Annotated in this window: 51 protein-coding genes, 2 tRNA genes and 1 pseudogene (2 of these 54 only partly in view); 30 read left to right on the top strand and 24 right to left on the bottom strand. The window is 46.5% G+C overall.

The features are described from left to right. The 5 genes from ATY38_RS05600 to def form a co-directional block, all read right to left on the bottom strand. Nucleotides 1-510, bottom strand: the 5' portion of a protein-coding gene (locus ATY38_RS05600; protein ID WP_062558442.1) for an ATP-binding protein. 1,668 nt of this gene lie to the left of the window's left edge; the window shows 510 of its 2,178 coding nt (coding positions 1-510); its start codon is at nucleotides 508-510; its stop codon lies beyond the left edge, outside the window. Then, nucleotides 510-1,160 carry a DUF4390 domain-containing protein gene (locus ATY38_RS05595; protein ID WP_062558441.1) on the bottom strand — a complete coding sequence of 217 codons (651 nt, stop codon included), beginning with the start codon at nucleotides 1,158-1,160 and terminating at the stop codon, nucleotides 510-512. Before ATY38_RS05595 ends, ATY38_RS05600 begins: the two co-directional genes overlap by 1 nt. Then, entirely contained in the window at nucleotides 1,123-2,400 is a 1,278-nt protein-coding gene (gene rsmB, locus ATY38_RS05590) for a 16S rRNA (cytosine(967)-C(5))-methyltransferase RsmB (RefSeq protein WP_062558440.1), read from the bottom strand. The genes ATY38_RS05595 and rsmB overlap by 38 nt, the downstream gene beginning before the upstream one ends. A 4-nt stretch (nucleotides 2,401-2,404) precedes the next feature. Beyond that, nucleotides 2,405-3,346 carry a methionyl-tRNA formyltransferase gene (gene fmt / locus ATY38_RS05585; protein ID WP_062558439.1) on the bottom strand — a complete coding sequence of 314 codons (942 nt, stop codon included), beginning with the start codon at nucleotides 3,344-3,346 and terminating at the stop codon, nucleotides 2,405-2,407. 110 nt (nucleotides 3,347-3,456) lie between these two features. Continuing rightward, nucleotides 3,457-3,960: a peptide deformylase gene (gene def, locus ATY38_RS05580; protein ID WP_062558438.1), complete on the bottom strand. Its 504-nt coding sequence runs from the start codon at nucleotides 3,958-3,960 to the stop codon at nucleotides 3,457-3,459. Between the two features lie 96 nt (nucleotides 3,961-4,056). On the opposite strand from def, the gene ATY38_RS05575 reads away from it, so the two are divergent. The 4 genes from ATY38_RS05575 (at nucleotide 4,057) to ATY38_RS05560 (ending at nucleotide 9,402) form a co-directional block, all read left to right on the top strand. Continuing rightward, complete coding sequence (locus tag ATY38_RS05575) at nucleotides 4,057-5,091, top strand: LysM peptidoglycan-binding domain-containing protein (protein ID WP_062558437.1); 1,035 nt, start codon at nucleotides 4,057-4,059, stop codon at nucleotides 5,089-5,091. Between the two features lie 19 nt (nucleotides 5,092-5,110). Further along, nucleotides 5,111-6,208 (top strand): DNA-processing protein DprA, encoded by a 1,098-nt coding sequence (gene dprA, locus ATY38_RS05570; protein ID WP_062558436.1) that lies wholly within the window; start codon nucleotides 5,111-5,113, stop codon nucleotides 6,206-6,208. Between the two features lie 67 nt (nucleotides 6,209-6,275). Next, nucleotides 6,276-6,734: a Smg family protein gene (locus tag ATY38_RS05565; RefSeq protein ID WP_062558435.1), complete on the top strand. Its 459-nt coding sequence runs from the start codon at nucleotides 6,276-6,278 to the stop codon at nucleotides 6,732-6,734. Between the two features lie 151 nt (nucleotides 6,735-6,885). After that, nucleotides 6,886-9,402, top strand: a complete 2,517-nt coding sequence (locus ATY38_RS05560) for a DNA topoisomerase III (protein ID WP_062558434.1) — start codon at nucleotides 6,886-6,888, stop codon at nucleotides 9,400-9,402. A 123-nt stretch (nucleotides 9,403-9,525) separates the two neighbouring features. On the opposite strand, the gene ATY38_RS05555 is transcribed toward ATY38_RS05560, so the two are convergent. Beyond that, complete coding sequence (locus ATY38_RS05555; RefSeq protein WP_062558433.1) at nucleotides 9,526-9,771, bottom strand: hypothetical protein; 246 nt, start codon at nucleotides 9,769-9,771, stop codon at nucleotides 9,526-9,528. A gap of 305 nt (nucleotides 9,772-10,076) precedes the next feature. Between ATY38_RS05555 and aroA the strand changes: the two genes are divergently transcribed. The 6 genes from aroA (at nucleotide 10,077) to pyrF (ending at nucleotide 15,353) form a co-directional block, all read left to right on the top strand. Continuing rightward, nucleotides 10,077-11,399: a 3-phosphoshikimate 1-carboxyvinyltransferase gene (gene aroA, locus ATY38_RS05550; RefSeq protein WP_062558432.1), complete on the top strand. Its 1,323-nt coding sequence runs from the start codon at nucleotides 10,077-10,079 to the stop codon at nucleotides 11,397-11,399. A 38-nt stretch (nucleotides 11,400-11,437) separates the two neighbouring features. Beyond that, nucleotides 11,438-12,118 carry a (d)CMP kinase gene (cmk, locus tag ATY38_RS05545; RefSeq protein ID WP_062558431.1) on the top strand — a complete coding sequence of 227 codons (681 nt, stop codon included), beginning with the start codon at nucleotides 11,438-11,440 and terminating at the stop codon, nucleotides 12,116-12,118. A 129-nt stretch (nucleotides 12,119-12,247) separates the two neighbouring features. Beyond that, nucleotides 12,248-13,960: a 30S ribosomal protein S1 gene (gene rpsA, locus ATY38_RS05540; protein WP_062558430.1), complete on the top strand. Its 1,713-nt coding sequence runs from the start codon at nucleotides 12,248-12,250 to the stop codon at nucleotides 13,958-13,960. A 9-nt stretch (nucleotides 13,961-13,969) separates the two neighbouring features. Further along, entirely contained in the window at nucleotides 13,970-14,260 is a 291-nt protein-coding gene (locus ATY38_RS05535) for an integration host factor subunit beta (RefSeq protein WP_062558429.1), read from the top strand. Nucleotides 14,261-14,441: 181 nt separating this feature from the next. Continuing rightward, nucleotides 14,442-14,651 carry a LapA family protein gene (locus tag ATY38_RS16925; RefSeq protein ID WP_074701401.1) on the top strand — a complete coding sequence of 70 codons (210 nt, stop codon included), beginning with the start codon at nucleotides 14,442-14,444 and terminating at the stop codon, nucleotides 14,649-14,651. Nucleotides 14,652-14,666: 15 nt separating this feature from the next. Then, nucleotides 14,667-15,353 carry an orotidine-5'-phosphate decarboxylase gene (gene pyrF, locus ATY38_RS05530; protein WP_062558428.1) on the top strand — a complete coding sequence of 229 codons (687 nt, stop codon included), beginning with the start codon at nucleotides 14,667-14,669 and terminating at the stop codon, nucleotides 15,351-15,353. Between the two features lie 140 nt (nucleotides 15,354-15,493). Here pyrF and ATY38_RS05525 read toward each other — a convergent pair whose 3' ends face one another. Continuing rightward, entirely contained in the window at nucleotides 15,494-17,794 is a 2,301-nt protein-coding gene (locus ATY38_RS05525) for a beta strand repeat-containing protein (protein WP_062558427.1), read from the bottom strand. 738 nt (nucleotides 17,795-18,532) lie between these two features. Between ATY38_RS05525 and ATY38_RS05520 the strand changes: the two genes are divergently transcribed. From ATY38_RS05520 to ATY38_RS05500, 5 genes are all read left to right on the top strand, one after another. Beyond that, nucleotides 18,533-19,807 carry an ABC transporter ATP-binding protein gene (locus ATY38_RS05520; protein WP_062558426.1) on the top strand — a complete coding sequence of 425 codons (1,275 nt, stop codon included), beginning with the start codon at nucleotides 18,533-18,535 and terminating at the stop codon, nucleotides 19,805-19,807. Continuing rightward, nucleotides 19,800-21,626 (top strand): GNAT family N-acetyltransferase, encoded by a 1,827-nt coding sequence (locus ATY38_RS05515; RefSeq protein WP_062558425.1) that lies wholly within the window; start codon nucleotides 19,800-19,802, stop codon nucleotides 21,624-21,626. Before ATY38_RS05520 ends, ATY38_RS05515 begins: the two co-directional genes overlap by 8 nt. Nucleotides 21,627-21,752: 126 nt before the next feature. Continuing rightward, complete coding sequence (locus ATY38_RS05510) at nucleotides 21,753-22,922, top strand: glycosyltransferase (RefSeq protein ID WP_158441761.1); 1,170 nt, start codon at nucleotides 21,753-21,755, stop codon at nucleotides 22,920-22,922. Then, entirely contained in the window at nucleotides 22,888-23,667 is a 780-nt protein-coding gene (locus tag ATY38_RS05505) for a PIG-L deacetylase family protein (RefSeq protein ID WP_062558423.1), read from the top strand. Before ATY38_RS05510 ends, ATY38_RS05505 begins: the two co-directional genes overlap by 35 nt. A gap of 173 nt (nucleotides 23,668-23,840) precedes the next feature. Beyond that, on the top strand, nucleotides 23,841-25,835 hold the full coding sequence (locus tag ATY38_RS05500; RefSeq protein WP_062558422.1) for an HAD family hydrolase: 1,995 nt from the start codon (nucleotides 23,841-23,843) through the stop codon (nucleotides 25,833-25,835). A 77-nt stretch (nucleotides 25,836-25,912) separates the two neighbouring features. On the opposite strand, the gene ATY38_RS05495 is transcribed toward ATY38_RS05500, so the two are convergent. From ATY38_RS05495 to ATY38_RS05480, 4 genes are all read right to left on the bottom strand, one after another. Then, nucleotides 25,913-30,505 (bottom strand): rhamnan synthesis F family protein, encoded by a 4,593-nt coding sequence (locus ATY38_RS05495; protein ID WP_062558421.1) that lies wholly within the window; start codon nucleotides 30,503-30,505, stop codon nucleotides 25,913-25,915. A gap of 145 nt (nucleotides 30,506-30,650) precedes the next feature. Then, the gene (gene rsgA, locus ATY38_RS05490; protein WP_062558420.1) at nucleotides 30,651-31,547 is read right to left on the bottom strand and encodes a ribosome small subunit-dependent GTPase A; all 897 of its coding nucleotides are present in this window, start codon (nucleotides 31,545-31,547) and stop codon (nucleotides 30,651-30,653) included. Continuing rightward, a complete protein-coding gene (locus ATY38_RS05485; RefSeq protein WP_062558419.1) occupies nucleotides 31,544-31,885 on the bottom strand; it encodes a 4a-hydroxytetrahydrobiopterin dehydratase in 342 nt (113 codons plus the stop codon). Before ATY38_RS05485 ends, rsgA begins: the two co-directional genes overlap by 4 nt. Continuing rightward, nucleotides 31,882-33,138 carry a M48 family metallopeptidase gene (locus ATY38_RS05480; protein ID WP_062558418.1) on the bottom strand — a complete coding sequence of 419 codons (1,257 nt, stop codon included), beginning with the start codon at nucleotides 33,136-33,138 and terminating at the stop codon, nucleotides 31,882-31,884. Before ATY38_RS05480 ends, ATY38_RS05485 begins: the two co-directional genes overlap by 4 nt. A 91-nt stretch (nucleotides 33,139-33,229) precedes the next feature. On the opposite strand from ATY38_RS05480, the gene orn reads away from it, so the two are divergent. Together orn and ATY38_RS05470 are read left to right on the top strand one after the other, a co-directional pair. Next, nucleotides 33,230-33,775 carry an oligoribonuclease gene (gene orn / locus ATY38_RS05475; RefSeq protein WP_062558417.1) on the top strand — a complete coding sequence of 182 codons (546 nt, stop codon included), beginning with the start codon at nucleotides 33,230-33,232 and terminating at the stop codon, nucleotides 33,773-33,775. A gap of 140 nt (nucleotides 33,776-33,915) precedes the next feature. Further along, entirely contained in the window at nucleotides 33,916-34,329 is a 414-nt protein-coding gene (locus ATY38_RS05470; protein ID WP_062558416.1) for an EF-hand domain-containing protein, read from the top strand. Between the two features lie 157 nt (nucleotides 34,330-34,486). On the opposite strand, the gene ATY38_RS05465 is transcribed toward ATY38_RS05470, so the two are convergent. Next, entirely contained in the window at nucleotides 34,487-35,890 is a 1,404-nt protein-coding gene (locus tag ATY38_RS05465; protein WP_062560110.1) for a M16 family metallopeptidase, read from the bottom strand. 76 nt (nucleotides 35,891-35,966) lie between these two features. Between ATY38_RS05465 and ftsY the strand changes: the two genes are divergently transcribed. The 5 genes from ftsY (at nucleotide 35,967) to ATY38_RS05440 (ending at nucleotide 39,735) form a co-directional block, all read left to right on the top strand. Next, on the top strand, nucleotides 35,967-36,992 hold the full coding sequence (gene ftsY / locus ATY38_RS05460; protein WP_062558415.1) for a signal recognition particle-docking protein FtsY: 1,026 nt from the start codon (nucleotides 35,967-35,969) through the stop codon (nucleotides 36,990-36,992). 35 nt (nucleotides 36,993-37,027) lie between these two features. Further along, on the top strand, nucleotides 37,028-37,681 hold the full coding sequence (gene ftsE / locus ATY38_RS05455; protein WP_062558414.1) for a cell division ATP-binding protein FtsE: 654 nt from the start codon (nucleotides 37,028-37,030) through the stop codon (nucleotides 37,679-37,681). Then, nucleotides 37,678-38,589 carry a permease-like cell division protein FtsX gene (gene ftsX, locus ATY38_RS05450; protein ID WP_062558413.1) on the top strand — a complete coding sequence of 304 codons (912 nt, stop codon included), beginning with the start codon at nucleotides 37,678-37,680 and terminating at the stop codon, nucleotides 38,587-38,589. Before ftsE ends, ftsX begins: the two co-directional genes overlap by 4 nt. A 116-nt stretch (nucleotides 38,590-38,705) precedes the next feature. Continuing rightward, entirely contained in the window at nucleotides 38,706-39,551 is an 846-nt protein-coding gene (gene rpoH / locus ATY38_RS05445; RefSeq protein ID WP_062558412.1) for an RNA polymerase sigma factor RpoH, read from the top strand. Between the two features lie 91 nt (nucleotides 39,552-39,642). Beyond that, nucleotides 39,643-39,735 (top strand) — tRNA-Ser (locus tag ATY38_RS05440). Nucleotides 39,736-40,295: 560 nt separating this feature from the next. Here the strand turns inward: ATY38_RS05440 and ATY38_RS05435 are convergent. Next, nucleotides 40,296-40,371, bottom strand: a tRNA-Arg gene (locus tag ATY38_RS05435). Between the two features lie 272 nt (nucleotides 40,372-40,643). Here ATY38_RS05435 and ATY38_RS05430 point away from each other — a divergent pair. The 3 genes from ATY38_RS05430 (at nucleotide 40,644) to ATY38_RS05420 (ending at nucleotide 43,629) form a co-directional block, all read left to right on the top strand. Continuing rightward, nucleotides 40,644-41,096, top strand: a complete 453-nt coding sequence (locus ATY38_RS05430; RefSeq protein WP_235590398.1) for a Fur family transcriptional regulator — start codon at nucleotides 40,644-40,646, stop codon at nucleotides 41,094-41,096. A gap of 2 nt (nucleotides 41,097-41,098) precedes the next feature. Next, nucleotides 41,099-41,437: a hypothetical protein gene (locus ATY38_RS05425; protein WP_062560108.1), complete on the top strand. Its 339-nt coding sequence runs from the start codon at nucleotides 41,099-41,101 to the stop codon at nucleotides 41,435-41,437. Nucleotides 41,438-41,607: 170 nt separating this feature from the next. After that, nucleotides 41,608-43,629, top strand: coding sequence for a TonB-dependent receptor (locus tag ATY38_RS05420; RefSeq protein ID WP_074701398.1), 2,022 nt, complete (start codon nucleotides 41,608-41,610; stop codon nucleotides 43,627-43,629). 149 nt (nucleotides 43,630-43,778) lie between these two features. Here ATY38_RS05420 and ATY38_RS05415 read toward each other — a convergent pair whose 3' ends face one another. Together ATY38_RS05415 and ATY38_RS05410 are read right to left on the bottom strand one after the other, a co-directional pair. After that, on the bottom strand, nucleotides 43,779-44,300 hold the full coding sequence (locus ATY38_RS05415) for a cytochrome P460 family protein (protein WP_062558411.1): 522 nt from the start codon (nucleotides 44,298-44,300) through the stop codon (nucleotides 43,779-43,781). Between the two features lie 99 nt (nucleotides 44,301-44,399). Further along, nucleotides 44,400-44,765 carry a DUF6164 family protein gene (locus ATY38_RS05410; RefSeq protein ID WP_062558410.1) on the bottom strand — a complete coding sequence of 122 codons (366 nt, stop codon included), beginning with the start codon at nucleotides 44,763-44,765 and terminating at the stop codon, nucleotides 44,400-44,402. A 123-nt stretch (nucleotides 44,766-44,888) separates the two neighbouring features. On the opposite strand from ATY38_RS05410, the gene ATY38_RS05405 reads away from it, so the two are divergent. Next, nucleotides 44,889-45,725 (top strand): SDR family oxidoreductase, encoded by an 837-nt coding sequence (locus tag ATY38_RS05405; protein ID WP_062558409.1) that lies wholly within the window; start codon nucleotides 44,889-44,891, stop codon nucleotides 45,723-45,725. A gap of 28 nt (nucleotides 45,726-45,753) precedes the next feature. Here the strand turns inward: ATY38_RS05405 and ATY38_RS05400 are convergent, their stop codons facing one another. The 8 genes from ATY38_RS05400 to mnmG all read right to left on the bottom strand — a co-directional run bounded on the left by ATY38_RS05400 (nucleotide 45,754) and on the right by mnmG (nucleotide 52,013). Continuing rightward, on the bottom strand, nucleotides 45,754-46,248 hold the full coding sequence (locus ATY38_RS05400; RefSeq protein ID WP_062558408.1) for a hypothetical protein: 495 nt from the start codon (nucleotides 46,246-46,248) through the stop codon (nucleotides 45,754-45,756). Between the two features lie 65 nt (nucleotides 46,249-46,313). Beyond that, nucleotides 46,314-46,502, bottom strand: coding sequence for a DUF3460 family protein (locus ATY38_RS05395; RefSeq protein ID WP_062558407.1), 189 nt, complete (start codon nucleotides 46,500-46,502; stop codon nucleotides 46,314-46,316). A gap of 58 nt (nucleotides 46,503-46,560) precedes the next feature. Beyond that, nucleotides 46,561-47,535, bottom strand: coding sequence for an ADP-ribosylglycohydrolase family protein (locus ATY38_RS05390; protein WP_062558406.1), 975 nt, complete (start codon nucleotides 47,533-47,535; stop codon nucleotides 46,561-46,563). 14 nt (nucleotides 47,536-47,549) lie between these two features. Next, nucleotides 47,550-47,732 carry a Trm112 family protein gene (locus ATY38_RS05385; protein ID WP_062558405.1) on the bottom strand — a complete coding sequence of 61 codons (183 nt, stop codon included), beginning with the start codon at nucleotides 47,730-47,732 and terminating at the stop codon, nucleotides 47,550-47,552. Nucleotides 47,733-47,753: 21 nt separating this feature from the next. Continuing rightward, nucleotides 47,754-48,593: a ParB/RepB/Spo0J family partition protein gene (locus ATY38_RS05380; protein WP_062558404.1), complete on the bottom strand. Its 840-nt coding sequence runs from the start codon at nucleotides 48,591-48,593 to the stop codon at nucleotides 47,754-47,756. A gap of 97 nt (nucleotides 48,594-48,690) precedes the next feature. Continuing rightward, the gene (locus ATY38_RS05375; protein WP_062558403.1) at nucleotides 48,691-49,458 is read right to left on the bottom strand and encodes a ParA family protein; all 768 of its coding nucleotides are present in this window, start codon (nucleotides 49,456-49,458) and stop codon (nucleotides 48,691-48,693) included. 12 nt (nucleotides 49,459-49,470) lie between these two features. After that, nucleotides 49,471-50,133, bottom strand: coding sequence for a 16S rRNA (guanine(527)-N(7))-methyltransferase RsmG (gene rsmG, locus ATY38_RS05370; RefSeq protein ID WP_062558402.1), 663 nt, complete (start codon nucleotides 50,131-50,133; stop codon nucleotides 49,471-49,473). Then, a complete protein-coding gene (gene mnmG / locus ATY38_RS05365; protein WP_062558401.1) occupies nucleotides 50,130-52,013 on the bottom strand; it encodes a tRNA uridine-5-carboxymethylaminomethyl(34) synthesis enzyme MnmG in 1,884 nt (627 codons plus the stop codon). The genes rsmG and mnmG overlap by 4 nt, the downstream gene beginning before the upstream one ends. Nucleotides 52,014-52,247: 234 nt before the next feature. Between mnmG and ATY38_RS16430 the strand changes: the two are divergent. Next, nucleotides 52,248-52,535: pseudogene (locus ATY38_RS16430) on the top strand (IS1595 family transposase); the annotation flags it as partial. Nucleotides 52,536-52,582: 47 nt separating this feature from the next. Here ATY38_RS16430 and ATY38_RS05360 read toward each other — a convergent pair. Further along, nucleotides 52,583-53,233 (bottom strand): class I SAM-dependent methyltransferase, encoded by a 651-nt coding sequence (locus ATY38_RS05360; protein ID WP_062558400.1) that lies wholly within the window; start codon nucleotides 53,231-53,233, stop codon nucleotides 52,583-52,585. Between the two features lie 218 nt (nucleotides 53,234-53,451). Here ATY38_RS05360 and hsdR point away from each other — a divergent pair, with 218 nt between their 5' ends. The 3 genes in view from hsdR to ATY38_RS05345 are tightly spaced (at most 28 nt apart) and all read left to right on the top strand, a layout consistent with a single transcriptional unit that may run on beyond the window. Then, entirely contained in the window at nucleotides 53,452-55,815 is a 2,364-nt protein-coding gene (gene hsdR, locus ATY38_RS05355) for an EcoAI/FtnUII family type I restriction enzme subunit R (RefSeq protein WP_062558399.1), read from the top strand. A 28-nt stretch (nucleotides 55,816-55,843) separates the two neighbouring features. Next, complete coding sequence (locus tag ATY38_RS05350; RefSeq protein ID WP_062558398.1) at nucleotides 55,844-57,379, top strand: type I restriction-modification system subunit M; 1,536 nt, start codon at nucleotides 55,844-55,846, stop codon at nucleotides 57,377-57,379. A 5-nt stretch (nucleotides 57,380-57,384) separates the two neighbouring features. After that, nucleotides 57,385-57,671 carry the 5' portion of an endonuclease domain-containing protein gene (locus ATY38_RS05345; RefSeq protein ID WP_062558397.1) on the top strand. Its footprint extends 121 nt past the window's final position, so only the first 287 of its 408 coding nucleotides appear in the window; the start codon lies at nucleotides 57,385-57,387; its stop codon lies off the right edge, out of view.

The following is a 57,671-nucleotide window of genomic DNA, read 5'->3' as shown; positions in this document are numbered from 1 at the left end:
GTTGAATAAAGTCGATTCTTCCACTTGGGTTTGTAATAATAATTCATTGAGTATCAGCAAAGGGGGACCAGAGGTTCCTGCCAGCATCAACGCCGTGGCCTGTGCTTTTTTCTGCAGTTCCTCCAACAAGTTATCCAGCATAGTCTGCCCCAGATTCAGCCCCCCCTCCAAAGCACGATCCACTTTCACATCGAACCAGGATTCAATACTTTTCTCCAGAAATTGAACTGACACGGCATACACCAAAGCACCAGGAAGTATTGCCATCAGGGAAAAAACCAGCATTAATCGCAATGCCAGCTTGGATCCAAATACGCCTGATTTAAGTCTGCGCCTGAACCGCCACAACAATATTGCGACGATTGCCATAAGGAAAAGTACAAAAGCAGCATTTATAACCAGCAGCAAACGGTACTTATGCTCAAAAAACTCCGTATTGGCACCGGCTGTAGCCAGGAGAAACAACATGACTGCTCCCAACCCCGAGCCAATAATGAGCACATACTTCATTACTGGCCTTTCATCTGGAATGGCTGCTCCGGCGTAGGTAATTTCATGCGCCACTCCAATTTGTCCGAACTCAAATTCCATCGACTGGAACCCAGAGCCTCAACCTGGAATGGCTTGGGCATACGTGTCAGATCAAGCCATATACGCAGCGATGCGATATAATCAGCATCCTGCTTCAACTCTGATTTAACTGTTAAGGGAAAATCTCGCAAACGGCCCAAAACCCCCAATGCTTCCCGAAGCGTATTAAAACTCTGTGAAAATGAAGCATGATTCAAATGATACTGGCGTGTAAGTGCATAATACCTCAACCCGACTCTGTATTTGCCGCGCACGACTTCGTCATCCAACCAATACCAGCGCACATCAACAAGACTGAATTTGAATACAAAGTAAAGTACGATACCTTTCTCAAGCGCCTGCTCCAAAGTGGGGTTGAGCGCAATCTCAGAATCCACGCTAATTTCATAACCCCCGCCAGCTGTTACTAAATTGACATTCTTTATGCGGATGTCCTGCGCCTGCGCAGTAGTTGCCTGAAACAGTAAGAACAAAATCAACCATAAGAAAACTGAACTGGCATACGGCAGCTTCACCCGATCGATATATCGATCAGGTTTTTTGCAGCAAGGTATAAAAGAAACCGTCATGTTGAGTATCAGGTAACAGTTGTCCATCCATCATCGCTGCCACAGAAAGCGGTAATTGACATGCATCTGAGTGATGTTTAAGAAATTTTTCAATCTGCATTGTATTTTCTTCTGCAAAAACCGAACAAGTCACATAGAGCAACTTACCATTCTTACGTAAAATTTTCCACAATGCGTCCAGTATTGCTTGCTGAGTTATTGCAAACTTGGTCAAATCACTCTCGCGTCGTAACCATTTAATATCAGGATGTCGGCATACCACCCCCGATGCAGAACAAGGCACATCAGCCAAAATTCGATCATAGGGTTGCTTATCCCACCATGCATCGGGATTCGCGGCGTCACCGCAAATTAATCGCTCCGATGCCATTCTCAAACGTTCAAGGTTTTGCTGCACTTGAATTAACCGCTCCGGGTCGTTATCCAACACCGACAGCGATATGTTTGCCAACTCCAGCAAATGCGTACTTTTACCTCCAGGTGCAGCACAAGCATCCAACACTCGCATGCCATCATGCACATCCAGCAGTGGCGCAGCAAGTTGCGCACCTGCATCTTGCACCGTTACCAATCCCATAACAAAGCCTGGCAGAGATTCCACCCTGACGGGTTGGCTCAGTAGCAGCGCACCTGGCCATAACACCTCAGCCTGCATCCCATTTTCCGTCAACAAATCACAGTACGCCTCCACGCTGATCATACGCCGGTTAACCCGTAGAGTCATCGGCGGGCGCTTGTTATTCGCGCTCAGTATGGCTGCAAAATTTTTCGGATATTGCCGCCGCAACTTATCAACCCACCACTGCGGATGCGAATAACGTCCGATCTCTTTTTCAGCAGCTTGTTTCAACAATTTTTCCTGCTGTCGGATAAAATTGCGCAACACTGCATTGACCAATCCTTGCATCCCGCTGCCCTTCACCAAGCAACGTGAAGCTGAGACCGCTTGATCCACCACAGTGTGCGGCAACACACGGCTATATTGCAATTGATATAAACTTACCAGCAGTAGATGACACAAGCTTCTGTCGCGCAACGGCTTTTTCAGCAAGAGCTCTAAGATTACTCCCAGTTGCCCATAAAAACGCAATACACCATAACTCAAATCCTGAACAGCACCTCTCTGCTGCTTCGATAGCGAAGATTCCACGCGCCAGACATCCTGCAGCACCTCGGTCAGGCTTGCTCCGGCTAATACTCTACCCACTACTGAAGCCGCAGTAAGCTGTGTTTTTATCATACTCTTATGAAAAATTAACCGGAGTAAAACATTCACCTGGATGAAAATTATTGCCCGTCAGAAAATCCGCTACATTCATTTTTCTTCCTCCCGGCTTCTGTAGCATTTCCACTTGCAACAACCCGGAACCGCATGCAACGACTATGCCTTCGCGACTTACCGCAACAATTTCACCTGGCTGTCCGGATTCACCTGCAATTATTTTTGCCTGCCAAATCTTTAAAACCATTCCCTGGAAAGAGGTGTAAGCACCCGGCGTTGGATTAAATGCCCGCACCACGCGATCTATCTGCTCGGCTGGAAGCCGCCAGTCAATTTCAGCTTCCGCCTTAGTTATTTTGGTGGCGTAGCAAGCTTCCGTTTCATTCTGAACTACTGAAACCAGCTTTCCTTGTTCTAGTTGAGCCAAAGCTTCAACAATACTCAAAGCACCTAACAAACTCAGCCGGTCATGAAGGGATTGTGTGCTATCGTCCGGCGCGATCTTCATTTCGTGCTGCAATAAGATGTTACCCGTATCCAGCCCCGCATCCATTCGCATGATGGTAATGCCGGTTCCGCCATCGCCAGCCAGAAGCGCCCGTTGTATCGGCGCCGCGCCGCGCCACCGTGGCAAAATCGAGGCATGAATGTTCAAACAACCCTGACTAGGAATATCCAGCACTGCTTGCGGCAAAATCAATCCATATGCCGCAACGATCATCACATCCGCACGTAGCGCCTCTAGTTGCGCCTGAATTTCCGGCGTTCTAAGTGTCAGTGGCTGCAGTATTGCAAGATGCTGCTGCTGAGCCAACACCTTGACCGCACTTGCAACCATTCTCATTCCTCTCCCAGCCGGGCGATCCGGTTGGGTTAAAACCATTACAATCTGATGCCCGGCATGGATCAATCCTTCCAATGCAGTAGCAGCAAAAATAGGGGTTCCGGCAAAAATAATTTTCATGCTAATGCATTGATGATTCATCGGTTAAGGCAACGGAAATTCACCGTCAATGGAAAGAAAGCAATAATCCGAAAAATATCAAATTACTATTTTCATGCAAGCCTCCGCGCCTACATTGTACTACGCTGTTTTTTCTTTAATTTTGCCAAGGTACGCACTTGCTTGAGCCGAGACCAATACTCAACAAATACTTTTCCTGCCAAATGATCCATTTCATGCTGAATACACACGGCCAGCAATCCATCGGCATCCAAAACAAATGACTCGCCCTGGGCATTCAAGGCCCGTATCGTAACCGATTCAGCCCGTTGCACTTTTCCATAAATACCCGGTACTGACAAACAACCTTCTTCATAATCCGAGATGCCATTGCTGGCGATGATTTCCGGATTAATCAAAACCAGCAAATCATTTCGTGCTTCGGAAGTGTCAATAACGATAATGCGCTCATGCACATCCACTTGGGTTGCCGCCAAACCGATCCCAGGCGCGGCATACATAGTTTCTGCCATATCATTTATCAACACACGGATCTTGTCAGTAACTTGCCTTACAGGTGCCGCTACAGTATGTAGCTTTTCATCCGGATATTGCAATATTTTTAAAATAGCCATAAAAAATTATGTATATAAATAAACCTAATACCGCATTTAGACCGTATCATTAGCCAATTATTCTGTAATGACTAATAACCTGTACGGGGATCGTCCATGCGAAAGCCTATTATAGCCATGATTTTATTCCTAAGTCTGTTTTCTATTCCGCCAGTCAACGCCGATAATAATTTATTGCGAAGCGACACTCCCCATCGCCATGTCGTTGTGCCCGGCGATACGTTATGGGGAATAGCCGCCAGATTTCTTAACGATCCCTGGCGCTGGCCTGAGATCTGGGGATTCAATCGCGACCAGGTAAAAAACCCTCACCGCATCTACCCCGGTGACATTGTCATACTGAGAAGAACACCTTATGGGTTTCGATTGAGCCTTGAGGACAATGAAGATGAGGTTAGAACCGTCAAATTATCTCCAAAAATTCGTTCGGAATTATCCGATACCGCAGCCATACCCAGTATCCCGGCTGCCGCTATCGAACCTTTTCTCAGCCAACCTTTGGTCATTGAAAGGGATGGGCTTGACAACGCACCCTATATTCTGGGCTCCAGCGACAATCGAGTGGTTCTAAGCACAGGCAATACCGCTTATATCAGCGGACTACCAAAAGATAAAGGTTCGACATGGCAAATTTTCCGTCCTGGCAAAGCGTTAAAAGATCCCGATCAGAAAGACCAGATTATCGGTTATGAAGCAACTTACCTAGGCAACGCAAAAGCCATTGCACTAGCGAATGTCAGCACAGTAACCATCACACGGGCCACGGAAGAAATCCTGAAAGGAGATCGTCTCGTTCCTGCACCTAAAACTATATTCAATAACTACGCACCTCATGCCCCGGATTTTCCAGTCAATGGACGAATTATCTCAGTTTATGGCGGTATCACCGAAATTGGCAAAGGTGCCATCGTTACCTTGAATAAAGGTCAAATGGATGGACTTGAAATGGGTCATGTGCTTGCTATTTTCCGAAAAAGCCAAGATAAATCCCTGACAGGGGAACTGGTACAGCTACCCGATGAGAGAACGGGACTGGCATTCGTATTCCGCGTTTTTGACAAGATATCTTACGCGCTGGTTGTCCAGAGTACGCATTCCATTAAAATACTGGACGCAGTCAAAACTCCTTAAAATAACAGCTTTAACCTTCATGAAATATGCATCCGATATTGAATCATGGCTGAGTCTTAATCTGATTGATGGCTTGGGTGGTGAATCTATCCGTCGGCTCCTGATCGCTTTTGGCAATCCAGCAGCAATCCTTTCAGCGCATATCACAGCGCTCGAACGTATTGTAAAAAAAACAACGGCGCATCGCATCAGACAAGGTCCTGATCGCGACAATATTATAAATGTACTGAAATGGCTGGAAGATCCCGTTAACGCAGTCATTACCTTGGCTGATTCCGATTACCCGGCACAATTGCTCAATATTGCGGACCCACCACCATTGCTTTATTTTAAAGGCCGACGAGAACTTCTCCGGCAGCCTGCTCTGGCCGTTGTTGGCAGCCGCAATGCCACGCCACAAGGTCTATCGAATGCAGAAGCCTTCTCCGAGGCTGCCAGCAATGCAGGACTTTGTATTATCAGCGGCATGGCGCTTGGAATAGATACTGCCGCTCACCATGGAGGCCTACGTGGCGCTGCTGCCAGCATAGCCATTGTAGGAACAGGACTAGATATCGTTTATCCGGCAAAAAATCATCCTTTGGCTCATAAACTCGCGAAAGAAGGTGCGCTGATTTCTGAATTTCCTTTGGGCACACCTGCCATAGGCAGGAATTTTCCACGTAGAAACCGCATCATCAGTGGCATGACCCAGGGTTGTCTGGTAGTAGAAGCGGCATTGCAAAGCGGTTCACTGATTACAGCGCGCCAAGCTTTGGAACAAGGTCGTGAAGTGATGGCGATCCCGGGATCTATTCATTCACCCCTTTCAAAAGGCTGTCACGCATTAATCAAGCAGGGGGCAAAATTGGTTGAAAACACGCAAGACATTTTGGACGAATTAAGTCACCTGGCATTAATCGATACCACACCAGACAGAAGAAAAGAATCCCCCACTGAGCAATCGACAGAAAACTCTTTGTTACTCAATTACCTAGGTTATGATACGGTTAACATCGATACCCTATGCTCACGTAGCGGCTTGACTGCTGAGGTTGTATCAGCCATGCTATTAACGCTTGAACTTGACGGTCAAATCAGCAGTCTACCAGGAGGATGGTATCAGCGAATTGATTAACATTTGATACTATAACTAAAACTAGAACCACTTATCTGTAAACAGATCTGTATTTATAGACACCATTATGTTCGATATACTCGTTTATTTATTTGAAAATTATTTTGATTCAGGAAGCTACCCTGACTCTGCAACACTGACGCGCAAACTCACCATGGCAGGATTTGCCGACGAGGATATTAGCGAAACACTAAATTGGCTCTCTGAACTTGAGCGTCATGACATTGGTAATTATCCAGCCAGCTTTGCCGAAAATAATTCCTTTCGATGCTTTACCGAATATGAAATAGAAAGAATCGATACCGAAGGGCGAGGATTTATTTTTTTTCTGGAACATGCCGGCATCATTAATCCGTTGCAACGAGAGTTATTAATTGATCGCGTTCTGATGATGAGTGAAAGCTCATCAAGTCTTGAGAAAATCAAACTGATTGTTTTGACAGAATTATGGATCCAGAATCAGCTTACTGACGATACTGTATTGGAAAAACTGCTGATTGTCAGTGACTCTCATTATCGTCATTAAGACAAAATCGCGTCTTTTTTTCACACCGATTAACCGCTTGAATGAATGCAGCCAATGCACTCGCCTCATAGTTGGATTCATATTTCATTGTTAACAATCATCATCATGCACGACAATATAGAGCCAGAAAATTATTTTTCCCGGAAAGCTCATGGGTAAATCTCTGATCATTGCTGAGAAACCTTCAGTCGCAGCAGATATCGCGCGGGCGCTGGGCAATTTCACCAAAAACACTGATTTTTTTGAGAATGATCAATACGTCATATCTTCGGCAGTAGGTCACTTACTCGAGCTAGCCATCCCGGAAGAATACGAAGTAAAACGTGGCAAGTGGAGTTTCACAAACTTGCCCGTGATTCCTCCGCATTTTGATTTGAATCCAATAGAGAAAACTTCCTCACGCCTGAAGCTACTCAGCAAACTCATCAAACGCAAGGATGTCGATTCATTGATAAACGCCTGTGATGCCGGACGCGAAGGTGAGTTGATTTTCTATTATATTCTGCGCCATGTCGGCACCAATAAACCGGTAAAACGTCTGTGGCTGCAATCCATGACACCCGATGCGATTCGTGAGGGCTTCACCCGATTAATGGACAGCTCGGAAGTAAAATCCCTTGCAGAAGCCGCTGTCAGCCGTTCAGAATCAGACTGGCTGGTCGGAATTAATGGCACGCGCGCCATGACTGCATTCAACTCCCAGGAAGGAGGATTTCATAAAACCACAGTGGGGCGGGTACAAACCCCTACTTTGGCAATTCTGGTTGAACGAGAAGAAAAAATCAAAAAATTCCGCCCGCAGGATTACTGGGAAATTCACGCTACCTTTACAGCCAGTAGCGGTAATTATGCCGGCAAGTGGTTTGATGAGAAATTCACCAAGGATAAAATCAATCAAGAATCAAAGCCGGAGAGACTCTGGGAGCAAAATAAAGCTGCAATTATCCGTGATAAATGCCAGGGAAAATCCGGTCACGTCAATGAAGAAAGCAAACCCAGCAAAGAAATCTGTCCATTACTCTATGATTTGACCAGTCTGCAACGCGACGCCAATAGCCGCTTTGGTTTTTCAGCCAAAGCAACACTCGGCCTGGCGCAAGCGCTGTATGAAAAGCACAAGGTACTGACTTATCCGCGAACGGATTCACGCGCTCTACCGGAAGATTATATCGGCACCGTTAAAGATACAGTGCAGAATCTGGAAAACACCGACTACGGTAAATTCTGCCGCCAGATTCTGGCATCAAACTGGGTGGTCCCCAATAAGCGTATTTTCAACAACGCCAAAATCTCAGATCACTTTGCCATTATCCCGACTTCATTAAATCCAACAAAATTAAACGAAGCGGAAACCAAGCTTTACGATCTGGTTACCAAACGTTTCCTAGCCATCTTTTTTCCAGCTGCAGAATTTCTGGTCACCACCCGTATCACCCGGATTGAAAACGAACCTTTTAAAACTGAAGGTAAAGTCATGGTTAATCCGGGCTGGCAAGCAGTCTATGGAAAATCGACCAAGCCGGACAATGCGGAAGATGACAATACGCTCGTCGCCATTATTCCCGACGAATCCGTCATTACGGAAGCGATCGACATTATCGCAAATCAAACTCGCCCACCGGCAAGATTTAATGAAGCAACCTTGCTTTCCGCAATGGAAAGCGCCGGCAAGCTTGTAGAAGATGAAGAGCTACGTGCTGCGATGAGCGCAAAAGGCTTAGGCACACCGGCGACCCGCGCTGCGATTATTGAAGGTTTGGTTTTTGAAAATTATATCCAGCGGGTTGGCCGCGAATTGCATCCAACCGCAAAGGCTTTCTCATTAATTACGTTATTACGCGGCCTTAAGATTCCCGAGCTTATCTCACCTGAATTGACAGGCAATTGGGAGTTTCAGTTACGCCAGATTGAACAAGGGAATCTGAAACGTACTGCATTCATGGAAAAAATTGCCGAGATGACACGGCATATGGTAGAACAAGCCAAGACACATCGCGGCGAAACCATTGCGGGGGATTTTGCCGTATTGAAGTCGCCTTGCCCGAAGTGTGGTGGCATCGTGCATGAAACCTATAAAAAATTTCAATGCCAGAAGTGTGATTTTGCCCTCTGGAAAATTCTGGCCGGCCGCCAATTTGAAGTTGAAGAAATGGAAACATTGATCACCCAGCGCGAAGTCGGTCCGCTACAAGGTTTTCGAAGCAAAATGGGGCAATCCTTTAATGCCATCATCAGACTCACGGATACCTTGGAAATGAAATTTGATTTCGGTAACAATGATGAAAATCAGGAGGAAGTCGATTTCAGCGAGCAGCTTCCACTGGGTAAATGCCCCAAATGCAACCATGCAGTTTATGAACACGGCATGCAGTATGTTTGCGAGAAATCTGTCGGAGCTGCTCGTACCTGTGATTTTAAAACAGGGAAAATTATTCTTGCACGTCCAATTGATCGTGCACAAATCACCAAATTGCTGGAAACAGGAAGAACCGACTTATTAACAAAATTCATTTCCAAAAAAGGAAGACCCTTTTCGGCTTATCTGGTTAGAAATTCGGATGGAAAAATAGGTTTTGAGTTTGAACAAAAAACTCCTAAAAAAACAACTGAAACAAAATCCAAAACAAAACAGTCAAAAACCCGATCGACTGGCAATATTGCCTCCTAGCCCTTTTAAGATAGTCCATCTAATCATCATCCTCTGCACCAGTAGCGAACAGTTTGGCAGTTGATCACGGAAAATCCCGGGCATCAAGCGATTGCCCGGATTCTCGCCCTTGTTGACGCATTTTTATAAATAAAAATTGAGGATATACTTGCCCACTCCACTGGTAGCCATAATTATCATAATAAGCCCTCCTATAATGGCAGTTCCTTCAATAACGATGGATACAAATGCCCGTGATGTGCTCTCAAACTCCTCTTCACCCAAAGTATTTCTTCGCTTCTCCCTGCGATCCTTCACCCACAACTGTAACCAAATGGCCACAGGAATCGCCAATAAAGAGAACATCAAAACAATTTCTGCGTCTTCCATTTATAAAACCTCTATGTTATTAATAATAGTACGATAAATTAATCTCTTAGATGCTCGCAATAAACTGCGATATCCGATAACATCATTTCAAAACCAAACGTTTTACGTTAGCCGATTGCTTTTCATTCAAAATTTACTGCGATAGATTACCTTAAACAAGATAGCATGATAAAGATTTTTCCAAAGGAGATAAATCATCGACTCGGGTAGTACGAGCGAATTCATGCTACTTGCCCGCTCAATAAAATTACGCTCTGAATGTTCTTATGAGATATCATTCTTCATTTTAATTGCATATACCAACCATGAAGTGGCTTGATCTTCCATTGGCCAAGAAAGTTCAAGGCACAATACGATTACCTGGATCAAAAAGCATCTCCAATCGGATTCTCTTACTTGCCGCACTCGCGCAAGGCACCACGCAAATTCACGATTTGTTGGCTTCTGACGATACGGGACATATGCTGGATGCACTGGCCCAATTGGGTGTCATGGTCACTCAAACCGAAAAAAATAATTATCGTATTTGCGGCATCAATGGAACATTTCCAGTTACAGATGCTGACTTATTTCTCGGTAATGCCGGTACCGCTTTTAGACCATTGGTTGCGGTATTATCCTTAATGCATGGACATTATCGACTATCAGGCGTGCCACGAATGCACGAACGACCCATCGCGGATCTGGTGGATGCATTGCGACAATTAGGTTCAAATATCAATTACTTGGGCAATCCCGGTTTTCCACCGCTGGAAATAAAACCATTTTCCCCGCATATCATTGGGGATACGCATGCTGTTAGAGTAAAAGGCAATGTATCCAGCCAATTTCTCACTGCATTGTTGATGGCATTACCTCTGAGCGGAAAGAAATCCATCATCGAAGTAACGGGCACCTTAATCTCCCAACCTTATATCGAATTAACGCTTGCGCAAATGCAGCATTTTGGCGTACTAGTGGAACATACCAACTGGCGGCAATTTGTAATACCGACTCAACAAAAGTACCGCAGCCCAGGACATTTATCCGTCGAAGGGGATGCCTCGTCGGCTTCATATTTTCTCGCAGCCGGTGCCATCGGTAATGGACCGGTGAAAGTGGAAGGAGTCGGCTGCAACAGCGTGCAGGGCGATGTTCGCTTTGCAGCAGCGCTCGAGCAAATGGGGGCTAAAATATCCATGGGAGAAAACTGGATTGAAGCAAGCAGCGGGAATAAGGATGTTAACGGAAAATTTCTCCACGCCATCGATCTGGATTGCAATCATATTCCCGATGCAGCGATGACACTTGCTGTCATCGCATTATTCGCAGATGGCGTTACAATGCTGCGTAACATTGCCAGCTGGCGCTTAAAAGAAACAGATCGCCTTGCAGCAATGTCCACTGAATTGAGGAAATTGGGCGCGAGTGTTGAAGAGGGCGCGGATTACTTGCGCATTACCCCTCCAATCCATGGTTTGACCCCGCACGCGACGATTGATACCTACGATGATCACCGTATGGCTATGTGCTTTTCCCTGGCCTGCTTGGGCGCGCCCGTGCGCATCAACGACCCTCAGTGCGTAGCTAAAACATTCCCCGATTATTTTGAAAGACTGTCGCAACTGGTTCATCCTGAAATCAAATAATTTCACCGAACCATTGATGCAAAACCCTAAGATTCCTAATGAAAACTGAGAAAATACCTGTTATCACCATCGATGGCCCGTCAGCATCGGGAAAAGGCACCATTGCTCAATTAGTGGCGCGAAAGATTAAATTTCATTACCTGGATAGTGGCGCGCTTTATCGTCTGGTTGCTTTGAAAACACTGCAATCGCACGCTGATATCCACGATGCTGATCAGCTTGCCCAAATTGCCAAACACCTGGACATCGTATTTAAAAATGAGCAGATCTATCTTGAGGGCGCCATCGTCACAGAAGATATTCGCGCAGAACAATGCGGCTTGCTCGCTTCCCAGTTAGCGGCCTATCCCCAAGTTCGGGCAGCGCTCACAGAGCGTCAACGCGCATTTCGCCAACCTCCGGGACTGGTTACCGATGGTCGGGATATGGGATCGGTTATCTTTCCCGACGCCACGCTAAAAATATTTTTAACAGCCAGCGCCGAAATACGCACACACCGACGATATAACCAGTTGAAAGAGAAAGGAATAAGTGCTAACATGGCAGACCTGTTGCATGATATCAAGAAACGGGATGAACGGGATAGCAATCGTAGCATCGCGCCGCTTGGGCAAAGCGCGGATGCACGATTACTGGATACTTCGGCATTGACCATATCCCAGGCACAAGACACTGTTCTCTCCTGGTATAATGAAATTGTGCATAAAGCCAGCGTTTGAATAGAGATAAACATACTTCTTAACGCTACACGTAAAGAGTAAGAAAACTATTATTCAAACATTTTATTAACTAACCAGTCCATTGGCCATCCAAACCATTGGATTATTACAATCAGGTATTTTTTTATAATGACTAATGCTTCCACTGCAACTCAACAATCCCCCGAAAGTTTCGCCGCACTCTTTGAAGAAAGCCTCTCACGGCAGGAAATGCGTATTGGTGAAGTCATCACCGCCGAGGTCGTTCGCGTTGATTACAATATTGTAATTGTTAACGCCGGACTTAAATCCGAAAGCTTTATTCCTGTTGAAGAATTTAAAAATGACCGGGGTGAGATTGAAGTTAAACCCGGTGATTTTATCAGTGTTGCCATCGAATCCCTTGAAGATGGCTATGGCGAAACCCGCCTTTCCCGTGATAAGGCTAAACGCCTGACCGCTTGGCATGATTTGGAACAGGCAATGGAAAGCGGCAAGATTGTGACTGGCATGGTTAACGGCAAGGTTAAGGGTGGCCTGACTGCGATGATTAATGGTATTCGGGCCTTTCTGCCAGGTTCCCTGGTCGACATTCGTCCTGTTAAAGACACCACGCCTTATGAAAATAAGGAAATGGAATTCAAAGTCATCAAGTTGGACCGGAAACGCAATAACGTAGTAGTTTCACGTCGCGCTGTACTGGAAGCGACACAAGGCGCGGATCGGGAAACCTTGTTATCCAATCTGCAGGAAGGCGCGGTGGTTCAAGGGGTGGTAAAAAATATCACGGACTATGGCGCATTTGTTGATTTGGGCGGCATCGATGGCTTATTGCACATTACCGACCTGGCATGGCGCCGGGTTAAACACCCTTCCGAAGTCGTCAATATCGGCGATGAAGTCACCGCCAAAGTGCTTAAGTTCGACCAGGAAAAGAATCGTGTTTCACTGGGGATGAAGCAGTTGAGCGAAGATCCCTGGGTAGGTTTGTCGCGCCGTTATCCGGCACGCACTCGCTTGTTCGGCAAAGTGACCAACCTGACAGACTACGGCGCTTTTATCGAGATCGAACAAGGTATCGAAGGATTGGTGCATGTTTCAGAAATGGATTGGACCAACAAAAATGTTTATCCTTCCAAGATCGTGCAACTGGGCGATGAAGTTGAAGTCATGATCCTCGAAATCGACGAAGAACGTCGCCGTATCTCATTGGGCATGAAGCAATGCCAGGCTAATCCATGGGAAGAATTTGCCGCCACTCATGATAAGAATGCCAAGGTTCGCGGTCAAATCAAATCCATCACCGACTTCGGTGTATTTATCGGACTGCCTGGAAATATCGATGGTCTTGTCCATTTATCTGACTTATCCTGGCATCAGCCTGGCGAGGAAGCCGTGCTCAATTATAAAAAAGGTGATGAAGTCGAAGCCATGATTTTATCGATCGATGTCGAGCGCGAACGCATTTCATTGGGCATCAAACAAATGGAAGGCGATCCTTTCACCAGCTTCGTTGCCGAAAACGATAAAAACAGCATCGTTACGGGCACGGTAAAATCAATTGATCCTAAAGGCGCTGTCATAGCACTCACTAATGATATCGAGGGATATTTGCGCGCATCCGAAGTCTCGCGTGATCGGGTTGAAGATATTCGCACTTTCCTGAAAGAAGGCGACACGGTCGAAACCATGATCATCAATGTAGATCGCAAAAACCGAACCATTAATCTTTCGATTAAAGCGAAAGATAAATCAGATGAGTCAAGCGCCATGCAAAAAATTAAAGCTCCGGCTAATGCAGGCACAACCAGTCTGGGCGCTTTACTGAAAGCAAAAATGGATAGTAAAAACACTGAGCAATAAGGATATTTCATGACGAAATCTGAATTAATTACCCGGCTTGCAGCACGCTTCCCCCAACTGGTTGCAAAAGATGCAGAGTTGTCAGTCAAAACGATTATTGATGCCATGGCTCAAAGTCTGGCCAGTGGCCATCGTATAGAAATACGCGGTTTTGGCAGTTTCGATTTGAACTATAGGCCGCCCCGTATCGGGCGCAATCCCAAGTCAGGCGAAAAAGTCAAAGTCCCGGAGAAATATGTGCCGCACTTTAAAGCGGGCAAGGAAATGCGTGAACGGGTGGACTATACGGATAAGAAATAGTTTTTATCCAATGGAAATGCGTATCTGTGTGGCATTTCATCACCTGCCGCACAGATACATCAACTATCCTGCACCGCGTTGCACCAATCTTTCGCTTGGGTAATGAAATATTAAGTACTCAGCCTGTTTTGAGCTTATAATTTATTCACATCTCTAATAACCTGTACGGACTCTACTCATTATGATGAATCTAGTTGCCTGGCTTTTTCGTATTGTAGTCTTTGTAATACTTGCGGTATTTGCATCCAAAAACTCGCATCCTGTCATGCTCCAGTACACCCTGGATCAGTCTATCGAACTACCCCTCAGTGTTGTGCTTTTGATTTCCTTTGCACTGGGCGCGCTTATCACTATGATTGTTGTTCGATGCCGATGTAACTCGAACGATTAAACATCGCCTAGCTTCATGCATGAACCCCGCATTATTGTAGCGCTGGATTTCCCCGATGGTAAAAGCGCCTTACGGTTAGCGCATCAGCTTGATCCCCAATTATGCCGTTTGAAAGTCGGAAAGGAGCTGTTCACCGCGACCGGCCCACAACTCATCGAGCAACTCATGGCAAGAGGATTCGATGTATTTCTTGATCTTAAATTCCACGATATTCCCAATACGGTTGCCAAAGCTTGCCAGGCTGCTGCTGATCTGGGCGTATGGATGGTCAATGTGCATGCGCTGGGAGGCCGCAAAATGCTTCAGGCTGCGCGGAAAGCAATAACTCCCGGCACAACAAAACTGATCGCGGTCACGTTGCTCACCAGCATGGATCAGGATGATCTTGCTGATATCGGTTTATCCGGCCAACCTGCGCAGATCGTCAACCGCCTGGCACGGTTAGCTTACGAATGCGAACTGGACGGCGTTGTTTGCTCCGCACTGGAAGCCGCCCATCTACGACAGCAATTGGGTGAGCACTTCTGTTTGGTAACACCGGGTATTCGACCGCACGACAATAATGCGGATGATCAGCGAAGAATTATGACGCCACAGCAGGCCATCCGGAATGGCGCCAACTATCTGGTTATCGGTAGGCCAATTACACAAGCATCAGATCCGCTCGTTACATTACAGGAAATATTCGCAAGCATTTCTTAGTGATGCTATTCAACCTTCCTGTTAGTTCTTATTTCTTATGCTTTAAATTTATATTGTTAATTGTTTAATAAAAAACCACGCTAGATTTACCTAGCGTGGTTTTTTAGATGCTTTGTAACTAAACGACTTAAAGAACTTCTTTATGAGAAAATAAAGTCGCTTGCATTAACATCAGCACCCGTTACACCTACCAGCAAAATCCGTCCACCACCAAATGCATCATTTTCTATCAATACACCAGCAGCAACGTCGGTAATTGTCAAATCATCATCTGACGCTAGACCAAAAGCTGACAAATCAATTTTATCATCAGTCACATCACCACCTACTTCGATATCGCTAATCGCCACATCGCCGGTAAACTCGGTAGTAAATTCGAATCTATCACGGAAGCCCGTAGCCCCAAACAACTCGGAAGCCTCATCCCCCCCATTGACGTCATCAAAGTCAAAAGTCCCCGCTGCGGTCTCGCCCAAATTAGCTAGTGTAAATGTAGTACCATAACCCAAGCTGTTTGCAGCCATTTGAACACCACCGGTTTGACCGATCAGATCAATTGCACCGATCTTCGTGGCGCCATTATTGGTATTATCGGCATCGGTAATATCGGTAATAATTACATCACCTGCGCCGGCAAATGTCAGACCTGTCACGCCATCGGTTTCAATTGCAGTGAACGTTGTGTCATCGGTATCAGCCGTTGTGGTTACAGAAACAGTTTCAACGCCAGTCACATCAAGCCCGTTGACTGCAACAGCAGCATCAGCATTGATCAGGACTGCCAGATTATCTTCCGCACCCACTGAAGTTACCAGAATATTATTTGCTGTTTGAGTAGCCTGAATTTCTAGCGTACCGGCTTCGAAATTATCGATGGTCAAATCACCGGCACTCGTTACATCACCGGATAAAACAACTTTTGTTACTCCAAAATCAGCGTTGTCGAAGGTAACGGCACCCGTTGCTGTGGTCAATTCCAGCACTTCAAAACCGGTTTGGACAGTACCATCCAAGCTAGCAACATCATCACCGTCAATGGCCAGTGTATCTTCACCTTCATCACCACCTTCAACAGTATCATTGCCATCAATGGTACCGGTCGCAAAAGCCACTCTATCATCACCTGCACCCAGATCAATGGTGTCATCGCCTGTACCTGCGGTAACATCGTCATTACCAGCACCACCTGTAACAGTCAAATCAAGTGTCGCAGCGCTCAGATCAACAGTCACGCCACCTGTGCTGCCAGATGCATCCACTGTTTCCAACGCAGTCGTATCAACAACAGCCGATAATGTACCTTTACCCGTTACTGTCAAACCTGTTATCGCGGAAAATGCTGCCACATCAAGGAAGTTATCACCCGTTGCAGCAATACTCATGGTTTCGATAGCAGCCGCATCGGTTGATGAATCAACCACTGCATTTGTTGTATCGTTACCAGCACCCACGGCTGCCAAATTCAAATTATCCTCAGTACCGGTTACATCATCAAAAGTATCGATGTCGGTAGTAGATCGGGTATTTCTAATACCAAAAGTAGCTGCAATTGGAGCAGTGGTAAAAGTCAGTGTTTGAAGAGACGAAGATACATTATTCCAAATTTGCTCGGCACCTGTGGTATCACCAAAATCAACAGATGAACTGGTAACTGCACGAACATTGATGACTTCCAAATTTGAAATGGCTGGAGAAATAGTGTCTCCGTCAAGAGTAGCATTTAATGTATCGCGACCGGCGGCACCATCGAGAATATCCAGATTCTCAAGACTATTTACCAGAGTACCCGCACCATCATTCACGATACTCGCTATGAAAGTGTCATTTCCAGCACCACCGGTAAGGATATCAGCACCAAAAGTCAATGCAAGTGTACCGCCTACATTCGCACCTTCACCAATGCTATCCAAATAAGCCATAGCATCTTCTTCAGTTGTAGGAGTACTTGCTGTCACACCGCCTAAGATTGATTGCAATTTTGCCAGATCAGCGGAAGAATGCTCTTTTGAATACAGTTCAGCAACTAACGCTTTATTTGATAACAATGCTGCTGTGTCCGCAAATTCTGCCGGTAACGTAGCAGGATCTTGTGAGAGAAATGTCACTGCCTCAACAATGATTGCACCAAAGCCCACACCAGAGTCGATTTGCCCTGTAAAGAAATCTTCAGCTTGAGTAGCTGCACTACCTTCAACACCATCAGCCACTAAACCAAAATTATTCATTAAAGCTTCAACTTGATCTTCAGTTGTTACTCTTCCGCCCATAATACCGTTAGTAAATAATGGATGCGCAGCCAAAAAGTCTGCTAATTGTGGAATGGTCATACCACCTTCCACCATATTTGCCATTTCGGTTAAATAATCACCACCCGGTGCTGCGTTGAATAAACCTGCTGTCACCTTCAGAACTTCAGTTTCCTGCTCTTTCGATATAGCCATGGGAGCTCCCTCGTTATAAAAATTAAAAATAAATACTAAAGTAAATTACTTGCAAGTTTTTCACTTTCACTTTGTCTCTATGTAACTTCTGCGCAACGCACACAATGTCCTAGCAGAAAATACCACAAAAGCCAAGTTAAAGTCCATTCTGCCCAAAACAAAACCTCTTTGCAAGTTTGTAACCGAAGTTTTCATCGGGCATGTTGCGTAATTGCAACAATTATAATGCTATTAATTTACGCTAAAATATGAATATGCAGGACAAGCGTGTATTTATTCCAACAATTCATCGGTGCAAAAGTATGCATGCCTACGCTCACGCGATCTGAAACAAATGGCTGCCGCCCAGGCAGTGGATGGACTATAGGCATAACTAATAGTTCAAGCAATCGGATATGACAACAAGAATGGCTGTCTCTATTTTCTCAATAGCGATGAACCAATCTTTTTCTATGCATTAATTTCCGCTTGTTAATCTGCGATAATAGGCTATTCAATATTCTAAGTTTAGTTTCTTGCGCCTGTTTAATACCATCCTCCCGAATCGCTTCCGTAGCTTGTGGCAGCATGCTCCGTTCATCCTGCAAACGATTGAGCGCGAAGTGAGCAGTCGATGCCGGGGCTCGTTCCAGGGATTAGGATTATTATGGCCATTTATCAATCCTGCCCTGATATTGTCGATAACTACCTTTGTCTTCAACGTCGTGTTTAAAGTACCCCCGGATCGAGGATTCGCAGATGTCCTTTAACACTTCGGGCTATGAGCCAGCCATTAATGTCGTGAAACTATCCAAATGCTATCAGCTGTATCAGCACCCCAGAGATCGTTTAAAACAATTTTTGTGGCCGCACCGATGGTGGGGTTCGCGACAATATTACCGCGAGCTGTGGGCTCTAAACGATATCGACTTAACGATAATGCCTGGAGAAGTGGTAGGCATCGTAGGTCAAAACGGCTCAGGAAAATCGACACTGCTGCAACTGATTTGCGGCACCTCAACCCCCACCTACGGTGAAGTGCAGGTGAACGGCCGTATCGCTGCTTTACTGGAACTCGGTGCCGGATTCAACCCGGAGTTTACCGGGCGCGAGAATGTCATGATGAGCGCAGCCATCATGGGGTTAAATCAAGTGGAAATTGCTGAGCGCATCGAACAGATAATCGATTTCTCAGGTGTGCGTGATTTTATTGATCAACCCGTAAAAACATATTCCAGCGGCATGTATGTACGCTTGGCATTTTCTGTTGCCATCAATGTCGACCCGGATATCCTGATCATCGATGAAGCTTTATCGGTGGGAGATGGCGCGTTTGCCCGCAAATCATTTACCCGCATCATGCAAATGCGCGATGCGGGTAAAACTATCTTGTTTTGTTCCCACTCGCTGTTTCAGGTTGAATCTTTATGCGCCCGTGCAATCTGGCTCAATAAAGGCAAGATGATATTAGACGGCGAATCCGCCCAGGTGGTATCGGCCTATCAGTCATTTTTGGATCAAAACACAGCTAACCCGGCAGCCGAAACGTATTTTGCAGGCAAGAACGTCCCGATACCGCACAAAAAGCAACCATCCGGCAATGCGCATCTGGAAAAAGTGCAACTCATCGCTGATGACGCCTGCACACCGCATGCCGATATCGCCAGCGGCCAATCCAATATTCTGATAAATATAGGTTTTGCTTCAGATCCCGCACTCCCGTGCCCGAATATCGCCATGACGCTACATGCCAAAGATGGCCGGATCATCACCAGTACAGCCACATGGGAAGATCAGTTCGCGATTCAACGATCTCCCGATGGATCGGGGCAACTTTGCCTCCGGCTGGAACGATTGCCACTCCTTAAAGGAGAATATCTGGTCAATATCTATTTATTGTGTGAACGTGGCCTGCATCTGTATGATTCAGCAGAAGCTATTGCAACCTTACAAGTAACACAAGCAGGACGCCTGCAGGGATATTTTTCAATTCCTCACCAATGGGAAAACAATACCATCATTCAGAATGACTAAATCCATTAATAACAATTCGATACAAAGCACTCAGCATTATCGCCAAGCTACTCATGCAACTGCTTCAATGACAGCAGCTTTACCCTCTCCCTGTGAGGCTCTGGCGTTTCCATTCAATATATACGCCCATGCATTGCAGCTGCATGAAGGCATGGCTTCGGATTTACATTTCGGCTTGTTCCAAAACGACAAAATCAGTATGCGGACAGCGCAGCAATCTACGCATGAACTACTGCGATCAAAGCTGCCGCCATCTCCCTGCCGTATTCTGGAAGTGGGGATAGACTCAGGAACAACCTCATCCCTGCTCAACCAACCGGATTATGAGGTCTTTAGCATTACGGTCGATACGCAGCAAGCCGAACGATTCAAAAGGAATGCAAAGCCACAAGCTTCTGCCCAATATCAGTCACTGGAAACTATTAATACCGAAGCGAAGGGCTTCGATATTGTTTTATTTAAGGAATCAGCGCAATACATTGATCAGCTGGAAATTATTAATAAAGCACTGGATCTGTTATCGCCCTCGGGGCAATTGATCGTAATGGGCGAATTTGCACTGAAGCACAATACTACAGACTTAGAAAATCTCCATTTACTCAAAAATATGATCATGCTGGCCGAGCGATCGGGGTTTGAGTTGATTGAAAACTTGGATTTATCCGTGTTAGCGGCACCTACCTTCGATTACTTGTTACAGGCCATTTCAACATACCGGCAACGGCTGATCAAGGATCTTTTTCTTAACCCCGAACAACTGACACAACTGGAACAATCCAACCGGATTAATCGGGAAAAATATACCAACGGGGAGTATGGCTACGCTTTGTTGCGTTTCAGAAAAAAAACAGCACCTCGATGGCACTTGCAGCTTCTCAAGGAGAACCAAAAACATAAGCTGTTTGATTTGTTCAAGAAAACATTCAATCACACTATGACACCCGCTACCTGGCAATGGAAATATGGTGCAAACACAAGCCATGCACTGGGTGTATGGCAGAAAGATAAGCTGATTGCTCACTACGGCGGTGTTGCCCGACAGATTCTATTTTTTGGACAACCCCAAACAGCGGTACAAATTGCGGATGTCATGGTTGATACCAGCGAACGGGGCATACTCACACGAAAAGGACCTTTTTTCCTGATGACGGCTGCCTTTCTGGAACATTACATTGGTTATGGCAAACCTTATCTAATCGGCTTTGGATTTCCAAACGAACGCCACATGAAGATTGCGGAGCGGCACGGATTATATGGTGAAGTTGGAAAAATGGTCGAGATCACCTGGCCACCGTTATCGAAATTTCCCCATTGGCGCACCCGATTACTTCCTATCACTCCATTAGATAATAATGCACCAATTACGCTCATCGTTAATGAGTGCTGGCAGCAAATGGCTAATGATTTGCAAACTGCATTAGTCGGTGTTCGCGACTGGGCTTATATACAACATCGCTATCTTAATCATCCTACCCAGCATTATCAGGTCGTATTGATAAAAAACCGCGGTAGCGACCAAACACGAGGGGTGCTGATACTGCGCTATGACGCTCACGGGTGCGAAATCGTCGACTTCATCGCGCCATTGGCCGAGATTCCTCTTCTTGTTCTGCACGCTCGAAGATTGGCAGGCATTAATGGCCAGCAACGATTGTTTTGTCGTATCACGGAAAACTTTGCCGCCCATTTCGCAGTCGCCGGCGGTACCCGAAAAACGCTGGATATTCGCATTCCCGCCAGCACCTGGGATAACGCGCCATCGATTGATTCTTTACGTAACCATTGGTGGCTGATGTCCGGCGATGCGGACTTTCGCTAAATAAGTTTATATTGAATTTAAATGCAACCGTTGCTCACGATACGCAAATAAGCGTTTAATTAATAGACTCACGACAATGAGCGCAATCTCCACGCTAGTGAACCATTGATCGCCATGAAAATTTTGATGGTTACACGTGAAACCCGTTCGGATCAGCGTTACGGTCTCGGACGCAGCTTGGCGCCCATTGTTGAGGAATTTCAGCGCCGCGGAGTCGAGGTGGGCTATCTTTGCCAAGCCGACTTAGGGCGACGCGCTATACTCTGGCAACAACGCCTCCTGGCTTTATTAAATTGCTTACCCGGCATCAAAAACACACCCACCCATTTCCCCGCATTGTTCCAGGTTCTGCTGGAACGCTTTAATATGGGACGTCTTGCCGCAAAACTGGCAGTTACGCAGAAATATACCCACGTACACTGCCACGATCCCTATATCGCCATGAGTTTGCGCTTTTTCCTGCGATTCTATCTCGATCACAAGCCAGTGTGGGGCATCACCGAACATGGTTTCGGTTGTTATACTCAAGCCATTCACGAAGATGGCGTGCATCTGGGTCATCGCGTGATGCGTTTCATGCGCCATCGGGAAGCCAACATACTACGCGCTGCTTTCTGGGTAATCGCACCCACTCGCCGCGGCGTCTCTCAGATTGCACACGATCTGGCTATTCATCCGCTACCTGCTCATTGGCATCATTTGGTTCACGCACGTCCCGTAGTGAACCGCTACAGCCGGAAGGATGCGAGGAATCGTCTCAGTTGGAACGAGTCTGCGATTTATATATTAAGTATTGGCCGCATCTCCCCGGTCAAGCAATATCCCTTACTCATCGAAGCCTGTGCCAAGCTTAAGCTAGAAAAAGAACCCCAGTTAGTTATTCTGGGTGAAGGCGATCATAGTACTTTACAAAAACTGGCTCAGCAATCAGGACTTACGCGTGAGATCCTGTTCGCAGTGGCTGAAGATATCGGTTTATATCTTTGTGCCGCCGACTTGTATGTCAGCGCTTCAGCCTCTGAATCTTTCGGATTGGCAAACCTTGAAGCACTCGTAGCAGGCACAGCGGCGGTATGCACCGCTGTAGGCGGCGTACCCGAAGTGGCAAAAGACGGCGCACTATTATCAGAACCCACTATTGACGCCTTGGCGGAAACTATGCAGCGCATGCTGAATGACCCGAAAATGCGCGAAACAATTGCACAGCAGGGGCTGGCACGAGCTAACGCGTGGCCGGATATCATTGAAATTACGGATAGGTATGAAGCAATTTATCGCCAAGCTACAGCAGGCTAAAATAGCCCAACTAGGGCTTTGTCCATTGCCAACACCGCTTACTCCTATCCACAACGGGAAAATACTCGTTTTCGCCCCGCACCCGGATGACGAAATCCTAGGCTGCGGCGGTACACTGGCTTTACTGCGACAAAAAGGATGCTCTATCAAAGTTATTTTCGTCACCGATGGTTCCGGTGCCGGCAGCCTTGATGCCGACGCCCCTCTCATTCGACGTAAGGAAGCGATCGAATCGTTAGCGACATTGGGGATTAATGATATGGAATTCCTCGACGAGCCTGACGGCGGTTTTCGCAACTCCTCTCAGTTTGAAACCACAGTTGATACGCTCCTGCATCAATTCAACCCGGATTGGCTGTTCCTGCCTTCGGTACTGGATTATCATCGCGACCATGTCGCCATAGGCCATGCTGTTTTAAACTGCTGGCAGCGCTGTGAAACATCATCGCGTGCGTTTATTTATGAAATTTGGAGTCCGCTTCCTGCTACCCGGGTGGTGGATATCACCCCGGTAATTAATCTTAAGAAACAAGCCATATCCTGTTATGCGTTACCCCTTTCTCACTGTAATTATCTTTCTGCAATCATCGGACTAGCCAGCTATCGCGGCCTTTTTCTCCCTAAAAAAGAAGAGGAAAGTTATGCAGAGGCCTTTGTAGAGGCAGAAAAAAAGGGCTCCCTCAGTGGCTTGCAGTATAGAATGTTAAAATTGAGAATCTACCTCGAAAATCTTTTAAGAAACTAATTCCCTGAGTATTTATTAAGCTTCTCTTTGCAAACGAATAATCTTGGTGTCTTAGTGCGGTAACAAAAATTATTCATACTGTCATATATTTTGTTATCGGGATGCAAAATATTTCAGTAAAGCTGTGTAATATCATACCCTGTTGAGAATAATTCTTAATTCATCATTTATCCATGACCAATCATCAATTTCTCCGCAAGGTATTGAGATACCAGAAAACCTATGGAGCAAAAGCAACAATAAAACGTTCCATCAATGAAATCTTTAATCGAATGCGTCGCTCGATCGGTCACTCGCACCCACATCAGGCACTATTCGATCGCGACGCACTATTGGCCCGGATTGAGCATCCGAACATCCGATTGGTAATTTTCGACATTTTTGATACGCTCATTACACGCCCGCTACTTGATCCGGAAAATACCAAACATTGGATCGCAAAGCGCATCAATTGCGACCGTTACCCGGAACGACGACATGCAGCTGAAATGTCATTGCGGGAAGCAGGAAGCGCCGATGTCAGTTTAGCCCATATTTGCACTGAATATGTTCGTCTTTTTGGTACCGCCGAGGGCGATGCCCAACAGTTGCAGTCCATTGAGGAATCAATAGAATTGGCCTTGGCACAACCCTTGCCGGGGATGATCGAGGTGCTTAAAATGGCCCAACAGGCCGGCAAAAAAGTAGTGCTGGCCAGTGATATGTTTCTGTCTTCGGATGTCATCAAAAAATTGCTGCAAAAATGCAATATCCTTGAATACGACACCTTATACCTTTCCTCCGAAGTGGGTGTGCGCAAATCTACCGGCGAGCTATTCCACCACATTGCAGAGAATGAGCAAATAGTGCCGGAACAGGCCATTATGATTGGCGATCACCCCGTTTCAGATCAACAGATTCCACTACAACTGGGTTTTCAAATTGCGGTTCTGGAAAACCCGCTGGCATTAGCAGCGTATTTCCCACGCCTCAATACCTGGATAGAAAAGATAAAATCAGCCGGCCCGACTGCTGATGAGCTGGTGCTGGGCAATATCGTCCGTACCTTCTTTCAAGTCCAGCCCAGGCAATTCTTGCTGGATCGCGCATCACTGACTCAATGCGGACGATACGGTATTGGCTATGCGATTGTGGGTCCGCTGTTGGTTGCCTTTAGCGAATGGTTAATTGATCAAGCCAATGCCGATAACATTGATCGTTTATTTTTCCTTGCCCGCGAGGGACAACTGATGAAGGATATCCATGAGGTATTAACTGCAGGACACAATACACCACAGTCCAATTATTTAGTATTATCGCGCCGCGCGGTTTCGGTGGCAATGATCCGGTCTCATGATGATATTCTGGCCATTGCCCGCACGGATTACCAGGCCAATTCACTGTCTGAATTCCTGCTGCGCCGTTTTGGCCTGACATTGGATCACACCACATTAAAAGCCTTGGAGCAACGCGGCATTTGGGCACACAAACGTCTGGTAGAAATTCAGGCGGGGCAGATTGATGACGCTCTGCTCGCAGTGCTGGAAACCCTGTCGGATGCAATCCATCGTCGTGCGGCGATGGAACGCGAACCCATGCTATCCTATTTACAGCAAATCAAGTTAACGGAAGGCGTGGCGGCACTGGTCGATGTGGGCTATGCAGGAACTATTCAAGGTAGATTATGCGATCTGCTGGAACGAAAAATTCAGGGTTATTACATGGTAACTCGGGCAGCCGCTGCAGAAGTCCGCACACGTCACGGTGTACGCATCGCGGGTTGCTTTGGCGAGGACTTAGCCACGCCCGATCAATCACCCTTATTACGTTATAACGTTCCTCTGGAAATGTTCATGGGATCGGATGATCCACAAATCAGTCATTACCGCTATCAAGACAATCATGCTGTGGCCGGCGTATACAATCCATTGAGCGAAGCTGAAAAAGCTTCCATACCGTTACGTTCCGAATTGCGTGCAGGCGCGCTGGCTTTTGCCCGTGACTATCGTTCCATGAAAGAGTCCGGCCTCGGAAAATTACGCATCGATCCGCATCTGGTCGTTGATATTTTTCGTGATTTCTGGGAAGGCGCTTCGGAGTTTGAACGTGCTCAAATCATGAGCATAGCAACCGACGATTATTATTGCGGTATGGGAATCGTACATTTCGCGACATTCTTACCGCATTAATTCATTCAAGTGAGTGCACACGCCTCGTTTTTTGCGCATAAAGCGATTCATTTGCAAAAGCAATTAGGAAAAAACCATCAGCTTACAAGACCGCGTCCACAGTAATGGTCATCCAGCGTCAGTCTATCAAGAATATCTTTTTCTGATGGAGAAGGGCGCTTGATAAACTCGTCAAACAACTCGGTTGCGGTATCCAAAGGAACCTCAAAATCACTTGCTAATTTATCTCGTATTGTGATCGATTGGTTAATAAATTCCATTATTCCTTGCCTGATTTCCGCGCGTGTCGTCATGGACTGGCACTCTTCATCAGCAAGCTGACGAAACTCAGGAACAATGTCATTTGAATCTGTCTGTCGATAGCAGACAACTTGTGCATCATCAGAACTTAATAGTTTTTCCAGCAAAAAGCTTTTAACGAATAACGACGGCATTGGATGAATTTTTGGATCAATGCACTGAGCAAAGCATCCTTGAGTGATTGCGCCATATTGTGAGGATATTTTCTGCGCACGGTCTACAGTCATTAAATAATACCCGTGTATTGCCTGTCCCATCAATCGATTCAAACAGCCTTGTATTGTTGCTGCATAGCCAATGTCTACTACTGCAGATTTAAGGTTGGTATTTAATCCTAGATTACTCAGGTAAGCTAATAATCCAGGACGCTCAGCCTGTGCACTGATCAAAATGCGTTCTTTCAGGGCTTGCAATACAGGCACCAGGTGCTCGATACCCTCATTTTCAACCGAAACCAGCTTATTTTTTGGCCAGAGTCCAAGTCGCACAAAACTTTCCAGGTCTTCAGGTAATAACATCAACCCATAGCGTACTTGTATGAACTCAGATAGATGATTGGGGTGATACTGCACTCTCGCTATTTGAAGGATATCATTAAAATCCGAAATCATCGGCACAGTCACTGCACGACGAGAAAGCACAAGGTAATCAGATGTAATTGCATGGGCATTACTGGATACCCACCGATCATAAGCTATTTTTAGTATCTGACCTTCACGAGCTAGAAAATATAAATGCTGGATACCATCCGCTGCAGCTTTTGCCGCTAACCACTGCACAAAAGATAGAATCAGTGGCCCGACAACAGTATATCCAATGGCCCACGGTGTCGAAGGAACGAAATCGGAAGAATTGAAGTGCGGGAAAAATATAGGGTGAAAATTTCCTTGCACAATGGTTCCAAGGGTAAGCTGCTCATTAATGTCTTCACAATATATTGAACGCTCAATAATGGATTCAAGTCGAGGCATTGCCCGAGCCAATTCAACAGGTCGCATTATGTGCAGGATCCTGATTCCCATATCTCCAGGTATTTGAACATCAGCGTGTTCATCGTCTCCGATAACCATAACCTCGCTTGGAGAGGCACTTTCTTGTAACAAGAGTTGACGATAAAAATCACCGGTATCTTTTCTCGATCCATTTCCCGCAGATAAATAAAACTCATGCCATCCATTGATACCATGACGCTGCAACATCCCCTCAACACATGGTCTGGAAAGATACCTATCGCTGGTCAATATGACGCGTTTACCCAGAGAAATAGCAAATTGCATCAGATCGATTACTTCCGGTCGCGGAGTTACAATTTCCAGTTCTGTAGTTTCTTCAAGCTTGCGCAATCGCGTTACAGCATCGAACGAGAGTTCTGACAGGACAGAAAATTCATCGAAAATGGCATTCAATCCAATATCACGACCAGCTTTTTGGCACGCTTGAGCTTCCGCTATGGAACGAAATTTAAGATAAAGTTTGCCTTCATTACCTCCAGCACGATGGGCAATTATATTTTTAATGATTTCAGGATTGAGCAGTGGTCGAATCAATAACGTATCGAAGATATCAAAAATAACTATGCGTAATGTTGGATCAACCAATCTTTTATATGTATCTTCCTGTTTGCGTAGCAAATATTGCTCAAAATGCCAGCGAGACCAGCTGTTGGATGCGTTGTCTCGAAGAATCGCAGCATTAAATCCGGATCGTTTAGTTACCAATACAAATAAACGTTCTATACAATGCGCAAAGGTGGCATCTTTTTGCCCTGCCTCTTCAGCAAAATCTTCAATTTTGATATGCGTGTCAAACAGCGGCTGCAGTGCCTTTGTACGAGCCCAGAACATTGATCCCGCAGGAAAGTCAAAATAGCCTTTCGGTATTTCTGTAATCCCCAATTTATTGCACCATAAACGCCCATTACCTTGATTGGAGAGCCATGTATTTGCCATGTAAGGCAATTTTGAGAAGTTCTGAGGATAAACAAAACCAATCGGGTTTTTCCCGGTCAGTAGCGTAAAAATTCTCCGTATCTGCGACTTGCTTCCCAACAGATTCGTGAGCAAGTATTCTCGCCATCCATCCGTAGCACCATTGTTGTACAGTGATTTTTTGCTATGAATGTGAGCAATATAATCATAGTGCTGCAATACCTCGCCAAAAGTACAAAACATGGGTGCAATATCGCGCCCACGATTGGGTACAATAGCGACGGTCAGCTGCCCTAATCGGGACAAATGGGAAAAAACCTGCTCACATTTTTGCTTCACTGTCTCGTGAGGTGTCGAAACAAATAAATCATAGGAGAATGGCATATTGTTCAAATATCCCTCAAACTCTGTTACCAAATCTGCATAGAAAATATGCGCGTGGATTGCAATACGTCCTGGTGGTTTCTTTGCCAAAAGAGAGATAGTGGAAATATCCAACATCCCTGTTAAAGAGCTGTCGAAGTCCCTGGATAATTGACTGGCAGAACCAGTTTCATTTGCTCGCCATACCTCATATTGCCCCATTCCATAAAAGAGAGGACCCGCTAATCGGTAGGCGATCTCTAATACTTTACTGCGCCAACGAACAGGTAACCACGAATAGACAACTTTTAACAAAGGCAAAATCTTGCGACGCACCCCCCCCCACGCTTCATCGTGCTGTCCACGGATAATCCGAGCAATAAATCGTACCGGTGCTGCAATTTTCCATGAGGTGGAATGATATAGATCATGGATGGTTTTCTGCAGGTCATGGATGGTTTTCTGCAGGTCATGGATGGTTTTCTGCAGTAACTGTTCGCGTTGATTGCCAGCAATCATGTCCTGTTGAAGACGATTTTGCAGAGAAGCAACCATATGTTCGCTATCAACTAAACAAGTGCGGAGACCGGATATTATGCCCTCTCTGTATTGAATCAAGCCTTCCAGTTGTTCTCCAGTCCAAAGCTTTTTCCACTTATCGTAGACTTTGCTTCTCGATGCCTTCACAAAATCTTCACTGTATGTTAATCCCATCCCTGAATAGCCATGATTTCGGTAAACAGCCGTAATTTTATCGACATGCAATATTTCGCTGTGTTGTGCAAGCTGCATCCAGAAATCCCAATCTTCAAACACTTCCAGATTTTCATCAAAGCTACAGTGATCAATGGTAATTAAAGATTTTTCAAACAGCATTGCGTGAATTGGAATAAAATTCCTTCCCCAAAGTCGGCGCAGATCGAATGATTCATTGAACACAGCATTCGTTTCAAGTTGTCCGTCAACATAATACTCAACATTTATACCGGCATAAGCACATCGCGCATCTGAGTGATTTTGTAAAGCAGCCAACAAACCGGATATATGTTCTGGATAAAATAAATCATCATCATCCAGAAATATTAAATGGCTTCCTTTGGCTGAATTTAAACCGATATTTGCCGCACGGCTTCTGGTGAGTGGCTCATTATCGCCAACGACTCGGATCGGAAAACGGCCGCACCATTCACTGATTACTCGATGGCCTTCACCTTTGGCATTGACGATGATGACTTCAATATTTGAGTAAGTCTGCAAAGCGACAGAATCCAATGCATCCGATAATGTAGAGCGATCCACACTGCGAATAATGACACTGACCAATGGCACATCACTGCTATCCAGAAATAATCCTAAGGCTCTTTGACGAACATGCTCCGATTGATACAGTTTGAGCGGATCGTTGAACAGTTCCTCAGCTGCAACCAGAATGAAGGCTTCCGCTGCTGTTACGCTAACAGGTAAAGTATAAGTACGATAACGATTGAGTGCGGCAATATGTAAATCGGAGCGCTGGATTGCATTTTGTGAAACGAAACATTCCATTGCGGTTTTTTTGCGTGCTGCCCAGTCACTGATATTGAGTAATTGATTGGGGTACAAAGGAATACTCACCTCATATAACGCTAAGCGTACTGCTTTGCCGATTCGTCTGATCGCTTCTACAACAGCCATGCCCAGCACACGATGATCCGGCCGCATCTCGAAAATTGATGGTGCATAAACCAAGTCAGCGCCAATCTCGTGAATAGCTGTTTGAATTTCTTGTATCAGTTTCTCACCATAACAAACTTGTTCGTCCTGGTATTGCCAAAAAAAGGGGGATCCGTAGCCCAGGATATCAGCAGCAGCGATGCTTTCTTTCTGACGTTGCCGGGCGTATTCAGTTGCTTTTTCCTCGCTTACACCACATATCCCGTCAGACACCACGATGACATGAACAGGAATACCTTGTGCGACGTGATGCATAATGGCTCCGCCACAACCCAATACTTCACCACCAGGTTGAGGCGCAAATACCAATATACAATCACCGGGGATTTGTGTAACAGCCTGATAGGGGATAAATAAATTTTCCAATATTTTTCCGCTTAATTAAAATAATCTTACCAACAGATTCCACTGCTGTTCCTTAACAAGGAAGCATTTTAGTTGTTTATTCGGATAACGTGGGAAGGTTGTGCAGAAATCTTTGAATGAAGGCTTGGCTGCCTACCCAAGCAACCTATCTGCGCAGTAGTCTATGATAAAAACCAAACCTTCTAGAGCTAATTTTCTCCTGCTGCACAGCTTGTACCAATGCGCAACCGGGCTCAGTGATATGACGGCAATTATTGAATTTGCATTGCCCGAGATAAGGGTGGAATTCGACGAATCCCCAGGCCAAGCTTTCTTCTGTAATATGGTTCAGTCCAAATTCCTGAAATCCCGGAGAATCGATGATAGCGCTATTGTCATCAATGGAATAAAGCTGCGAATGCGTAGTCGTGTGGCAGCCGGAATCAAGTGCCAATGAAATTTCCGCAGTGGCGCGCCGGGCCTGCGGAACCAGTGTGTTGAGCAAGGTGGATTTGCCCATGCCCGATTGGCCGGCCAGCACACTAAGATGGTTTGATAAATAGGGCCTTAACGCTGAAATATCCTGCAGAGCGCACAATGGCAGTACACGATAGCCTAAATCCCGGTAAAGCGACAACGTTTCCATCGCAATGTGCGCCGGTTCGACCAGATCGGCTTTATTCAGCACAATCAATACCTCAATATCCTCGCTTTCCGCCGCGACCAGGCAACGGTTGATCAATTCCTCGCTAAAGCTGGGAATCGCCGCAACGACAATGATGACTTGCGTCACGTTGGCGGCAATGATTTTTTCCTTGAATGCATCGCTGCGATATAACAATGAAGTGCGCGGACAAACTGTTTCGATGACGCCTTGCTCTGCAGCAGTTAGCTGATATTCAATCCGATCACCGCATGCGATACCGCCTTTTTTGCCACGCATGACGCAGGAAATGATTTCACCGTTCACCGTTTTAATCGAATAGTGCCTGCCAAATGCGGCAATTACCTGCCCGGTTGGATACTGCGTCTGCTGCTTGGTTTTATTGGGGCGGAGGTTCAAATTGAAAATAACGTGTCAATTTTCGCCGCACAGATGAAATCATTTTCGGATAAACCACCGATGGCATGCGTCGTATACGTAACCACACATTGGTTGTAGCCAACCAGCATATCCGGATGATGATCTTCGCGGTGCGAAATCCATGCCACCGCATTGACGAACGCCATCGTTTGATAATAATTCTTGAACCCATAGGTCTTGGCGATCTGCTTGTCCTGCAATTGCCAGCCATCGAGCTGCTTCAGATAATCAGCAACTGTAGTGGCGGACAATGGCGGCAAACCGCCCTCGCACGGTTTGCATTGTTTGGATGATAAGTCACATGCGTTATTGTTCATGCTTGCTCCTGACTTTGTAAGTGCGCTACCCGAATGGATGCCGGCGGATGTGAATCATAAAAAGCCGAATGCAGCGGATCTGGCGTGAGTGTTGCTGCATTATCCTGATACAGCTTGACCAGCGCATGAATTAAATCATCCGCCGAGGCATTCCGCGCTGCGTAGGCATCAGCTTCAAACTCATGTTTTCGTGAATAAATACTTGATATTGGATGCAGCAAAAAGGTAAACACCGGCATCACCAGAAAAAACAGCAGCAATGCCATCGCAGCCGACGGCACGGAAGCAACTTCCACGCCCAATCCTGCATAGAACCAGCTCTGTTCCATCAGATAGCCCAGAATCCAGAAAAATGCCAAACTCATCGCAAATGAAATAACAATGCGCTTGATTACATGACGATGCTTGAAATGTCCTAATTCGTGAGCCAGAACGGCCTCAATTTCCGCGGGATTCAGACGTGCCAGCAGCGTATCAAAAAACACGATACGCTTGGTTTTGCCAAAACCGGTGAAATAAGCATTGCCATGATTGCTGCGACGCGAACCATCCATTACGAACAATCCGCTGGCTTTAAAACCACATTTATTCATCAATTGCTCGATACGCGTTTTAAGTGTGGCGTCCTCCAACGGAGTGAATTTATTAAATAACGGTGCGATCCACGTGGGGAAAATTGCCAGCACAAATAAGTTGAATGCAATCCAGGCAAACCAAGCATACAGCCACCAGCTTCCTCCCATTTTTTCCATCAACCACAGCACGCAAAATAACAAAGGCGCGCCCAGCAATAAGCCGAGTGCGGATTGTTTGATCAAATCGGTAAAAAACATCGCCCGTGTCATCTTGTTGAAACCGAATTGTTCTTCGATTACAAAAGTACGGTAGTAGCTTAATGGTATTTCGGCGACACTCATAATGAAGAAAGTGCTGAAGATCAGTACCATGCCATGCGCCAAAGGATCATTTAACCAATTGGCCCAAAATTCGCTCAAAGCATTTAATCCGCCGCCGAGTGTAAACGCAAGCAATAGCCCGGCATGAATGAGTATGCTGAGATATCCTGCGCGAGTTTTTGCACAGGTATAGTCGGCCGCCTTTTTATGATCAGCCAAGCTGATCTGACTGGCGAATTCTTCAGGCACCCTGTCCTGATGAATACGTACATGACGGATATGTCTAGCTGATAGCCAAACCTGAGTTAGCGTGGTAAGTATTAACGCAATCAAAAAAATCAATGTAAATATTTGCATAGTATATAAATCGAATACAAAAGTTTATAAAAGTGACTGACTGATGGCAATATGACACAATTAAACACATTGCATTCAAATTTTAATAATTATGGCACAAGATAATAATAACCTCATCTGGGTCGACATGGAAATGACCGGGCTCAATCCAGATACCGATCGCATCATTGAAGTCGCTTTAGTTATAACCGATTCACAACTGAATACGATTGCCGAAGGCCCGGTTGTGGTCGTGCATCAACCCGATGAAATACTTGATGGCATGGATAAATGGAATCAATCGACCCATGCCAAGTCGGGCCTGATCGATAAAGTTAAAGCATCCACACTGAAGGAAGCCGAAGTAGAAGCACAGATGGTCGATTTTCTAAAATTGCACGTGCCATCAGGGATCTCTCCGATGTGCGGCAATTCCATCTGTCAGGATCGGCGCTTTATGGTTCGTTCGATGCCACAATTGGAAGCCTATTTTCATTACCGCAATCTGGATGTCAGTACTTTAAAAGAGTTGGCGAAACGCTGGAAGCCAGAGATCGCGGCAAATTTTTCTAAAGACAGTAAGCATGAGGCTCTCGCAGATATTTATGACTCCATTAACGAACTCAAGCATTACCGGCAGCACTTCATCGTCGCCTGAAAATGATGGCTAAACTCATGGTAATGAATTTAGTTTGTACTCAGCATGAAATTTAATTTCCGAACTTTAAAGATTTGTTTGTTTCTAAAACACGAGGTTTCACAAACCTTTTCACTCAATCAATATCTATGGAGAACAAGATGCATCTAAAAAGAAACTTGCTTTCAATCGCTATCGGAACCACTTTTTTAGTTACGCAATTTGTAACTCCGGCCATCGCTGCAGATACCACTCAAGGCAGCAATCATCAGCACCAGAGCGGACAGCACTCAGAACATAGCGATAGCAACACAAAATCTGAAGGTCAACACGATCACGGCCATAAATGTGAGCATAAAATGTCATCGGTGGATACAAATAATGATGGCAAAATCAGCAAAGAGGAATTCATGAAGCACCATGAAGCCATGTTTGACAAGAAAGATACCAACAAAGATGGTTTTCTGGATGAAACAGAAAGGCGCAGCATGAAGGAAAAAATGCATAAACACATGCACGATCATGGCAAGAAACAGCAAAACGGCGATCATGCGCACGGAGATAAGAAGGAATAACCCACTAAATAACTTTTGTTTCGACAGCGGTCTATCAACTCCTTTAAGACGGCTGTCGAAACTTTAATTCAGTCCGTCCGGATAAACTCTGAAAATTCCCATCTGTCATTCCAAATGCAGCAAAGCGATTTAGCAATCAATGCAATTTCAGCGCCTCCTAGTGTCTTAAACCAGCGGGTATTTTTTTCGGTGCTTTTTGTTCCAATGGCTGCGGATCCAATACCGCGACAGTCAAACCCTCATCAATAAAATATTTTTTTGTCACATCGCGTATCTGTTCAGCAGTGACCGCTTTCAATTTTTCCAGAATGGTATCAGTGTCACGATAAGATAATCCTGTACTTTCCAGCCTACCCAACTGCATTGCTTGAGAAAAAGTGGAATCTCGTTGATAGACATGACTCGCAATTACCTGCGCCTTCACTCGATTTAGTTCTTCTTCCGTAACACCCCCTTGAATAATTTTTTCGATCTCGGAACGCAGCGCCTGCTCTAATTCAGCTACTGTTTTGCCAACGCCAGGTACGGCACTCAGAAAAAAAATGCTTGGGCCTCGCGCAATTGCACCATAACCGGCACTGGCAGAATTAGCGATTTGACTTTCCCGCACTAATGACTTGCTCAGCCTGGCTGAAGCATGGCCGTCCAGCACCCCTTCCAATATCTCCAACGCATAGGGTTCCCAGTCTTCATTAACATTTCTTATCGCAGGTGCATGAAATCCCATGATGAGATAAGGTAACTCTGCCGGTGCCTTCACGGTGATCCGTTTAGTGCCTAATTGCGGTGGTTCGATCTGCGGCTTACGGGCATCGATCGCGAATAAAGAATGGGATTGAATTGCACCGTAGTATTTATTTGCTAACCGAAATACCTCGTCTGCATCAACATCCCCGACGACAACCAATGTTGCATTATTAGGCGCGTACCAGCGGTCATACCACTCCTGCGTATCTTCTACTCTCATATTTTCCAGATCATTCATCCATCCAATGATCGGATTCTTGTAAGGATGAGACTGAAAAGCAACAGCCATCATTTTTTCATACAATAGCGAACGCGCCTGATCATCCGTACGCAATCTTCTTTCCTCCATCACCACCTTGATTTCTTTATCAAATTCTTCTTTGGTTAAAACGAGATTGCGCATTCGATCCGCTTCCAATTCCATTGCCATCGGTAAATGGATTTTATGCAATTGTTGATAATAAGCAGTGTAATCGTAACTCGTGAAAGCATTCTCACGCCCGCCAGCGGCCGCGATTTTTTTTGAGAACTCACCATTGGGAATTTTCTCGGTACCTTTGAACATCATATGTTCCAGCACATGCGCAACACCGGTTACGCCATTGACCTCATCAATGCTGCCCGCCTTGTACCAGATTTGCGTCACCACAACCGGTGAACGATGATCTTGTTTTACAACCAATTTAAGGCCATTATCAAGCACATATTCACGCGGATTGGCAAATGCCGATGATGAAGTCAACAGATTGACCAACAGCAAAAATCCACAAATTGAAAAAAAGTAAAAAAAAGTGATACGGTAATCAGATATCATTTTTACCAACCTAAAGTGAGTAAACAGCATAAAATTGAGGTTTGAGAATTCCTCTGCATATTGAGAGCCTACCAGAATGTTTAGTTTTTTTAAATCCAAAAAAGATCTTGCGGAGACGGACGAAACTCCGGCCAAATCCGTTGTGGAACCAGAATCTCAGTCGGAAGAATCCATCAGCTTTGCCAGCAGGCTTAAACAAGGCCTTTCACGCACCCGGCAGAATCTGGGGAAACAGCTATCGGGACTGTTTGGCGGCGGCAAGATTGATGAGGAACTGTACGAAGAACTGGAAACCATTCTGTTAACCTCCGACATAGGCGTCAACGCTACGCATCAATTACTTGAAAACCTGCGCAAACAAGTCAAGCGCGATGCATTGACAGATTCCATACAGTTAAAACAAGCACTTAAAGAATCTCTGATCGCGATGTTGGAACCGCTTGCCCAACCATTGGATACCACCGCGCATAAACCTTTCGTCATCATGATAACGGGTGTCAATGGCGTAGGGAAAACAACCTCGATTGGCAAACTTGCCAAATTTTTTCAAACCCAAGGTCATTCAGTACTACTGGCTGCCGGCGATACTTTCCGTGCGGCTGCGCGCGAGCAATTGATCGCTTGGGGGGAGCGGAACAATGTTACCGTCATAGCACCGGACAGTGATCCGGATAAAAAAAGCGATCCGGCTGCTGTAATTTATGATGCCGTCAACTCAGCCAAAGCGCGCGGTATAGACATCGTGCTGGCGGATACGGCCGGGCGCTTGACCACCCAGCTGCATTTGATGGAGGAGATTAAAAAAGTGAAACGCGTGATCGCCAAGGCCATGCCGGATGCACCGCATGAAGTGCTGCTGGTGTTGGATGCCAACACGGGACAAAACGCGATTACGCAAGTAAGTGCCTTTGATGATGCGCTGAATGTTACCGGGTTGATCCTGACCAAATTGGATGGCACTGCAAAAGGCGGGGTAGTCGCAGCTATCGCAGGGCAATATCCTGAGAATCCTCCGGCATTGCGTTTTATTGGTGTGGGCGAAGGTCTGGATGACCTGAGACCATTTGATGCCAGAGAATTCGTTGAAGCGCTTCTGGATTAAACGCTACCAATGGATAGCAATAGATAAAACCCTATATGATTACTTTCAAGAATGTCTCCAAGCGCTATCCCGACGGTTACATCGCTCTGAACAACATTGAACTCGCGGTGGAATCCGGCGAAATGGTATTTCTGACCGGTCATTCGGGCGCCGGTAAAAGCACATTATTAAAACTGATTGCGGCAATAGAACGACCGACTTCCGGCGTAATCGCAGTCAGTGGGCAAAATATAGCCCAACTCAAACCCGCCGCGATTCCCTATTTAAGGCGCAAGATCGGTTTCATTTTTCAGGATCACAAGCTTCTGTTTGACCGCAATGTTTTTGAAAATGTTTTATTGCCGCTGCAAATCAGCGATTTTGATAGCAACACGGCGATGTCCCGAGTACGCGCCGCTCTGGATAAAGTTGGCCTGTTAAAAAAAGAGAAAGTCATGCCCATCACTCTATCCGGTGGTGAAAGACAACGGTTGTGCATCGCGCGCGCAGTCGTTCACCGGCCCGCTATCCTGATCGCCGATGAACCGACAGGTAATCTGGATGTTGAATATGCCCGGGATATCATGACCATGTTCAAATCGTTCAATCAGGTAGGCGTCACCATCCTGATCGCAACGCATGATGCCTCCCTGTTGAATGACACGCAGCATCGGATTCTGTCACTTAAGCAAGGAAAATTAGCCGCATGATACGCGCATGGCTAACGCAACATGGGTTTGTATTTTTTTACACACTCAAGCAACTGGCCTCCACACCTGTTACCGCTCTGCTGAGTATCACTGTAATGGGTATCGCGCTTAGCCTGCCGACCGGCGTCTATGTACTGATGGAAAATTTGCAATCCATATCCGGCCAAACGGCCGGTGCGCCGCAAATCAGCTTGTTTCTTAAACAGGATGTGCAGAAAGAAGATATCGACAAAATCCAGCAACGCCTGCAAGAGGATTCACAAATCGTGAACTATCGATTTGTTTCCAAGGACAGCGCGCTAACTCAGTTACAACAAAGTAGCGGACTTACCGATATCACCGCCAATTTGACCTATAACCCTCTTCCGGATGCTTTTGTCGTCCATACTCGGGAAAATACATCAGACTCGCTGGAGCAATGGAAACTAACCCTGCAAAGCTGGCCGGAAATTGCGCATGTACAATTTGACTCAGCCTGGGTAGATCGCCTGAACGCATTGCTTAAACTGGGGCGCTCGGTCGTGCTCATGTTAGCTACATTGCTAAGTATCGCAATCATTGCGATCATGTTCAATACCATTCGTCTGCAAATTCTGACTAAACGTGATGAAATCGAAATATCCAAACTCATTGGTGCAACCGATAGCTTTATCCAACGTCCTTTTCTTTACTTTGGCGCCATTCAAGGATTGTCCGGAGGCATTACAGCGTGGTTCATCATTGCATGGGGTATTAATGTACTAAATGGAGAACTCATGCCTCTCGCTCAACTTTATGACCTTGATATACAACTGCGACACCTTTCTCTACAAGACAGCATCAGCCTGCTGTTGTTTTCTGCCTGGCTGGGATGGCTAGGTGCACGCATTTCTGTCGCAAGCCATCTCTGGCAAATCGAACCTGAATAACCCGAAAGAATTTATAGCGAAACTTTTTAAATATTTGGCACTCCCAGAATGAGAGTGCTAAAATAAAATATAGTTATATCACATAGGCACAAACCTATTATCAGGAGATTATTACAATGACGAATGCTTTAACACTACCTACCATGGGTGGAAGTATTGAAAGTTATATTCAGTCTGCTAATTCTTTCCCCATACTTTCGCAGGAGGAAGAAACCAGTTTGGCGCGGCGGCTATGGAATCGCGGTGATATCGAAGCTGCCCAGCAGCTAATTATGTCTCATCTGCGTTTTGTAGTTGCGATAGCGCGTGGGTATAAAGGGTACGGTCTTCCACAAGCTGATCTAATTCAGGAAGGGAATATCGGCCTAATGAAGGCAGTTAAACGCTTTGATCCAGAGCGGGGAGTGCGCTTGGTGTCTTTTGCCGTTCATTGGATTAAGGCCGAGATTCACGAATTCATCATGCGCAATTGGCGCTTAGTCAAAATTGCCACCACCAAGCAACAGCGCAAATTATTTTTTAACCTGCGCAGCATGAAGCACGGTTTGGACACAATGAATCCGCAAGAAGTGAATGCAATGGCTGTTCAATTGGGCGTTAAAGCCGAAGAAGTCGTTGAAATGGAGAAACGTTTCAACGGTTCGGATATTTCCCTGGAGCCCGCATCTGAAGACGAGGATGACATATTCAGTCCCATCAATTATCTAACAGATGGCACAGAACCGTCGCAGCTCCTGGAAAAAGAGCAAATTACCCACTTACGCGAGGAAGGGCTGCAGCAATCTCTTGATTGCCTGGATAAACGTAGCCGCCACATTATAGAAGCCCGTTGGTTGAGGGAAAAAGATACCGCAACGTTACATGAGCTGGCCGATGAACTGGGTGTATCGGCAGAGCGTGTTCGTCAGATTGAAGTCAAGGCGCTGCAGAAAATGCGCGGTGCCATAAAAGTTTCTGCATAATATAAAGTATAGAAGTTAAATTATCCTCTAAAACACTCACACTCGCTCGATATCTTAAGAGAGTCCAGCGGGTGTTGAATTTCTAACAACCGGAGAGGTACCGAAGCGGTCATAACGGCGCTGACTCGAAATCAGATGGTCAGGTTATCCTGGCACATGGGTTCGAATCCCATCCTCTCCGCCACAAATATTGCCAGCAACACCCAACAACTCCAATAAAACCCACATAAATGATAAGTTTAGCGGTTTTTTTATTATCAATAGCCAAACCGTTCGGCTATTTGCATTGCATAGACAGGGATCTCCCGTCGAATCATTTGATCCATTATTTAAAAGAATGGAATAAATACTTAAAGATTTTAGCGATGTAGATGGGTTGAATTGTCCTTTTATTGACAGCGAAGCAGAAAGTTACTTTGATGCAGTTATGCCAGCCAGGAGGCGGCATGAGAAAACTATCGATTTGCGGGATCATTTTGTGAGATGGAATTTCGATTATCTATCTTTGGGAAAAGATGATTCTAAAGGAATTGATGATTGATATACAACAGAATAATTATTGCTTTCTAATCGATACAAAACTCCTTTGTATGTATTGATGATATTAGATTATTGGCGGGAGTGTGTGGAGATAAGACGCTAATTTTAAACCAAATCATCCATTTTAATAAAGAGCTTTTTCCTTCATTGTAGCCCCATAAAAATATTCGTGATTACAGAATACAAATAACGTATTGTTTTTATTGGCACCCTGAAGACGAATCGAACGTCCGACCTACCCCTTAGGAGGGGGTTGCTCTATCCACTGAGCTACCAGGGCGAACTTAGCATTTTACGCTAATCTCACAGCATGAATAGCCAGTGTAAATAATTTGTTTCGACAGCGAATATAAGATGCGATTTTGACGATAAATCGCGCTCTGAAAACACCCGAATCATACCTGTCTGCAAAGAATTTTTGACTGAAGCAAATAAATCCGAGTATTTCGTTTGAAGCGGCGAAAGAGTTGCGGGCTGTCAATCATAGAACCTATTCGGCGCATTTTTACTTTAATAAGTTGCTTGTTGCACCTGGAGAATCATTTCACTACAATGATGCAACATTGTTGCATTTATATCGATATGCTGAATAAATTTTTCCATACCGCTGAAGATCTGATTCTGCGCCACAATGGACGTGCGACAGCGGGTCGTATTGGAATACTCGCCACATTGTTGGCTGAACAGAAAGCCATTACGCATCGCGAAATCGAGCAACGTCTTCCGCATTCATTACAATTGGATCGAGTGACTTTATACCGTACGCTGGAGTGGCTGGTTGAGAATGGACTCATCCACAAAATAACCAGCGACGATCGGATATGGCGTTATCATGCGAATCACGAATCACATTTACATCAACATGCACACTTCAAATGCACCGGTTGCGCACAAGTGATTTGCCTGGATAGCTTACCGATTGAACGAAGCTGGCCTTTGCCGACCGGCTACCGCTTCCAGGAAATCGAATTGACGGTCAAAGGTCTTTGCGCCAATTGCTGTTAACGATGATACGCAAAAGCTTATTTCTAATTCTGACGCTTGCTGTATTATGCGTGCCGGTGTTTTTGATGGCGCATGCTTTCACGCACTATGCACAAGCCGATTTATTCGATGTCATTGATACTGAAAATGGCACTGACATCGATCTTGATGAAATCTGCCTGGATTGCCTCGCGCTTACTGCGCTAACTCCCTTTTTGATTGCAGCAGGTTTGTTTCTATGCATTTTAGTTACTTGTCACCGCTTGTCGTTATGGGCAATAAAGTGGCATCCTGATAATAAAACACTCTCCTATTGTTCGCGCGCACCTCCTTCTCAGTTTTTCTGCTTCTTAAACAAATAATCCTGCTCTGACCCAACCATCCAGCAGTCTACGAACTGTTTTGATGGGGATTAATTACTGTGAATTGATCAGCATCCTTGTTGCAACTCAGTTGCACCTAATTTCTTATTCAATAAGAAAAATGGTAGGGGCTATGCTGATCACAGAAAACCAGATCATGGTAGATAGTTATGCAAACAATGTTATTTAAACAAGCGGCAATCATACTCATTGTATTCTCGCTGTATATATCGGATATTTGCGCACAAAGCGCTTCCAAGAATATCCAATTGCCGGGTGTCAAGATAACTGCACCGACTACAAGCTCGGCGGAATCGACCGGGCTCAAGGCTGACGTGATTATTCACCGTGATCGCTTGCGCCAGAAACGTGAAGCCAATTTGGGAGATACGCTTGCGCACGAGCTTGGAGTCACTTCCAGCAGCTTTGGTCCGGGCAGTGGCCGCCCGATTATACGTGGGCAGGACGGCGAGCGTGTTCGTGTAATGGAAAATAGCATGGGCACGGGAGATGTTTCAGTCATCAGTCCGGATCATGCTGTTGCGACAGAAACCTTAAATGCCACGCGCATTGAAATACTACGGGGACCATCGACATTACTCTATGGCAGCGGTATATCCGGCGGTGTCGTGAATGTGCTTAATGATCGCATTCCGGATCGTCTATTTAAAATACCGCAAGCCTCCTTTGAAGGACGTTTCAATTCCGCTCTGGAAGAACGCAGCGGAGTGCTTACAGCATCGGGTAGTAAGGGCCCGATTTCGTGGAATATTGAAGGCATGAAAAGAAAAACCAATGATATTCATATTCCCGGCCGAGCCAATCCGAACGATCCGGAAAGCGAAATCGGATTTGTCAGAAACAGCGCCATTGATTCCAGCAATTTATCAGCAGGTAGCGCTTATATTGGCGAACGAGGATTTGTAGGTATGTCGGTTTCAAGATTAGAAAATTTCTACGGAATTCCCGGTCCGGAAGGTGCAAAGATTGATATGGGCCAAACGCGTTACGCCCTGGCTGGTGATCTGGATAATCCACTCAAAGGGTTTCAGCAATTAAGAACACGCTTTACCTATAATGATTATCAGCATAAAGAACTCGAACAGAGCGGCGAAGTTGGCAGTCGTTTTAAGAATGACGAGTTGGAAGGCCGCGCCGAATTAACGCATGCACCGGTTGCGCACTGGCATGGCATCATGGGCGTGCAACTACAACACCGAAATTTTACTGCAAAAGGGGAAGAGGCCTTCGTGCCAACCAGCCTATCGCAATCTGCCGGCATCTTCATGGTTGAAAAACGCAACTGGCAACAATGGCAATTTGAAATCGGCGGACGGTTTGAGCACACGAACCATAATCCGCGCGTAGCAATGCTGGAGACACGTAATTTTAATTTATACAGCGTATCCGCAGGCGCCGCGTGGAAATTTATCGAGGGTTATCAACTCGATCTTATCGTCACACGTGGACAACGGGCACCGAATACCGTAGCCCTGTTTGCCGATGGCGTGCATATCGCGACTAATACGTTTGAACAAGGCAATTCAACCTTAAACAAAGAAACATCCAATAACTTCGATGTTGCTTTACAAAAAACTACAGGCAGAATTACCGGAAGAGTGAATTTGTTTTATAACCATATCAACGATTATATTTTTCAGCAAAGCCGTGATAGCGATAATGATGGAATTGCTGATCGGGTTGATGACGAAGGCATAGTGGAAATCAATGGCTCATTTTTAGTTCAGGACTTTTCTCAAACCCGGGCAAGATTTTATGGCTTGGAAGCTGAAGCCAACATCGCACTGCTGCCGGATACCGTCAATTTGCGTCTATTTACGGATACCGTCTACGGCAAGCTAAAAGACAATGGTAATATTCCGCGCATCACGCCGCAACGATTCGGTTTTGATCTCAACTTTACCAAAAATAAGTGGCAAGCCAATTTCAATCTGACGCGTGTCGTCCATCAAGATCGAATTGCTGTACTGGAAACTGAAACACCCGGCTACACCTTGATGAATACCGAAATCGGTTATCACATGAAACTGACTCAATCCGTCAACTACATGCTGTTCTTGCAAGGCAGAAATCTATTGGATAGCGATATCCGCATGCATACTTCTTTCCTCAAAGACGCAGCTCCCATGGCCGGACGAGCTATTGTCGCGGGGATTAGGGGCGTTTTCTAACAACTCAATTAATCGCTGTAACGCTGCAAAAGTTAATACTCACCCTTTAGAAAAACTCGATAAGAAATCCCTGGGCATAGGAAGCAAACTGTACAACTGATCGGATGATAATAAGGACCATAATCATCCGATCAATGAATTGAATTTGATTATTTTTTCACGAAATCAACCAATCTTTGATAAGTAAACAGGAAATCCTGAGCCTGCAGCGGGTTGTGGCACTGCGCACAAGTCAGCTCGTTACTTTTCACGCTGCCATCGGGATTGTAAAGTGCGAATCCCCAGTCTCCGGAGCGATTTTCTTTGGGGAAAGCCGTATCCCAATCGCTTCTGTTTTCCATTACGCCAATAGCAGCCATCGAATCGATTTCAAAGATACCGTCACTACCGGGAATTGGTTTGCCTGCCGCATCTGCCTTTGGTGTATAGATTTCCATGACCACGACAGCCCCAGAACCGCCCGGTTTTCCCTGCTTGTAGTTGGAAATTGCTGTTTCATTGGCATATAGCTTGGCTACTTGAGTCTGATTCGCGCGGTTTATCGTGGCATATTGTGTGAAGACCTTAGCATAGTCTTCAGGAAATTTAACGTGTTCGGGATCCCCGCCCGCTTGAACGAACAGTGGGGTGAATGCAAAAACGGCGACTATTGCTCTGAATGTATTTCTCATGTTTCTTCTCCTTGATAAATATTGCGGAATAAAGCAGGTTTGAGGTGATTATGATACCGTATTCAGCGCTCTGAATATGTTAACTTGATAACTGTTCTGCTAGGGCGCCAGGTCGAGAACCAGTCTGATTGATAAATAAATAACTAGCAAGGCAAGTGCCAGGTGAATCGTAAAACTGACCGGCTTTTGCTTGACTGCATCGAAAAAAGTTTGATTCTTGCCTTCCCGTTTCAGGCGATTGTATTCTTCACGCATCCTGGTGGTGCGCTCGTTCTGATAGGTATCCAGCAGCGCGCGTGCTTTCTCAAACTGATCTTCATCATGGAGCCAGATTGCAGGCATCGACACACCCCAGTTTCCCGGCGTAGTTTCATAATAATCAATTGCATTGTTGGTCAGTAATTCGCGTACTTCATAAGCTTCATCATCGGGCACGCCATTAAGCCTGAATAAAATTTTTGCCATACGGGTTCTTCAGTTATGGTATTTTCATCGAATAAAGCCTTGCGGCAGAGATTGATGCTATCTTCGCATTGAGTCCATTGTCAAGCTATGAGAATTACAATATTTGAGGGTTAATTTGCACCAATGAAAAAAACTATACTCATTACCGGTTGTTCCAGTGGAATCGGTTACTGTGTTGCCAAGGCATTGCATCAACGCGGTTATCGCGTGTTTGCAACCGCCCGGCGGCGGGACAATGTCGCAGCATTGCTGGAGGAGGGCCTGGAAAGCTTTCGTCTGGATTTGAACGATTCAAACTCGATTCAGTTTGCCTTTGAGGAAGTCATGCGCCGTACTGATGGGGAGCTTTATGCACTATTCAACAATGGCGCCTATGGATTACCCGGCGCAGTGGAAGATCTGAATCGCGATGCTTTGCGCGCGCAGTTCGAAACCAACGTGTTCGGCTGGCAGGAATTGACCAATCTGGCGCTACCGGTTATGCGCCGACAAGGTTACGGCCGGATTATTCAGAACAGCTCGGTATTGGGCTTCGTGGCATTGCCTTTCCGTGGGGCATACAACGCTTCCAAATACGCCATTGAGGGACTCAGCGATACCTTACGGCTGGAATTGAAAGGCAGCAATGTCTATGTCAGTCTGATCGAACCCGGGCCGATTGCCAGCAAGTTTCGTATCAACGCTGTCAAAGCACTGGAAAAATATATCGACATCGAAAATAGCTATCATCGTGAAAAATACCAGGGGGTATTGGGACGCCTGAATAAGCCGGGGCCTGCGGTCCCTTTTACGCTGCCTCCTGAAGCTGTACTGAAACGCGTAATCCACGCGCTTGAAGCCGCAAAACCCCAACCACGCTATTATGTGACTTTCCCAACCTATTTATTTGGCGTTCTAAAGCGTGTACTGAGTACACGCGCACTCGATTTGTTGCTGGCTAAATCGGGGGACAATAATTGATGGATTAGGAAAACACTGAATATCGGAATTATGGCTCATAACCTGCCGCTACGCAGGATTGTAATATTTTCCAAGCCATGTTACCGATGAAGGAATCCCCCCTCAGCGAAGCTTGCACTGTATGGCCATCGATTTTTTGCAACAGCAAGGCAAAGGCGTAAGCCGTCTTATCATTGTCTTTGCGTTGTGCGGATGACTGAATTTCCGGATCCGTATGGGCATAAATGAAAATGGCGTCGGGATTCGAAGGCGCGTAAGTGGCAATAGCATTTTGCAAATATCGGGTGTCATACGCATGAATTTCCGATGCCTCGATATCCGAATATTGCCGGTTTCTGAATTGTAACGGACGCATGATCGATCTGCCGTCGGATTGCAGTTTATGGGTAACGCAATTTGCAAGCACCGCATGCTCTCCGGTTAATTGCTCTTTAAACTGCTCAGGTTTTGCATTCGAATCAACCCAATGGGCGCACGCTGAAATAAAGAATATCCCTACTGAACCAACGATCGTTTTTTTCATACCAAGCTCGCCCGAAAAAAACGGGCATGACTTATCCGCTTGGACAGTCTAAAAATGGCAAAATGCTAACCATTAAAATAAACATAGGGTTTCATCGGAACTTCAGACTCTACGAAGCGCTTGCGTTCCTGGATATCCTGTTTTTTGTCCCACCACATATTGCGCGCTTCCGCACGTTTGTCTCTAACTTCCGGATTTTTCTCCAGATATTCGCGCATGAATTTGGTGTGATCAGATTCATAACTATAATCCATGTTTAGCCTCTTACATTATCGTTGCAAAAATAGCACTTTAGCATAGCTCGGACTTTCTTTACAGTCTTATGACGCCACATGCATCTGCTGCAGCGACCAGATTCCTGTAGCGTGCCGCCCATTCGAGCGGAATCGAGGCAAATGGCTGATCTTGCTGTACCGCATGAGCCGCCATGATGGCGCCAAGCATAATGGCGCGGCCGCAACTATCCCCACCGATACGAATATTTTCTTCAATTGCGGTACGATAGTCTGGTGCATATCGAACAATATGCGCAATCACAGGCACACCCTCCAGAACATGGCAAGCCGTGCCAAAGCGTTGAGCGATCGTAGCACTATTCAGTATGCACGTTTGCAGCGATTCTTCCACCAAAAGAGCCAGTTTCTCGCCTGCACTCGGCAATGCACCGACGAGCGCTTCAACGATCGATTTTCCATGCAAAATGTTGAACAGAACACAACCTGCATACTGCGCCGCCGCCACTGCCGTGTCATTATGGTTAGTCAAACGCACAACACGCTCAATTTGAGTCATCAACGCTTGTTGCGATCCGGCATGTGTAGCCACCACAACCGGTATCGTTGCCAATGCAGCAAACTGATCATCATCGGCGCCGGAATATTCCGGGAATTCTTCCGGCTTAAGCGCTAACAACGCTTGTAGCGTCTGGCGTGTCGGTGAATCGACATAACCGACATAAGCACCACCCGGACCTAAATAATCCCGATATTCAGTCTGGTAGGCTATTCGATCAAATTCATCATGCTGCGCAAAATGCCGTAACATCAGCAGACACAATTCACCGTATCCTGATGCATCCCCCATCGTTTTGCCACCATGCGCAAAGTAACCGCTTCCCCCCGTATAATCATTCGCATCGGGCTGCAAAAAAGTGAGTCCCTTGGTTTTCTCGATCTGCGCAATACGCTCGGAATCATATAACCAATGCAAACCCAGCGAAGCTGAGTCAGCAATCAATGCGCCCAGAATAGCCGCCGCCCGCGGATCAAGTTTAATATTCAGATTCATAGCACGATGGGATCTTATTTAATTTCAACATCATCGGATATTCTACGCGCCTCATCCGCTAGCATCACCGGAATACCGTCTTTAATCGCAAACGCCATTCGGTCGGGCTTACAAATTAATTCCTTATCCTCCTTTTTATAAATCAACGGCCCTTTACAGAGCGGACACACCAGAATATCGAGCAATCTTGAGTCCATAATTTTCCTTAGTTTATCTTTCTAGAATTTGCTGAGAATATCATCCAACTGATCCAGGCTGGTATAGTGGATCACGATATTTCCCTGACCATTTTTTTGCGGCTTGATCGCCACCTGCGCCCCCAGACGTTCCGATACGTCTTCTTGCAGCCGCAAAAGATCGCGGTCGGTTTTCTTTATCTTTTTAGGTGTCGGGTGTTCGATCTGGTTCACGAGCTTTTCTGTTTCGCGCACCGATAATTGTTTCTGCGCGATGATATTGGCAAGTTTGATCTGCTGTGCAGGCACCAGTGACAACAATGCGCGTCCATGCCCCATATCGATCTTGCCTTGCATCATCAATTCTTGAACGGGTGCTGAAAGATTCAGCAAACGCAACAAATTGGAAATGGTGCTGCGCGAATTGCCCAGCGCTTCCCCAGCGGTCTGGTGTGTCATGCCAAACTCATTGATCAGGCGCTGAATGCCCATTGCCTCTTCCAGGGGGTTTAAATTTTCGCGTTGTATGTTTTCAATCAACGACATCGCCAGCGCGGATTCATCGGCAACCTTGCGAATCAGTGCGGGCACTTCATTCAGCCCCGCCAACTGTGCAGCGCGCCAGCGGCGCTCACCGGCAATAATCTCATAACGACCTTGATCGACCGGACGCACCAGAATCGGCTGCATGATACCTTGCGCTTTGATCGATTCCGCCAGCTCCGTCAACGCCACCTGATCCATATTGGTTCTGGGCTGGTATTTGCCCGGCTGCAATCTGACTGTTTCGATACTCTGCAACGACTCTTCCACCAGCGCGACGTCTGCACTGCCTGATAACAAAGCGTCCAGCCCGCGCCCCAAGCCTTTCTGTTTTATCATTTCATGGATTCCTCAATTCTGTATTAGCGTGGGCATTTCTAAAAAATTCAAACCTAATCAAGGTGAAACAAGCAACACAGCATTGTAGCCAAAATCATTAGAGATGATGTCCTGCAAGTATTTCTTTGGCGAGTTCGAGATAAGCCTGCGCCCCCTTGGATTGGCCATCGTGATACAAAACCGGCAAGCCAAAACCGGGTGCCTCTGCCAAGCGTACATTACGCGGAATCACGGTGCGATACACTTTGTCACCGAAATGTTTTTGCAATTGATCGGAAACCTGCTGTGCCAGAATATTGCGCGGATCAAACATAGTGCGTAATAAGCCTTCAATGCGCAAAGTCGAATTAAAACTATTGCGTACGCGCTTGATCGTATTAACCAGATCACTTAATCCTTCCAATGCATAATATTCACATTGCATCGGAATCATTACCGCATGTGCAGCGCATAAGCCGTTTAATGTCAGCATGTTTAATGCCGGCGGACAGTCAATCAAAATATAATCATAGTCACTTGCAATGCCTTCCAGCGCGGTTTTCAATCGTGCTTCGCGCTGGGAAAACTCCACCATCTCCACTTCCGCCCCGGCCAGATCCCGATTGGCGGGAATCAAATCGTATTTCCCCTGCGGGCTGCTCACCCGCACATGCTGTATTTCCTCATTACCCATCAGCACATGGTAAACCGTGTTTTTTACCTTCTGCTTATTAATACCACTACCCATTGTCGCATTAGCTTGCGGGTCAAGATCGACCAATAAAACGCGCTTCCCGGATGCCGCCAGACTTGCCGCCAGATTCACGCTGGTGGTGGTTTTTCCGACACCGCCTTTTTGATTGGTAATAGCGAGTATTTTGGTCATGATACTTACTCCTTAGCCATTTGCAGTTGAATCAGGATCATATTTAATAATAACTAGCTGCCGTGTTGCTTTCAGTCCGGGCACGTTCAGCGTTACGATGTCTTCAATTACAAACGGCTCACGAATTTGCTTGCGTTCCTGCTCTGAACAATGTGCCTTCATCGCTACCCAGCGACAACTGGTATTCTGTACCGTTGTCCACTGCCGGGTTAATGCGATGAATTCTCCCAGTTCGGAGAAAGCGCGCGAGATAATGGTATCCGCTTTTTTATCCGCAGAAATATCTTCAATGCGTTTTGATACAACTTCAACGTTCTTCAACTCCAACTCGATTTTTACTTGCTGCAAAAAGGCGATTTTCTTTTGATTGCTTTCCACCAGCGCCACATGCCAATCCGGCTTTGCCAGCGCAATCGGAATACCCGGCAATCCAGCCCCGGTACCCACATCAATAACGTGCGTGCCATGAATATGCGGTAGCACTACAAGGCTATCCATCACATGTTGAGTCAGCATGTCTTGCGCACTGCGTACCGCCGTCAGATTATGAACCCTGTTCCACTTTTCGATCAGCACCAAATAACGCTCGATGTTTTTTGCAAGCTGTTCTTCCGGTGCGGTTACAGTCTTATCCAGTGCGCGCAAACTTTGCGTAATTTGCGGTAGCAGGCTCATTCATTGACCGCAAATCCACGTTTCAGATGCACCAGCAATAGCGAAATCGCTGCCGGCGTTACTCCGGAAATCCGCGATGCCTGGCCTACGGTCTCCGGTTTGTGCTGATTCAGTTTTTGTTGCACTTCGGTCGACAATCCTTTCACGGCGCAATAATCGATATCCTTCGGCAGCAAAGTATTTTCATATTGCGATTGGCGGGAAACTTCTTCCTGCTGACGTTGGATATAACCGTGATATTTGGCCTGAATCTCAACTTGTTCAGCCACTTGCACATTTGCCACAGATTTGCCTGCACCCGGCAGGGTCATCAATGAATGATAGGTAACGTCCGGTCGTTTGAGCAATTCGGTTAAGGTATATTCGCGTTCGATGCTTTTCCCGAGTACACGGATAGCGTCCTGTTCCGGCAATGTTCCCGGCAACACACGTGTTGAATTGAGCCGTTGTTGTTCTTTTTCAATTGCTTCCTGTTTTGCGCTAAATGCCGCCCAGCGCTGATCATCGATCAAGCCCAGCTTTCTTCCGGTATCAGTCAAACGTAAATCAGCATTGTCTTCACGCAATTGCAAACGATATTCGGCGCGGCTGGTAAACATGCGGTACGGCTCGGTCACACCGGAAGTCACCAGATCGTCGACCAGCACGCCCAGATACGCCTCATTGCGTTGTGGCAGCCAGGCAGCACGTGCCTGAATTTTCAATGCGGCATTAACTCCGGCCAGCAATCCCTGCGCCGCAGCTTCTTCATAGCCGGTGGTGCCGTTGATCTGTCCGGCAAAAAACAGGCTTTCGATGGTTTTGGTTTCAAGTGAGTGTTTTAGATTGCGCGGATCGAAGTAATCGTATTCGATGGCATAGCCCGGACGCGTGATATGCGCGTTTTCCAAGCCGGCAATCGAATGAATCAGTTTGACCTGCACCTCAAACGACAAACTGGTTGAAATACCATTGGGATAGATTTCATGCGTTCCCAGGCCTTCCGGTTCGAGAAAAATCTGATGTGATTCGCGCGCGGAAAAACGCACCACCTTATCTTCGATCGATGGACAATAACGCGGCCCGATGCCTTCTATTTTTCCGGAAAACAAAGGCGAATCGGTCAGGCCATCGCGGATGACATCGTGGGTCCTATCATTGGTATGCGTAATCCAACAGGAAATCTGACGCGGATGCGGGATATCGGTATCGATCATCGAAAACCACGGTGTTGGCTGATCACCCGGCTGCTCCAGCAGCTTGGCATAATCCATCGTGCGGCCATCGATTCGCGGCGGCGTGCCGGTTTTCAGTCGTCCCGCCGGAAATTCCATTTCACGCAATCGCTGCGCCAGCGTCATCGACGGCGGGTCACCTGCGCGGCCTGCTTTGAAATGAGTTTTGCCGATATGCGCAAGCCCGGCCAGGAACGTACCCACTGTCAGGATCACCGCACGCGCACGAATTTTAATCTGAAGCTGCGTAACCACGCCAATCACGCGATCCTGCTCGATAATCAAATCATCCACCGCCTGCTGCATTACCCGCAGGTTAGGCTGATTCTCAATGCGGTTACGGATCGCTTGCTTATACAACACTCGATCAGCTTGTGCCCGCGTCGCCCTGACCGCAGGGCCCTTGCTTGAGTTCAATATGCGAAACTGGATCCCTGCCTCATCCGCCGCCATACCCATCGCACCGCCCAAAGCATCGATCTCTTTCACCAAGTGACTCTTGCCAATGCCGCCAATCGACGGATTACACGACATTTGACCAATCGTTTCAATATTGTGCGTTAGCAATAATGTTTGACAACCCATGCGTGCCGCTGCCAATGCAGCCTCAGTTCCGGCATGCCCACCGCCCACAACAATAATGTCAAAATCCTTGTAATTGCTCATAGTTTAAGTTATCGATAGCCTGATGGAACAAGAAGATTTTTAGTAGATTGGTTTCACGTGAAACCTTTCTGCATTGTAAGCTAAAAAGAGGAAATTTTCGCTGCAATTATAGGAGGAGGCTAGCAATAAAGGCAAGATTAATTATAAAAGATTCTTCTTAAAATTATATACCTATGAGCCATTTTCAGTTTAATTTGCCCAAGTCGCGAGATCAACAGAATAAGAGAGTAAGTGATGAAAGACAAGGAACTGAATTTGTTGGGCTGGCAAAAGCATTAGGGACCGAAGGAGGTTTGCGTACAAATATTACCTCAGCAACACTGGCCAGAAGGATTCGCTTCCCTTACTGCGGGCATGAAATTAACCCGTCATATTTGGGAATACAGTTGCTCTCGTAAGCAAATGTCACTGACTGCAGGAACATTGTTTCACTCTACCAATCTGTCGATGGTTAAGTGATGTTGGGCAATTTCCCTGTTAGCTTCAGATAAAGGCAGTATTCTTGCGTTATGTTTATCAAAGCCATACTTTTGATCCATTCACCTATTTTGCGGCGCAAAACGCTCCTCTCAGCCAAGGGGCTTAACGGCCCGGTATAACGCAATCGTGCCTGCAACAGTACGATGATGAGCAGTCGTTACAACCTGATGAAATCCGGTGTCTGTCATAAAAACCGGCAACAAACCCAATACATTGTCGTGTATCTCTTCAAACCACCGCATGAACCATGATATCAACCACATACTGAAATCGTGCGGTCTGCCGAAATCCGCCACGTGCAACATGCCGCCGGGCTTCAGTACGCGCAATGCCTCCCGCAGCATGTGTTGCTTATCTTGCCGTGTCAGATGGTGCAGCAACAGGCTGGCGCACACATGGTCAAGGCTTTGGTCCGCATAAGGCAAGCTGGTGGCTGTACCCTGCTGCCACAGAATGTTTTGGCCGGCCTGCCTGGCTTTTCGTTGCGCAATCTGTAGGATTTTTGCGTCGATATCCAATCCATGAATGACAACATTAGGATAGGCCTGTTTGATCAGTAATGTCAGTGTACCCGTACCGCAGCCCACATCCAGCACGGTTTGTTCTGGCTGGATATGCGCCTGCGTAATCAAGTTTGCATGGATTCCCGATTCCGGGAAAAACCACCGCATCATGGGATCGTACCAGCGTGTCAGCCAATGATAATGCAAGGCCGGGATGTACCCGGAGTGTTTTTTCATGATGATAAACTTTTCATTTTTACCTTTTCATCCTAAGAATTGCGTAAAGGGAATCAACTACCATTCCCGACATACACTGTCCACGCTACCAATATCTGACCGAAAATCCATAGTGATAGCCAATTTGAAACTGGTATGCTTTAATCCCTAAATGGCTGGATCTTGCAGCTTATCAATAAAATATCATTGATCGATAATAAAATAACAATCCCATAAGCATGAGCGACAAAAAAAGCTTTTCCGAACGCGATATCTGTACCAAATATATCACCCCTGCGTTGGTGCAAGCCGGATGGAATTTGCACAGCCAGATCCGCGAGGAAGTAAGTTTCACCAAAGGCCGCATTATTGTGCGCGGCAAATTGCATACGCGGGGAGAGCAGAAACGCGCCGACTATATTCTGTACTACAAATCCAATATTCCACTGGCTGTGATTGAGGCCAAGGAAAACAGTTGCAGCGTAGGTGCCGGTATGCAGCAAGCGCTAAATTATGCCGACACGCTGGGCGTACCTTTTGTATTCAGCTCCAATGGCGATGGCTTTCTGCTGCATGACCGCACCGGAATGGCCAATCGGATGGAGCAGGCGCTGACACTGGATGAATTTCCATCCCCTGCGCAACTGTGGCAGCAGTATTGCCAGTGGAAAGGATTGGAAACAACCCAAGCGCGTCATACCGTTGAGATGCCGTACTTTGATGACGGCACCGGCCGTGTTCCGCGCTATTATCAGGCCAATGCCATCAACAACACTGTGGAAGCAGTAGCGAAAGGCAGGCAACGCATCTTGCTGGTCATGGCCACCGGTACGGGCAAAACCTATACCGCGTTTCAGATCATCTGGCGACTGTGGAAATCCGGCGCAAAAAAACGCATCCTGTTTCTGGCCGACCGCAATATTCTGGTCGATCAAACCAAGAATAACGATTTCAAACCATTCGGCGCGGCGATGACCAAGATCAGCAAACGCCAGATCGACAAAAGCTATGAAATTTACCTGTCGCTTTATCAAGCTGTGACCGGCAGCGAAGAAGAACAAAACATCTACAAGCAATTCTCGCCGGATTTTTTCGACCTGATTGTGATTGACGAGTGCCATCGCGGCAGCGCCGCGGAAGATTCCGCCTGGCGCGAGATTTTGGACTACTTTTCCTCCGCCACGCATATCGGTTTAACCGCCACACCTAAAGAAACACGCGATGTTTCCAGCATTCATTACTTTGGCGATCCGGTGTACAGCTACACCTTAAAGCAAGGTATTGAAGATGGTTTCCTGGCACCCTACAAAGTTGTGCGCATCGATATCGACAAAGACCTGCAAGGCTGGCGGCCCAGCAAAGGCCAGACCGACAAGCATGGCGAAATGATTGAAGACCGCATCTACAACTTGAACGACATGGATCGCACACTGGTGTTGGAACAGCGCACCGAACTGGTGGCGCGTAAAATTACCGAATTTCTGACGGCTACCGATCCTTACGCCAAAACCATCGTGTTTTGTGACGACATCGACCACGCCGAGCGCATGCGCCAGGCGTTAGTAAATCTCAATCCTGAAGAAGTGAAAAAAAACCGCAAATACGTGATGCGCATTACCGGCGATGACATCGAAGGCAAGGCTGAACTGGATAATTTTATCAATCCGGAAGAACGCTACCCGGTCATCGCCACCACATCCAAGCTGATGACAACCGGCGTCGACGCCCAGACCTGCAAATTGGTGGTGCTGGATCAGCACATCAGATCGATGACCGAATTCAAGCAAATCATCGGGCGCGGTACCCGCATCAACGAGGATTATGGCAAGTTCTGGTTCACCATCATGGACTTCAAAAAAGCAACCGAACTATTCGCAGACAAGGATTTCGACGGCGAACCGGTGATGATTTATGAACCGGGAAGCGACGAATCCCCCGTACCGCCGGATAAAGAACCCGGAATTAATCTCGATGAAAACGGCAACCCGCTTCCCCCCTTAGAAAAAGGGGGGACCGAGGGGGGATTTGAAGAGCCCAGCCCCAAGCGGATAAAATACGTCATGGGCGACGTCACCGTGCATGTCATCGCCGAACGTGTGCAGTATTACGGCCCGGAAGGCAAACTGATCACCGAATCGCTGAAGGATTACACGCGTCAGACGGTGCGGCGTGATTATGCTTCGCTGGACGAATTTCTGCAGCGCTGGAGTCAGGCTGAACGCAAGGCGACCATTCTGCAGGAACTGCAACAACACGGTATATTGCTCGAACCGCTGGCTGACGAAGTAGGCAAGGATTTTGACGCATTCGATCTGATCTGCCATGTCGCCTTTGATCAGCCGCCACTGACCCGGCGCGAACGCGCCGAGAATGTGAAGAAACGCAACTACTTTACCAAGTACAGCGAACAAGCACGCCTGGTGCTGGAAAATCTACTGGAAAAATACGCCGACACCGGCATTGAAAACATCGAGGACATCAAAGTGCTGACACTCGATCCGTTCAAAGACATGGGCACAGCCAGCGAACTGGTGTCGGTCTTTGGTGGCAAAACCGCCTACTTGAAAGCATTGCACGAGCTGGAAGACAATCTTTACGCCTGATTAACCCGACCTGAAATAAATTAAACCGATGAGCATTTCCTCCACCATAAAATCAATTCAGGACATCATGCGCAAGGATGTCGGCGTCGACGGTGACGCCCAGCGCCTGAGCCAGTTGGTTTGGATGCTGTTCCTGAAAATTTTTGACGACCGCGAAAATGAATGGGAATTGCTGCAAGACAACTACCAATCGCCATTGCCGCAACAATACCGCTGGCGTAACTGGGCCGCCGATGCCGAAGGCATGACCGGCGATGCGCTGAAGCAGTTTCTCGATAACGATTTGTTTCCCGCTTTGCAGCAACTGCAAGCCAAAGGCGGCGACCAGCGCGCCTATGTGATCCGCTCAGTGTTTGAGGACGCCTACAACTACATGAAATCCGGCCAGCTGATCCGGCAGGTGATCAACAAAATTCAGGAAGGCGTCGATTTCAACAAAGCGCAGGAACGTCATTTGTTCGGCGACATGTACGAACAATTGCTGCGCGATTTACAGGCCGCCGGTAATGCCGGTGAGTTCTATACTCCCCGTGCCGTGACTGAGTTTATGGTGCGCAGGGTCAATCCACACCTCGGCGAGAAAATCATGGATCCGGCCTGCGGCACGGGCGGTTTTCTGGCCTGTGCCATCGAGCACATGCGCAAGCACGATGTGAAAACGGTGGATGATGAAGCGCAACTCCAGGCCAGCATCTTCGGCATCGAAAAAAAACCGTTGCCGCATTTGCTGTGCACCACCAACATGATCCTGCACGGCATCGACGTGCCGATCAACATCCGCCACGATAACTCGCTGAGTCGCCCGCTCATCAGTTGGACACCGAAAGAACGCGTCGATGTGGTGGTCACCAATCCGCCGTTTGGCGGCATGGAGGAAGACGGTATCGAAACCAATTTCCCGGCCGCGTTCCGCACGCGTGAAACCGCCGATCTGTTTTTAGTGCTGATCATGCAACTGCTCAAACCCGGTGGCCGCGCCGCACTGGTTCTGCCCGACGGCTTCCTGTTCGGTGAAGGCATCAAAACGCGCATCAAGGAAAAACTGCTGCAGGAATGCAACCTGCACACCATCGTGCGCCTGCCCAACGGCGTGTTCAGTCCGTATACCGGCATCAAGACCAACCTGCTGTTTTTCACCAAAGGCACACCCACCCGGCATATCTGGTTTTACGAGCATCCTTACCCGCCTGGTGTAAAAAGTTACAACAAAACCAAACCGATGAAAATCGAAGAATTCGACGCCGAAGCAGCGTGGTGGAGCAAGGAAGAAGGCGGTTTCAAACATCGCGTGGAAAATGAATACGCCTGGAGAATTGATCTGACGGACGTTCAGGCGCGCAACTACAACCTCGACTGCAAAAACCCGCATATCGGCGAACAGGAAATCCACGATCCCGATGTGCTGATGACGCAATATCACGCCATGCAAATGGACATCGCCGCACTACGCGGGCAGTTGAAAGAAATATTAGAAGCAGCATTAACCCCCAAATCTTCCAACTCAGACATCCAACCACCCCCCTTAGAAAAAGGGGGGCAGGGGGGATTCAAAATGGAAGATTAAGGATTATGCAACCCTACAAATCCACCCTAAAACCCTTTTCCAGAACCTTGCGCAGCAACCTGACCGACGCCGAACAATTGCTCTGGTCAAAATTGCGCCGCAAGCAAATTCTAGGCGTGCAGTTTTACCGCCAGAAACCCTTGGCCAACTACATCGTCGATTTCTATTGCGCCGCGGCTAATCTCGTCATCGAACTGGACGGCTCGCAGCATTTTGAACCGGATCACCAGGCCAGCGACGCGGAACGAGACCGGATATTGGAATCACTGGGTTTACGGGTGTTGCGCTTTGA

It is taken from the genome of Nitrosomonas ureae, assembly GCF_001455205.1.
GTDB classification, from domain to species: Bacteria; Pseudomonadota; Gammaproteobacteria; order Burkholderiales; family Nitrosomonadaceae; genus Nitrosomonas; species Nitrosomonas ureae.
Note: the sequence above shows the minus strand (reverse complement) of the source record. Positions and strands in the feature narration are given on the sequence as shown.

Excerpts from the sequence above, each read along its gene's own strand:
- ATY38_RS05595 (WP_062558441.1), bottom strand. The coding sequence starts at position 1,160 with ATGACGGTTTCTTTTATACCTTGCTGCAAAAAACCTGATCGATATATC.
- rsmB (WP_062558440.1), bottom strand. The coding sequence starts at position 2,400 with ATGATAAAAACACAGCTTACTGCGGCTTCAGTAGTGGGTAGAGTATTA.
- fmt (WP_062558439.1), bottom strand. The coding sequence starts at position 3,346 with ATGAAAATTATTTTTGCCGGAACCCCTATTTTTGCTGCTACTGCATTG.
- def (WP_062558438.1), bottom strand. The coding sequence starts at position 3,960 with ATGGCTATTTTAAAAATATTGCAATATCCGGATGAAAAGCTACATACT.
- ATY38_RS05575 (WP_062558437.1), top strand. The coding sequence starts at position 4,057 with ATGCGAAAGCCTATTATAGCCATGATTTTATTCCTAAGTCTGTTTTCT.
- dprA (WP_062558436.1), top strand. The coding sequence starts at position 5,111 with ATGAAATATGCATCCGATATTGAATCATGGCTGAGTCTTAATCTGATT.
- ATY38_RS05565 (WP_062558435.1), top strand. The coding sequence starts at position 6,276 with ATGTTCGATATACTCGTTTATTTATTTGAAAATTATTTTGATTCAGGA.
- ATY38_RS05560 (WP_062558434.1), top strand. The coding sequence starts at position 6,886 with ATGGGTAAATCTCTGATCATTGCTGAGAAACCTTCAGTCGCAGCAGAT.
- ATY38_RS05555 (WP_062558433.1), bottom strand. The coding sequence starts at position 9,771 with ATGGAAGACGCAGAAATTGTTTTGATGTTCTCTTTATTGGCGATTCCT.
- aroA (WP_062558432.1), top strand. The coding sequence starts at position 10,077 with ATGAAGTGGCTTGATCTTCCATTGGCCAAGAAAGTTCAAGGCACAATA.
- cmk (WP_062558431.1), top strand. The coding sequence starts at position 11,438 with ATGAAAACTGAGAAAATACCTGTTATCACCATCGATGGCCCGTCAGCA.
- rpsA (WP_062558430.1), top strand. The coding sequence starts at position 12,248 with ATGACTAATGCTTCCACTGCAACTCAACAATCCCCCGAAAGTTTCGCC.
- ATY38_RS05535 (WP_062558429.1), top strand. The coding sequence starts at position 13,970 with ATGACGAAATCTGAATTAATTACCCGGCTTGCAGCACGCTTCCCCCAA.
- ATY38_RS16925 (WP_074701401.1), top strand. The coding sequence starts at position 14,442 with ATGATGAATCTAGTTGCCTGGCTTTTTCGTATTGTAGTCTTTGTAATA.
- pyrF (WP_062558428.1), top strand. The coding sequence starts at position 14,667 with ATGCATGAACCCCGCATTATTGTAGCGCTGGATTTCCCCGATGGTAAA.
- ATY38_RS05525 (WP_062558427.1), bottom strand. The coding sequence starts at position 17,794 with ATGGCTATATCGAAAGAGCAGGAAACTGAAGTTCTGAAGGTGACAGCA.
- ATY38_RS05520 (WP_062558426.1), top strand. The coding sequence starts at position 18,533 with ATGTCCTTTAACACTTCGGGCTATGAGCCAGCCATTAATGTCGTGAAA.
- ATY38_RS05515 (WP_062558425.1), top strand. The coding sequence starts at position 19,800 with ATGACTAAATCCATTAATAACAATTCGATACAAAGCACTCAGCATTAT.
- ATY38_RS05510 (WP_158441761.1), top strand. The coding sequence starts at position 21,753 with ATGGTTACACGTGAAACCCGTTCGGATCAGCGTTACGGTCTCGGACGC.
- ATY38_RS05505 (WP_062558423.1), top strand. The coding sequence starts at position 22,888 with ATGAAGCAATTTATCGCCAAGCTACAGCAGGCTAAAATAGCCCAACTA.
- ATY38_RS05500 (WP_062558422.1), top strand. The coding sequence starts at position 23,841 with ATGACCAATCATCAATTTCTCCGCAAGGTATTGAGATACCAGAAAACC.
- ATY38_RS05485 (WP_062558419.1), bottom strand. The coding sequence starts at position 31,885 with ATGAACAATAACGCATGTGACTTATCATCCAAACAATGCAAACCGTGC.
- ATY38_RS05480 (WP_062558418.1), bottom strand. The coding sequence starts at position 33,138 with ATGCAAATATTTACATTGATTTTTTTGATTGCGTTAATACTTACCACG.
- orn (WP_062558417.1), top strand. The coding sequence starts at position 33,230 with ATGGCACAAGATAATAATAACCTCATCTGGGTCGACATGGAAATGACC.
- ATY38_RS05470 (WP_062558416.1), top strand. The coding sequence starts at position 33,916 with ATGCATCTAAAAAGAAACTTGCTTTCAATCGCTATCGGAACCACTTTT.
- ATY38_RS05465 (WP_062560110.1), bottom strand. The coding sequence starts at position 35,890 with ATGATATCTGATTACCGTATCACTTTTTTTTACTTTTTTTCAATTTGT.
- ftsY (WP_062558415.1), top strand. The coding sequence starts at position 35,967 with ATGTTTAGTTTTTTTAAATCCAAAAAAGATCTTGCGGAGACGGACGAA.
- ftsE (WP_062558414.1), top strand. The coding sequence starts at position 37,028 with ATGATTACTTTCAAGAATGTCTCCAAGCGCTATCCCGACGGTTACATC.
- ftsX (WP_062558413.1), top strand. The coding sequence starts at position 37,678 with ATGATACGCGCATGGCTAACGCAACATGGGTTTGTATTTTTTTACACA.
- rpoH (WP_062558412.1), top strand. The coding sequence starts at position 38,706 with ATGACGAATGCTTTAACACTACCTACCATGGGTGGAAGTATTGAAAGT.
- ATY38_RS05430 (WP_235590398.1), top strand. The coding sequence starts at position 40,644 with ATGATGCAACATTGTTGCATTTATATCGATATGCTGAATAAATTTTTC.
- ATY38_RS05425 (WP_062560108.1), top strand. The coding sequence starts at position 41,099 with ATGATACGCAAAAGCTTATTTCTAATTCTGACGCTTGCTGTATTATGC.
- ATY38_RS05420 (WP_074701398.1), top strand. The coding sequence starts at position 41,608 with ATGCAAACAATGTTATTTAAACAAGCGGCAATCATACTCATTGTATTC.
- ATY38_RS05415 (WP_062558411.1), bottom strand. The coding sequence starts at position 44,300 with ATGAGAAATACATTCAGAGCAATAGTCGCCGTTTTTGCATTCACCCCA.
- ATY38_RS05410 (WP_062558410.1), bottom strand. The coding sequence starts at position 44,765 with ATGGCAAAAATTTTATTCAGGCTTAATGGCGTGCCCGATGATGAAGCT.
- ATY38_RS05405 (WP_062558409.1), top strand. The coding sequence starts at position 44,889 with ATGAAAAAAACTATACTCATTACCGGTTGTTCCAGTGGAATCGGTTAC.
- ATY38_RS05400 (WP_062558408.1), bottom strand. The coding sequence starts at position 46,248 with ATGAAAAAAACGATCGTTGGTTCAGTAGGGATATTCTTTATTTCAGCG.
- ATY38_RS05395 (WP_062558407.1), bottom strand. The coding sequence starts at position 46,502 with ATGGATTATAGTTATGAATCTGATCACACCAAATTCATGCGCGAATAT.
- ATY38_RS05390 (WP_062558406.1), bottom strand. The coding sequence starts at position 47,535 with ATGAATCTGAATATTAAACTTGATCCGCGGGCGGCGGCTATTCTGGGC.
- ATY38_RS05385 (WP_062558405.1), bottom strand. The coding sequence starts at position 47,732 with ATGGACTCAAGATTGCTCGATATTCTGGTGTGTCCGCTCTGTAAAGGG.
- ATY38_RS05380 (WP_062558404.1), bottom strand. The coding sequence starts at position 48,593 with ATGATAAAACAGAAAGGCTTGGGGCGCGGGCTGGACGCTTTGTTATCA.
- ATY38_RS05375 (WP_062558403.1), bottom strand. The coding sequence starts at position 49,458 with ATGACCAAAATACTCGCTATTACCAATCAAAAAGGCGGTGTCGGAAAA.
- rsmG (WP_062558402.1), bottom strand. The coding sequence starts at position 50,133 with ATGAGCCTGCTACCGCAAATTACGCAAAGTTTGCGCGCACTGGATAAG.
- mnmG (WP_062558401.1), bottom strand. The coding sequence starts at position 52,013 with ATGAGCAATTACAAGGATTTTGACATTATTGTTGTGGGCGGTGGGCAT.
- ATY38_RS05360 (WP_062558400.1), bottom strand. The coding sequence starts at position 53,233 with ATGAAAAAACACTCCGGGTACATCCCGGCCTTGCATTATCATTGGCTG.
- hsdR (WP_062558399.1), top strand. The coding sequence starts at position 53,452 with ATGAGCGACAAAAAAAGCTTTTCCGAACGCGATATCTGTACCAAATAT.
- ATY38_RS05350 (WP_062558398.1), top strand. The coding sequence starts at position 55,844 with ATGAGCATTTCCTCCACCATAAAATCAATTCAGGACATCATGCGCAAG.